We start from the raw sequence: 57671 nt of genomic DNA, 5'->3' as shown, positions 1-57671 counted from the left end.
TGCACAACGGAGTAGAATAATGTCATCGTTAGTTATTTATCAAAATTATATCCATGGAAAATACCAATCAAACGGTACAGGCGAAACATTTGAAGTGATCAATCCTGCTACTGGAGAAGTCAGCTATTTAGTTGAAGTAGCAACCGAGTCTGTGCAAAAAGCCGCCATAGAGAGTGCCAAAGCAGGTTTTGCAGTTTGGTCAGCGATGATGCCGATAGAACGTAGCCGCATTTTATTAAAAGCCGTTGCCCTACTCCGTGAGCAAAATGATGAGCTTGCTGCAGGTGAAGTATTGGATACCGGTAAGCCATGGCAAGAAGCCTCGGTTGTCGATATCGTTACTGGTGCTGACTCTATAGAGTTCTTTGCCGGACTCGCCCCAAGTATTGAAGGCAATCAACAGCCTGTTGGCGCTGACTTTTATTATACTCGCCGTGAGCCATTAGGTATTTGTGCTGGTATTGGCGCATGGAACTACCCGTTACAAATTGCTTGTTGGAAAGCAGCCCCTGCATTGGCTTGCGGCAACGTAATGATTTTTAAACCTTCAGAAGAAACACCTCGTGGCGCAATGCGTTTAGCAGAAATATTCACTCAAGCGGGTGTACCAAATGGCGTATTTAACGTTGTTCAAGGTGACGGTAGAGTTGGCGCATGGCTAACCACCAATGAAGATATCGCTAAAGTGTCATTTACTGGCGAAGTCGGAACCGGTAAAAAAGTGATGGCCGCTGCTGCGGGTTCACTAAAAGACGTGACCATGGAGCTAGGCGGAAAGTCGCCATTGATTATCTTTAATGATGCCGATGTTGAAAATGCGGTATCTGCAGCAATGTTAGCGAATTTCTATACTCAAGGTGAAGTGTGTACCAACGGTACTCGCGTGTTTGTGCAGCAAGATATTTATCCGCGCTTTATCCAACGCTTAAAAGAACGTACCGAACAAAACATCGTTTGCGGAGACCCAATGCACCCTGACACCAATTTTGGTGCATTGATTTCACGCGACCATCAGCAAAAAGTACTCGACTACATTGACATCGGTAAAAAAGAAGGTGCCACCTTATTAACAGGCGGAACAGCATTAACGCCTGACAATGCACCGAATGGTTTCTTTGTGGCACCGACGGTATTTACAGATTGCACTGATGAGATGACGATTTCGAAAGAAGAAATATTCGGCCCTGTGATGTCAGTATTTACCTTTGCTGATGAAGATGAAGTTGTTAAGCGTGCCAATAGTACTCACCTAGGCTTAGCAGCAGGTGTATTTACGCAAGACATTACCCGTGCACATCGTGTTATTCATCAAATGCAAGCCGGTATTTGTTGGATAAATGCTTATGGTGCCTCTCCTGCAGAAATGCCGGTTGGTGGTTACAAGATGTCTGGTATTGGTCGTGAGAATGGCTCTGAAACATTAAAAGCATACACCCAAATAAAAGCTGTTTACGTTGGTATGCAGTCACTTGAAAGCCCATTTTAGGAGTGACCCATTAATGTCTACGCAAATATCTCATGAATACGATTATATTATTGTTGGTGCCGGTAGCGCAGGTTGTGTATTAGCCAACCGCTTAACGGAAAATCCAGACAATAAAGTCCTGATACTTGAAACCGGTGGTAGCGACAAAAGCATTTTTATTCAAATGCCTACGGCGCTATCTATCCCTATGAATACTAAAAAGTATGCATGGCAGTTTGAAACCGAAGCCGAACCACATTTGGACAATCGCCGTATGCATTGCCCGCGTGGCAAAGTGTTAGGCGGTTCATCATCAATTAATGGCATGGTCTACGTACGTGGTCATGCGCGTGATTTTGACGAGTGGCAGCAACAAGGTGCAAAAGACTGGGATTACGCTCACTGTCTGCCTTACTTTAAAAAAGCTGAAACATGGTCTTTTGGCGGTAATGTTTATCGCGGTGATAAAGGCCCATTAGCGGTTAATAACGGTAATGAAATGAAAAACCCGTTATATCAAGCTTTTGTTGATGCTGGTGTCGATGCTGGCTACCTAGCGACGAGTGATTACAATGCCAGTCAGCAAGAAGGCTTTGGCCCAATGCACATGACAGTTAAAAACGGCGTACGTTGGTCTACGGCAAATGCGTACCTTCGCCCAGCAATGAAACGCCCGAATTTAACCGTGGTCACTCATGCGCTTGTGCATAAAGTGATTATGCAAGGTAAAACCGCTGTCGGCGTGCGTTACGAACGTAAAGGCGAGTTAATTGATGTTAACTGCAATAAAGAAGTGGTGTTATCGGCAGGTTCAATTGGTTCACCGCATATTTTGCAACTGTCCGGTATTGGCGATTCAAGCACGTTAGCCAGTGCAGGTATTGAGCAAGTTCATCAATTACCCGGTGTGGGTCAGAATCTGCAAGACCACTTAGAGTTTTACTTCCAATTTAAGTGCTTAAAGCCTATTTCGCTCAATGGCAAAATTGACCCGTTAAACAAATTGTTTATTGGTGCTCGCTGGATTTTTAATAAATCAGGTTTGGGCGCAACTAACCATTTCGAATCGTGTGGATTTATCCGCTCAAAAGCGGGTTTAGAGTGGCCGGATCTACAGTACCATTTTTTACCTGCTGCTATGCGTTACGACGGTAAAGAAGCATTTGCTGGCCATGGTTTCCAAGTTCATATTGGCCACAATAAACCTAAAAGCCGTGGTGCCGTAACGGTTGTATCAAATGATGCCAAGGTTGCGCCACAAATTCAGTTCAATTATTTATCGCATCAAGATGATATTGAAGGCTTTAGAGCGTGTGTTCGTTTAACCCGTGAAATTATTAATCAACCGGGTTTAGATGAGTATCGTGGTGAAGAAATTCAACCAGGCTTATCAATACAGACAGATGAAGAAATTGATCGCTTTGTTAGAAGCTCAGTAGAAAGCGCTTATCACCCTTCTTGCTCATGCAAAATGGGTGAAGATGAGATGGCTGTTGTCGACTCTGAAACAAAAGTTCACGGTATTCATGGTTTACGAGTGGTTGACTCGTCAATTTTCCCGACCATTCCAAATGGCAACTTAAACTCCCCGACTATTATGGTCGCCGAGCGCGCTGCCGACATCATTTTAGGCAACAAACCTCTTGCGCCAAGTTTGGCAAAAGTGACTATTGCTGATCAATGGCAAACATCACAACGATTACAAGCGCCTAAACGACAAATTGATTAACACCCATTCGTCGATGTGTATTCATTTATACACATCGACAACAGGTTGATGGCCAACCTACATTTTTGTAAATGGTCTATTTAGCCAAGTTCAATCTATCAGGGTTTAACTATCGTCATCACGATACTTAAGGCTTGAGGGCGTTTTGCCTTTAAAAATTGTTCTATGGCATAAAAAACATACAACAAGGAGCCAACATTATGTTCGCACACACTATTCACCCGGGAGTTAAATAATGACGACCTGGTTATCAATAGGCATTTTATTCACTTTTGCCGCTATCGCATTTGTTATTTATCGTTGGGGTAACATGCAGTGCATTGGTGTGACACCGGTGCGAAAATTTACCTTTATTGCCATTTTGTTCACTTCAGGGCTTGATGTTGGCTTAATCATGTTTCCGCTAACGGAATTTGCTGGTTATGCAGATTTGGCAACCAGTCCAGAATATGGATTTAGTAATCCGTTAGCCATAGAGTTTGGTTTTTGGGCCTGCTTAATTTGGGCGTTTTACTTTTTAACCTGCTTCTACTTTTGTGTTATTGAACCAAGAGTAAAGTATTTTGAAATTCCATTGATAAAGTTTATTAATAACGTAGTGATCATTGGTACATGTGCCTTTACCGCTTATTTATTATTAACTAACTTACCATGGTATTTACCGCAATTAGGTGATGGTGAAACCGTTGTCAGCAGCTTCTATTTAATCGTGTTTATGGTTATTGCCGCCGCAGTGTATTCAAGCACCAGTATTCGCTATGTTCGTTATCTTAGTTTAGGCAGTACCTGGTTGTTCTTTGGTTTAATCGCCATCATGTGGGCGGGCGCATTTTTATCAGACGATTCTAGTGTGGGTGAGTTCTTTACTACATTTGCATTAATTGGTGACTATTTTGGCAACATCCATAACTTTGTACTTCCAATAAACGATTACCACGAATTTTACCTATTCTGGTGGTTTGCATGGAGCATTATGATTGGTCAATTTACCGCTCGTTTTGTGGGTGGAATGAAAACCTATCAAGTATTAATAGCCATGATGGTATTCCCTTCAATCCCAATCGCGATTTGGTTCACGGTTCTGTACTACTACAGCGCGAATGGTATTGATACGTCAGGTTTTTATAATCTAGCAATGGTGATTGTAGGGGTAATGTTTGTTATTAACTCACTCGATTCACTGGTTCGTTTATATACAGATAACTTAAACCTTACCGTTGAACGTTTTGGTAAAGTACCTTATATCATCGGTAATGTAGTGGTACTGAGTGGCTTAACCTTGTTATTCAAACTAGACTTTTTACAAATTCAATGGGTTGGTGCTCTCGCTATTGCCTTGATATTAAGTTGTTTCGGATACATTTTAAAATCGCACTACCGTAAAGTGACTGATATAGAACGTTCTCCAAAAGAAAATAAAATCGATTTTACTAAAATCGAATTAGCAGACTAAACAATAATAATGATCCAAGGAATAATGATGAACACCACAATGAAAAAATTAGCCTTATTAAGCTTATTTGCTTTACCGACTTCAGTGATGGCTGGTGAGTTAAGCACAACCGTTAATGCAACCTCTGACTATACCTTTAATGGTGTTAGCCAAACAGACAATGATCCTGCCTTACAAGCTAGCCTAGACTATGCTGCCGATGACGGTTGGTACGTTGGAGCTTGGGCATCGAATGTTGACTTTGGCAGTGCTGATGACACTTGGCTAGAACTTGATTTTTACGCAGGTAAATATTTTGAACTAACAGACAGAGTGTCTGTAGATGCGGGTATTGCATATTACACTTACCATGGTGATGATGCCTCTGATGAGTATTACTACCCAGAGATTTACACTAAGTTTGGCTATGCTTCATCGCTTGGTCAAAGTGAATTAAACTTTTGGTATTCATGGGATTACTTTGGTGTTGATGCTGACCATTACATCATGATGGTTGCTCATACCTTCACCATTGCAGAAGGTCATGACATCCGTGTTAGTTTTGACCGCTCTACTTCGCAAGACGAAGACAAATGGGCATGGGACGGTGACAAGTCTTACAACCATTATCGCGCAGAGTACTTAACCAGCTGGGAAGGTTTTGACTTCAACGTTGCCGTTGAAGACACGAGCATGGACACAGACTTAAGCGATACCCGCGCAGTATTATCGGTATCACGTACTTTCAGTCTTTAAGTTGTAATTGCTGATAAAATAGCTAAGCAGAATAATGTCTATGACATTATTCTGCTTTTTTTGATATTGGACATGAGTAATAAGCCGAATTCTGCTAAGGTGCATGGTGAATTATGAGGGGATTATGGAAAAATACGAACAACTATTAATTTCATTGCGCCGGGTGATCAGAGCTATTGATATACACTCACGTCAATTAAATAAACTATCGGGTCTAACTGGACCACAATTAATGGTCATACAGAAAATTGATCAACTTGACGCTCCACTGGCCAAACAAATAGCTCAAGAAATTAATTTGAGTGCAGCGACAGTGACGACCATTATTGATCGATTAGAAAATCGTGGCATGGTGATTAGAACGCGCAGCGAAACCGACAAACGGAAAGTTCATTTATCGTTAAGTGACGCAGGTAAAACGTTATTAAATAGCGCACCTAAACCACTGCAAGAACATTTTATTATGCGTTATCAAAACCTTGAAGAATGGGAACAAAGTCAATTATTGTCTGCCGTTGAGCGGATAGCTACCATGATGGATGCCAATGAAATTGATGCTGCCCCTGTTTTATATGTAGGCCAAATTCAACTAGACGATCAGTCTTAGTCACCACCCTTTTCTATTCATAACGTGATGGTTCATAGAGTTACAGGCCTCTCACGTTATGTTTCATTCCTAGACAAGCCTAGCTTCAAGCTAACATTTGATTCCAAAGTGTGACTAACCCAAAGATCTTATCATCAGCATCCTCCTCTATTGTAAAGTCTCCCCACCAATTCAATAACACTTAATATTCAGCTCAATTTTCTGACGATTGTTATTAATAAAGAGCGGCACGTCTTATATTCAACCAGAGCGCGAGGGATTTTATTCTTTCGATCTAATTCACAAATTTCAGACGTAAAAAAGCCCCAACTAATGTTGAGGCTTTTTTACACCACTCTCTATTACTAGAGATTATAATGGTACCCGAGGCCGGACTTGCGCCTGTACGCCTGATGTTCAACCAGAGCGCGAGGGATTTTGATCTTTCAATCTAATTCACAAATTACAGACGTAAAAAAGCCCCAACTAATGTTGAGGCTTTTTTACACCACTCTCTATTACTAGAGATTATAATGGTACCCGAGGCCGGACTTGAACCGGCACGCTTATTCAGCGAGGGATTTTAAATCCCTTGTGTCTACCGATTCCACCACTCGGGCAAAGTGTTGTTTTAACCGTTACTAAAAGTAACCATCAAACGCAATTTCGTGGAGGCGCGACCCGGAGTCGAACCGAGATCGACGGATTTGCAATCCGTAGCATAGCCATTCTGCCATCGCGCCATGCTTTAACCAAATTCAAATCCATCGGATAAGATAAGAAATTGGAGCGACATATCGGGTTCGAACCGATGACCTATACCTTGGCAAGGTATCGCTCTACCAACTGAGCTAATGTCGCATTTGTATCGCCTATAACCTTTACTAAATTTGTAAGAACAATAATGCCTTTCAAACTTAACAGCTGAAGAAGTTTCCCCTGACTGCGGAATGGCATTCTACCGTTTTAGCCCCGATAGTCAATCAATAAAAACACATTTATTGCAACATAATGACTGTTTGATGCATAAATCATCATTATGATTAAATAAATTACAACGCGCATAAAAAAGCACCTCCAAAGAGATGCTTTATCATAAATATGACGGTAAGTACTCAATAAACAGCGATATTAAGCTTGTACGCCTTTCGAGTATTCACCACCATGAATGGTTAGTTTTTATAACACATTAGCTTTTTGGTAATGATAATGTGGTTAAACCAAGCATTTTTTGCATAACGCCAACAACCTGGCAGCTATAGCCAAATTCGTTGTCATACCATACGTATAAAATGGCACGTTTACCCTCTGCTATCGTCGCTTGCGAATCAACAACTCCGGCATAACGTGAACCGACTAAATCGCTAGATACTATTTCAGTCGATTCAGTAAAATCAATTTGATTTTGTAATCCAGACTGTAATGCGACATCTTTTAAATATTCATTCAGTTCATCACGATTAGTTTCATGTTGTAAATTAACACTAATAATCGCCATTGATACGTTAGGTGTTGGAACTCGGATTGCGTTACCGGTTAGCTTACCCGCTAATACAGGCAATGCTTTAGCAACAGCTTTAGCGGCACCCGTTTCAGTAATCACCATGTTTAACGGTGCACTGCGACCACGACGGTCGGCACTATGGTAATTATCGATTAGATTTTGATCATTCGTATACGAGTGAATCGTTTCTACGTGGCCATTCTCAATAACGTATTTGTCATTAACCGCTTTCAACACTGGCGTAATAGCGTTTGTAGTGCAGCTTGCCGCTGAAACAATTGTGTCTTCATCAAGAATATCGTTTTCATTCACACCATAGACGATATTTTTAATAGCGCCTTTAGCAGGTGCCGTTAACAATACTTTTGAAGCTCCTGGGCTTTTAAGGTGTAAACCTAAACCCTCTTCATCTTTCCAAATACCAGTATTATCGACAATTAATGCATCTTTAATATCATACTGAGTGTAATCGACTTGATCAGGAGAATTTGCGTAAATAATCTGAATATAAGTGCCGTTAGCGATGATTGCGTTGTTTTCTTCATCAACTTCGACAGAGCCATTAAATGGTCCGTGTACCGAGTCACGACGCAATAAGCTAGCACGTTTCTCTAAATCACCCTTTTTACCACCGCGCAACACAATGGCACGCAGACGCAATTTGTTGCTTTTACCGGTACGTTCAATTAATAAACGTGCCAGCAAACGGCCGATACGACCAAAACCATAAAGTACAACATCACGAGCCGGGGTATCATCACCGTGATTAACCGCTTCTGACAATTCTTGTGTCATATAAGCTTCAATACCGCTCGCATCCTTGTTATTACGCCAGTAATTAATCGCTAATTTACCAATATCCACTCTGCAATGTTTAATCGCTAATTTGCTAAGTGCTACAACAAATGGGAAACTTTCACGAAGACGTAATTTTTCACCGACATGACGACGTACTAAACGGTGTGACTTAATGATTTCGATGGTTGATGCATTAAGCAATGGTTTACCATATACCATTACTTCAATGCCTTGGTTACGATACAACTTGCCAAGCAACGGTTGCATTGCTTCTGCCATTTCGAAACGTTCTTGCCAGCTCTGTAAATGTTTATCTGCGCTCATGTAGGGATCCTTTATCTCACTTTTCTCGTTTTTTCAGAAAGGTTTGAGTAACAAAAAGAAAAGACCAATAATTTAGTATATTGTATGGGGGTGGCCCCTGTTGGTCGCCGACATTGTAATGAAATACAGGTTATTTCGCTAGTAACAAATTTTCGGTAAATGTGTAATTTTATTAGACAATTTACCTCTCGGAGACGATTTTGAGCAAAAATTTTGTATTAATTACATCATTTACAGTTATTGGGGCATTATTTGGCCTTTTTGGCTGCGATAATGACCGTAATAGCGACCTCATTTGTAAAAATAATCCCGAACTTTGTAGCGATTTACACAAAGATAGTTGGTGCCGATTTGAAAAAGGCGACTTGATCCGTCATCGATACGCGTTAAAACAGAGTTCGACACCCACTGGGAAACAACTTTATCAGCAGCTGGTTTATCTAGAAAATTACAGTAACTGCATCGAATTAGCCGCAGGGGTTCAACATAAGTTGAATACCGACCGTACACGAGATCGCGAGCGAGCATTTGCGGTAAGTACTCAAACATTATCTGAACTTCAAGAATTTACCCGCACTAATAATGAGGTGCATTTGGCATTTTATCGTTGGACGCGTTTCAACGATCAAGACGCATTCGCCATTGTTGAACGCACCTATAAGCAAGGTGAACTCACCGACAATGACATTATTACCCAACTAGCAGCTTATTATGTGCGAGTCTCACCTAACGACGCTAAAACGCTTTATTTGCATTTGTTAGCCACAACAGAACCAGCCAAAATCGATGCTGATTGGTTTTTAGCGTTAGCATCAATATATCGGCAACAACAAAATGCTGAAAAAGAATACCTGTTAACTCGAGCAAATTTGTTAATGAGTGACAACCATGCCGATGAAGAAAAGTTATTGGCCATTATTAAAGGTAATAAAACATTAGCGACAGAACTCGATAAACAAGCACTTGAATTAATCTCTGCGGTAATGAGTAAACAATTTGCACAGAGTCGCAGCGAGATGTTACTAAAGTAAGCATAAATCACCTCACTAATCGGCCAATATTATCTCGCTTACGTTAGTGTACAACTTACAAAACTGTGCTTAATTTATATTCAAAATGAGCTTAATGTAAAAAAAATACAAAATTATTGGCTTAATTCGGCATATTTAGGTGATTTAGCTTGATTATTACAGCCAATTTGGTAATTTTACAACCAGGCGATTTACATGCCACCAAATTATTTTAACTTGAGGGATATGAGATGACTATCCGTGTAGCAATTAACGGCTATGGCCGTATCGGTAGAAATGTTTTACGTGCTCTATACGAAAGCGAAAAAAATTACCCAATCGAAATCGTTGCATTAAACGATTTAGGTGATGCATCAATTAATGCTCACTTAACTAAGTACGATACTGTACATGGTCGTTTCAACGCAAAAGTTGATCACGACGATGAAGCTATCTATGTTAATGGTGACAAGATCTTAACTTTCCAAGAACGTGACCCATCAAAGTTACCTTGGGCTGAGTTGAAAATTGACATCGTTTTCGAATGTACTGGTATTTTCACTTCTAAAGAATCTGTGCAACCGCACCTTATTGCTGGCGCTAAGAAAGTACTTATTTCTGCACCAGGTAAGAATGTTGATGCCACTGTTGTTTACGGCGTAAACAACGAAGTATTAACTGCTGATATGACAGTAGTTTCAAATGCTTCTTGTACTACTAACTGTTTAGCGCCTATTGCTAAGCCGTTAAATGATGAGCTTGGGATTGAGTCTGGTTTAATGACCACTATCCACTCTTACACTAACGATCAGCGTTTATCTGATGTGTATCACACAGATTTACGTCGTGCTCGTGCTGCTGCAATGTCTATGATCCCAACCCAAACCGGTGCAGCTGCTGCAGTAGGTTTAGTGGTTCCTGAGCTTCAAGGAAAATTTGACGGTTTAGCGGTTCGTGTACCAACAATTAACGTATCTTTAGTTGACTTAACCTTCTTAGCATCTCGCGACACTACTGTTGAAGAAGTTAATGCCATCATTACTCGTGCTTCACTACAGTCTCCAATGTCTGAAGTTTTAGCGATTAATGTAGAACCATTGGTGTCTATCGACTTTAACCATAATCCTTTCTCTTCGAATTTCGACGCAACACAAACTCGTGTTAATGGTCGTTTAGTGAAAGTGATGTCTTGGTATGATAACGAATGGGGTTTCAGTAACCGCATGTTAGACAACGCTGTTGCACTAATGAACGCTAAGTAATCTACAAATATTATTTAATACTTGATAGAAATCTAGTTAGCTTAAGAGCCTCGCATATATGCGGGGCTTTTTGTTTTGGCTGCTGGGTAAGCAACATCCCCTTCTCTTATTGTTTCGATGCAGTGTTGATTTCTGTTTATTAACTTTCTTTTGATCTATGCGGCCTTCGGTCGAGAAGCTAGTGGCGTTTCGCTCACACCTAAGTCAAAGGGTAAAGCGATTGATCCCTTAACAAATCCTCATCGCTCCAACTAAATCTTTTGATAAGCAGAATATTTAGATCGAGACTAATTCAGCGTTTAACTTCGCTAGTCACGCCCTCGCCCATTGTCAAAAATCCCTAGCGCTTCCGATAGCAATCTGATGTCAATGGATTTACGAATGCCATGGTAATGGAATATCAAAGAGTGACTCTGACCAGCGAAAGCTAATATGACATCCATGCCATGCTCACGGCGTTGTTTCAATGGACTCTATATAAGTGTATTTGCAGAAATAAATGACTTTTTATAAAAACAAAAAAACCGACTAAATGTCGGCTTTCTGTTTTCATGGACACTAAACCTAAACCTAAACCTAAACGTTTAAGCGTTGCCCTTCACTTTCATGTTCAATTCTTTGGCAAAATCGAGCATGCGGGTGAGTGGGATGAGTGCTTTGATGCGAAGTTCTTCACCCACAAATATTTCATGATTGGTTTTATCGGCATCGACTAATGAAGCTTCGATAGCGGGTAAACCGTTCATGGCCATCCATGGACAGTGGGCGCAGCTTTTACAGGTTGCTCCATTGCCGCCGGTTGGGGCTTCAAGTAATATTTTACCAGGAGCCGCTTGCTGCATTTTATAAAAAATGCCGCGATCGGTAGCGACGATAAACTTGTCGTTTGGCATGGTTTGCGCAGCTTTAATCAGCTGGCTAGTTGAGCCTACAGCATCAGCAAGTTCTACTACACTGGCAGGTGATTCTGGGTGTACTAGAATCGCCGCCGTAGGATGCTGTTTTTTAAGCTCACGAAGTGCTTTGGCTTGAAACTCATCATGCACAATACAATCGCCTTGCCATAACAGCATGTCGGCGCCAGTTTGTTTGTTGATGTAAGCGCCTAGGTGACGATCGGGTGCCCAGATAATTTTTTTATCTTGGCTGTCTAAATGCTCGACAATTTCAAGTGCGATGCTTGAGGTTACGACCCAATCCGCACGTGCTTTTACTGCGGCAGAGGTATTAGCATATACCACAACCGTATGGTCGGGATGGGCATCGCAAAACTCACTGAATTGCTCAATCGGGCAACCTAAATCTAATGAACAGGTTGCTTCAAGAGTTGGCATTAAAATGGTTTTTTCTGGGCTTAAGATTTTGGCGGTTTCGCCCATAAACTTAACGCCAGCAACAATTAATGTCTTGGCTGGGTGATCACGACCAAAGCGGGCCATTTCTAATGAATCAGACACACAACCGCCCGTCTCTTCAGCTAATGCTTGAATTTCAGGATCGGTATAATAATGGGCAACAAGTACTGCATTTTGATCAATCAATAACTGTTTAATACGTGCTTTATACTGTGCTTTTTCAGTGTCAGACAACACGGCAGGTTTTGGCGGAAACGGATATTCAATCATTTCAATTTTAGGTGCCGACAGACTCATACAGGTTCCAATCGATTTACATTGTTCGAGTATTATACGAAAAAGCCACTTAAAACAAAAGGACGTGTTAGCGTCCTTTTGGATAAGATAGTGCAATTAACACTAATCATCATTAGCGCATGGCTAATAACATTTCTTGTGGTTGCTCTAGGTAGTGTTTCCACAAATTACAGAAGCGAGCAATGGTGCCACCATCAATAACGCGGTGATCGCCAGACCAACTTACTTGCATAATTTTACGCGCTTCAACTTCACCTTTAGCATTAAAGCGTGGCAGTATTTGTAATTTACCTAACGCCACAATGGCCACTTCCGGCTTGTTAATAATCGGCGTTGCTATGGTACCGCCTAATGCGCCGATATTAGAAATCGAAATGGTACCGTCTTTCAAATCTGCTGGCGACACACGGCCACTGCGTGCGGCGGTGGTTAAGCGTGAAATTTCAGCAGCAATATCCAAAATAGACTTACTTTGTACGTCTTTAACATTCGGTACCAATAAACCCATTTTTGAGTCAACGGCCATACCAATGTTATGACGAGACTTGTAAGTGAGCTCGGTGCAATCTGCATTAACTTGGCTATTCAATATCGGAAATTCTGTGATCGCTAATGACATGGCCTTCATAAAGAATGGCATCATGGTCAGCTTCACTTCGTCAGTTGAATAGCGTTGCTTCATGCTTTCACGTAAGGTAACGAGTTCGGTAAGGTCAAACTCTTCACAGTAAGTAAAATGAGGGATAGTCGATACTGACTCAACCATCATTTTCGCCATAATGGCTTTGACACCTTTGATGGGTTCAACCCGATCGTTCGCCGTTACATTACTCACTATGCCGCTATTCACAGAACTGCCAGCTTGAGCATTATCTTGACTCGTTGACGACACTGGCGTTGTGCTTGCGGCAGCTTGAGTGGCATGACCACCTTGCTGATGACGTTCAATATCTTCTTTGTAAACTCGGCCATTTTTGCCTGTGCCAACAACCATAGCGATATTAATGTCCAGTACGCGTGCCATGCGGCGAACTGCTGGGCTAGCTAAAGCTTTACCTTGTGCAACAGGTTCAAGGTTAACTTGTGGCGCAGCTGCTTGTGCTTGTTCAACCACTTCAACAGGAGCTGACGGAGCATTAACTTCAGCTTCTACTTCTATGGCGAATAAAGGTGAGTGCACTTTAGCAAGCTGACCTTTACGATAATGCAGTTTGACAATTTTACCGGCTTTCATGGCCGGGATTTGCACTAACGCTTTATCGGTCATCACATCAGCGATGGGTTGATCTTCAACGACGATATCGCCTTCTTCGACTAACCAATCAACCAATTCACATTCAACAATCCCTTCACCGATATCAGGCAATAAGAACTCTTCAATGTTTGACTGACTGCTGGTTGTGGCCGTAACAGCATTACTGTTGTTAACAGCTGACTCGTTAACCGGTGTCATGGCAGCTACAGGGGCTTCAATGACGCTATCGTTGTCATCTCCATCCATTTCTACTGCGTACAATGGTTGATGCACAATGGCGATTTCACCTTTGGCGTAGTAAAGCTTGGTAATTTTTCCAGCATGCGGCGCCGGAATTTGCACTAAGGCTTTATCTGTCATTACATCAGCAATCGGTTGATCTTCAGTGACAATGTCACCTTCGCTAACTAACCAATCAACTAATTCACATTCCACCACACCTTCGCCGATGTCGGGTAAAATAAAATCTTTAATCATACCTTACTCCTAAAACGACACTGTGGCCTTGATGGCTTCGAAGGTCTTTAATTCATCTGGCATGTATTCTTTTTCATGCACCAATGGATAAGGCGTATCTAATCCGCACACACGATTGATCGGTGATTCAAGCGATAAGAAACATTCTTGCTGAATGGTTGCCGCAATTTCACCAGCAAAACCACCGGTTAATGGCGCTTCATGGTTAATCAGTAAACGACCTGTTTTGGTCACTGATTTTGCGATAGTTTCAACATCCCATGGCGCGATAGTGCGTAAGTCGATAATTTCACATGAAATACCTTCTTTCTCGGCACGTTCGCAGGCTTTTTCGACGATTTCCATCTGTGCGCCCCAAGCCAGAACAGTAATATCACTGCCCTGCTTAACCACTTGTGCTTTGCCTAATTCGATAACGTAGTCACCGGCTGGAACCTCGCCAACAGATGCGCGGTACAAACGTTTAGGTTCAAAGAAAATTACCGGGTTTGGATCGCGAATAGACGCCAGCAACAACCCTTTAGCTTGTTCTGGATTACGCGGAATGACCACTTTTAAACCAGGCGTTTGGGTAAAATAGGCTTCAGGTGATTGAGAGTGGTAATGTCCACCGGCAATACCACCACCGTATGGTGTGCGGAAGGTTAACCCACCCACATCAAATTGATTACCACTGCGGTATCTAAATTTTGCCGATTCATTAACGATTTGATCGAATGCCGGAAAAATATAATCAGCAAACTGAATTTCTGCAACAGCAGTCATGCCATAAGATGCTAGGCCATTAGCAAAACCAGCAATACCTTGTTCAGTTAGCGGCGTGTTAAAACAACGGTCGCGACCAAACTGCTCTTGTAAACCAGAAGTCGCGCGAAAAACGCCACCGAAGTGGCCAACGTCTTCACCAAAAATCACCATGCGCTCGTCGGCAGTCATGGCTATTGATAACGCCTCGTTGATGGCGTGTAACATATTCATTTGAGCCACGGTTTAGAGTCTCCCTGCGCTTTTTGGATAGGCTTTTGGATACTTAGCAATGTGTTCTTTCAGTTCTTTAAGCTGTTTTCTCAATGCTGGAGTCGGTTTATCAAGCACATCTTCAATAATTTCATCTAGTTTCGGAATAGGTAACTTTTCAGCCACTTTAACTGCTGCTAGCACTTCTTCGCGATAACGTTCAAATAACTTGGCTTCATCGGCTTCAGTTATCCAGCCTTTATTGACCATCCATAACTTAAAACGTTTTACTGGATCGTGTTGCTGCCATTTGGCTTCTTCTTCTTTTGAACGGTAACCAGATGGATCGTCTGATGAAGAATGCGCGCCCAAACGATACGTCATCGCTTCAATCAATACTGGAGCATTATGTTCAAGTGCGTGGGCACGAGCTTGTTGTGTGGCAGCTAACACCGCTAGCATGTCGTTACCGTCTACACGGATGGTATGCATACCGTAACCAACACCCCGACTGGCTATACCGTTACCAGCAAACTGCTCTTCAGTTGGGGTTGAAATAGCATAACCATTGTTACGACAGAAAAAGATGGTCGGAGACTTAAGCACTGCGGCCATGTTCAAACCAGCATGGAAGTCACCTTCTGATGCTGCGCCTTCACCAAAATAACAAATGGCGACGTTACGCTTACCTTGTAATTTCATGCCATAAGCAACACCTGTGGCTTGTGGAATTTGAGTTGCCAAAGGTGATGAAATAGTTTGGTAGTTGAGTTCACGGCTGCCGTAATGAATCGGCATTTGGCGACCTTTACCTAAATCTTTCTCGTTACTGAACATTTGATTCATAAATTGTTCAGTCGTAAAGCCGCGATAACGCAATGAGGCGTGCTCACGATATTGAGCCAAAATGACGTCGTCTTTATCAAGCGCGGCTGTGCTGCCAATAATTGAGGCTTCTTCACCGGTACAGGTCATGTAAAAACTAATCCGTCCTTGACGCTGCGCACCCAACATACGCTCGTCTAATACGCGTGTAAAAACACAGGTATCAAAGATTTTTTCGGCCAGAGCCTTGTCGATTACTGGTAGAACCGCACTTTCATAAGTGGTGCCATCAGCTTGCAAAATACGCAAAATGGGGATGTGCAATGACGCTTTGTCTAAGAAGCTGACACGGTGCACTGTTTCATTGGTCAGTGGTGCGTTGCTCATATTATGCTCTTGTTATTGTTGAGCCATGTTCAACATAAACATGGCTCTATTTATACTATGCGAGTAGACATTACGTTAACGTAAACTACCTATCAATACTTACTCTCACTGTAAACGCATTTTACTCGCGATTGACATGTATATATTGCTTTACGACTAGATAATAGTTTCGTTCAACGCGGGTACTAAACATAACACTGTGCGTTGCCCAATGGGCACATTTGCATTGGGAAATACAATGGCTTCTTGTGGGTATTCAACAGTGATTGAATTACCGCCTTCTGTCGCTAACACCTCGCCCTGACTAAAGGCACTGAAGTTTTCTGCATCACCAGCAAAGCTAAATTCAAAATCATCAAAGTGCTTGTTAATAGAGCGCGATACTTTATACAAGTTGACCTTGCTAGGGTCGAACTCAACAGGTGCTAACTCAGTTTCAGTAATCAACTTTTCAAGCATAGTTTGAGTTTGTGCAAAACGACTCATGTCATTTTGGCCAAATGGCATTACTTTGCCTAATTCCACAGTAAAAGCATCTGCTTGAAATTGCTCTGACGAATAATAACTAAACGTCGTTGTTGGTTCGTGGTGAAACAACATAGTATCAACGCCACATGCCGCCAAAAACATAATTTGTTCACCGCTAAAAGCACGGCCAGGACGGTATGGGTATATGGCAAACTTTTCATGCTTAGAAGCACGAATAGCAGTATGTAAGTCGTAATGAATACGTTGATTGTCATTATTGGCATTGAAAAAGTCTGCCACGTATTGCTCTAACGCTTTTGCTCGGTGACGCTCCGGATGGCTTAAGCCCTCGCCTTTAGAATGCGCGCCACTAAATAGCCGATTCATGTTTTCATCAATAAAACGGGTTTTATTGATAATCGCGGCCGGATTACCAATTAAAAACATCACACGCTGCTTGGCAACAATTCGTTGGCTGAGCAAATCTTTAATGAGTTGATTACAGATTTCAATCGGTGCAGTTTCATTACCGTGCACAGCACAAGACAGCACGATATCTTTGGTTGCATTAGCCGGAGTAAATACAATCACTCCCGTATCCCATACATCTACACGGGTATGATCTGCCAACATAAAATCAGATGCTGCAGGTAATTGATTTGGATTGGCTAAGGTATAGGCTAAAAAATCATGGTTTATCATCAGGTCAGATAACACTATCAACTCCTTGTCTCATTATTATATGGCGTAGTTAACTTTGACGTAAAACGATGTTAACTATTACTGCCTATTGTCGCGGATTCTATCATAGCCAAACGCTATTTTATTGGTGGCATATGTTAGATTTATTTATTAATAAAAGTTTGCTTGCAAAACTACACAATATTCAACACAATTGTAGCCATCTAGACTTCTATAATTTGTTTTAAGGGTATGTCATGGCGTTAGCAACATTTGGTGCAGGCTGTTTTTGGGGTGTTGAATATTTTTTCCGTGAAATTAACGGCGTCAGTAACGCAACGTGTGGCTACATGGGTGGCAAAGACAGTGCGACCACATATAAAGAAGTGAAGACGGGTTCGACTGGTCACGCAGAAGTGGTTCAAGTTGAGTTTGATCCAGAAATCGTCAGTTACGACGACTTGTTGGACACTTTTTGGAAAAATCACAACCCAACCATGCTGAATATGCAGGGCGGTGACATTGGTACTCAATATCGCAGCACGATTTTTTTTCACGATAAAGAGCAAAAAGCCCAAGCTGAAAGCTCAAAGCTGGCATTAGCACGAAGCGGTAAATGGGGACAGCGTCATATTGTGACTGAAATTGTACCGATACAAACATTCCACATTGCCGAGGAATACCACCAGAATTATTTAGAAAAAAATAATTTACCAACCTGTCACTTGGTTTATTAAACCTAACATACAATCAATCGTTCGTTGAACGACAAGTAACCGTTTCAAGCGAGTTAATGTGTATCATTACCTCACCTGAAACGGAATATTTACACAATAGATTAGCTCAATCGATTTCCTGCACTCAACTTCACTTTACCCGCAGTAGTAAATTCCATACAATCCCATGCAAATTGCTTAAGGCATGTTATCGGAGAACAAAATCATGAGTGAAGCTCGTCACGTTAACCTACTAATTTTAGGTTCTGGCCCTGCTGGCTATACCGCTGCTGTTTATGCTGCGCGTGCAAATTTAAATCCTGTGATGATCACAGGCATGCAGCAAGGTGGTCAATTAACCACTACGACTGAAGTAGAAAACTGGCCAGGCGATGCTGAAGACTTAACTGGTCCAGCATTAATGGAACGCATGCAAAAGCACGCTGAGAAGTTTGATACTGAAATTATTTTTGATCACATCAACGAAGTGACACTAACTGAGCGACCTTTCCGCTTAAAAGGTGACAACGGCGAGTTTACGTGTGATGCACTCATTATTGCTACTGGCGCATCGGCTAAATATTTAGGCCTCCCGTCTGAAGAAGCATTCATGGGCCGTGGTGTTTCTGCCTGCGCAACATGTGATGGTTTCTTCTATCGTAACCAAAAAGTTGCGGTGGTTGGTGGTGGTAACACTGCAGTTGAAGAAGCACTTTACTTAAGTAATATAGCTTCTGAAGTTCACTTAATTCACCGTCGTGACAGCTTCCGTTCAGAAAAAATTCTGATCAATCGTTTAATGGATAAAGTTGCGAACGGTAATATCATTTTACACCTAGACCAAACACTTGAAGAAGTCACTGGTAACGAGATGGGTGTGACTGGGCTTAAGAAGAAAAGCACTAAAGATGGTTCAGTGACCGATTTAGAAGTCGCTGGTGTGTTTATTGCGATTGGTCACAGCCCTAATACTGGTATTTTTGCTGGTCAATTAGAAATGAATCACGGTTACTTACAAGTAAACAGTGGTTTACAAGGCAATGCGACTCAAACCAGTATTGAAGGTGTTTATGCTTGTGGCGACGTGATGGATCAACATTACCGTCAAGCCATCACTTCTGCCGGTACGGGTTGTATGGCTGCACTTGATGCTGAGCGTTATTTAGACGCTAAAAAGTAATCGACAGTATGTAATACAACAAAAGAGCAGCTCAGGCTGCTTTTTTTATTACCTTAAAAAACATTACACCGCTTTTTGATAAAACACGGCTTCAGTATCACCTAATGGATCACGGTGAATACTTTTATGCTGAAACGTCATACCAAGTTTTTTCATAATCGCAATTGAGGCAATATTTTCCTCTACTGCTATCGCACTCACATGAGTCACGTCATCAGGCTCACTGACAGCATCCATGACCGCTTTGGCAGCTTCTGTAGCATAGCCTTTACCCCAACAAATATGCTTAAACCGCCAACCTAACTCTAAGTTATGCGGTTGTGCTTGGGTAAAAAAGTGCATCGGTCTCACTAATACCCAGCCTAAATACTCGCCGCTTAACCCGTGTTGGTCATTGGCGTCACAATCGAGCGCATGGACTTTCCATAATCCCCAACCTTTTGGCGGATTTAAATATTGAGCCAATCTAGGTAACATGATCGTATCTATCTGATGCTGAGTGGTTTTATTGCCGCCATTAAGAAAGTGCATGACTCGTTCATCTTGGTCTAGTTCAAATAATAGTGCGCTGTCATTAAGAGTCATTAATGACAGTTGTAATCTAGAGGTGTTTTCAATCTGCACAATATCTGTTCCCTAAAGGTTTTATGTCATGAGATCACATGCAAGTAGTTGACACACAAGTTTACACAATGAAACAACAAACACTAAACATATCGATTAACATATACAGTAGAAAAAAGACTATTGGCGGTATGAAATGAACTTACTGCAAAAATATCGGATTATAAAAAGGAAGCATTGTGGCTACTAAAAAACAAATAATATTACCCATCATAGTATTAGGTATTGGAATAGCCGGTTTAGTTGGCATTGCTGCACTAAAAAAACCGCCTGAAGAAAAGCCTGCAGTTGATACCACCCCTTTAGTGTCGGTTGAAGCACTTGAATATAAACCGATGACTTTTTCTGTCAGTTCATACGGTGTTGTCGCGGCAAAATACGACACCGAACTCGTCGCACAAGTCAGTGGTGAAATTATTTATTTAGCCGATAAATTCGTCAAAGGTGGCTTTGTTAAAAAAGGTGATGTTTTAGCTAAAATTGATCCCAGTGACTATGAAGCTGGATTATTAGATGCTCAAGCAAACATCGCCTCGTCTAAAGCCAACATGGTACAAGAACGAGCCAATGCTGAAGTTGCCTTACGTGAATGGGCCGAAATAACCAGCAGTAAGCCAACTGATCTTAGTTTGCGCAAGCCGCAATTAGCACAAGAATTAGCCAAACTAAAAAGTGCTGAAGCGGGTTTATTACGTGCACAACGCGATTTAGAGCGTACGGTTATCCGCGCGCCGTATGATGCACTCATATCCAGCCGTGAAATCGGTTTAGGCGCATACGTCACCACTGGCAGCAAAATTGGTCATGTTTATAATACTGATACAGCAGAAATTCGCTTACCGCTAGCCGATAAAGAAATGCAATATTTGGATAAAAAAGGCACTCATGCTGAAGTACGATTAGCGGGAAACTTTGCCGGAAGCAAACAAGAGTGGATAGGAAAAATTGTTCGCAGTGAAGGCGTGGTAGACAGCAAAAGCCGGATGACATACCTGGTTGCCGAAATAGACGATCCATACGGACTCAATAGCGATAAAAATGAATTACGATTTGGCACCTATGTTACCGCCTATGTTGAAGGCAGTAATGCCGGTAATGTGGCCATTATTCCGCGTCATTTGATTGTAAATGGTTTAGTTGCTGTGATGGATAGCGACAAAACCTTACGCTATAAACCTGTTAACATTATTCGCCAAGAAGGCGCGAATGTCGTGATTTCCGAAGGTCTTGAATCAGGAATGCAAGTAATAACATCAGCGCTTGATTACCCGTTAGAAGGTATGCAACTTGCTCTGCCTGAAGATAAAATCTTACAAGATGAGTCAGTAGAAACAGAACAAACTGAACTTGCGATGGAAGGTAAATAAACATCATGGACGATACTAATAAAGGAATTATCGCCTGGTTTGCCCGCAATAGCGTTGCGGCAAACTTGTTGATGATCATTATCATACTCGGTGGTCTGTTGACCGCCAATACCATCCGTAAACAGTTCTTCCCTGCCGTTGAAGTTAACTGGATTCAATTTAGCGCCGTGTATCCAGGTACTGCACCACAAGAAGTGGAAGAAGGCATTACCATTAAGATTGAACAAGCCTTAGAAAGCGCTCAAGGCTTAAAAAGGGTTATTACCTATTCGAATCGTAATATAGCGCAGGGATATTTTCAGGTAGAAGACTCATATGATCCACAAGTCGTACTTGAAGAGGTTAAGTCTGAAATTGACTCCATCTCAACCTTTCCAGGCGGCATGGAGCCCCCAAAAGTTGAACGGATTAAGTTTCGCCAAGAAGTAATGTATTTAAGCCTTTATGGTGACTTAAACCAAAAGCAACTCAAAGATTTAGGCGAGCGCATTAATGATGAAATCATGCAATTGCCTGGGGTCAACATTAGCGAATATTATAGCGGCTTAAGTTATGAAATTGGCATTGAAGTCAGTAAAGACCGTTTACGTGAGTTTGGGATCACATTTAACGATGTCGCTGAGGCCGTTCGTGGCTATTCACGCAATATGTCGGCTGGCCAAATCAAAGCAGAAAATGGTTACATCAATTTACGCGTTCAGAATCAAGCCTATGTGGGTTACGAGTTTGAACAACTGCCTTTACTAACATTAGATGATGGTACCAAGATTTTATTGGGTGATATTGCCAGCGTAAATGATGGCTTTGAAGAAGGCATTCAATACTCTAAATTTAATGGTAAAAACTCAGTTACCTTCTTCATTGGTGCGGGTAAAAATCAAAGTATTACCGATGTGGCGGATACCATTAATAGCTTTGTCGATAAACAGCAAAAAATATTACCACAAGGTGTCAAACTTGAACCTTGGGTAGACATGACTTACTACTTGGATGGCCGTTTACAACTGATGCTCGACAGCATGAAAAGTGGTGCGATATTAGTGTTTATCATGCTGGCCTTATTCTTGCGAGTTCGATTGGCTTTTTGGGTGATGATGGGACTACCGGTGTGTTTTCTAGGTACCTTATTGTTTATGCCAATGGCATTTTTTGATGTAACCATTAACGTTATCAGCTTGTTCGCCTTTATCTTAGTGCTGGGGATCGTGGTCGATGATGCCATTGTGATGGGCGAAAGTGCCCACAGCGAATCAGAAGAACACGGCCAAAGTATTGACAGCGTTATTCGTGGGGTTAAAAAAGTCGCCATGCCAGCAACCTTTGGTGTATTGACCACGATAGCCGCTTTTCTACCAATAACCATGGACGACGGTCCATCATCTGCATTTGGGCAGGCTATTGGTTTTGTTGTTATTTTATGTTTATTATTTTCATTAATAGAATCTAAATTGATTTTGCCTGCGCATTTGGCGCACATGAAAAAGCCTACCATTGTTAAACCAGGTTCAAAAAATCCATTAGATTGGCTTCGTAACGGTGTTAATTTTGTTCAAGGTAAAATTGATCGCGGCTTAACGAAATTTATTAAGTCTGTCTATCGCCCTTCCCTTGAATTAGCGGTTGAGTATCGTTACGCGGTTATCATGTTGTTTATCAGCTTGATTTTGATCTGTGTTGGCCTTTATATGGGCGGTTTGGTTCGTTTTATCGGTCAACCAAAAATTCCACACGACTTTCCAAGAGTCACCGTTGAAATGAACGTTGATGCATCAGAAAAATCGACACTCGCGGCCGCACTGGCCATAGAGCAGACTTTATATGATGTGGATAAAAAGATTGAGCAGCAATATGGCCAGAAAATGATTTCTGACATGCAGGTCGATCTTAAAGGGCAAACAACGGCTGAAGTGATGACTAAATTGGTCGATCCATCACTCAGACCAATGGATACCTTTGCTTTAGCAGACTTATGGCGCAAAGCAATGCCACAAATTCCTGGGGTTAAATCGTTTAGCGTTCAAGACAGTTTAATGGGTGGCGGTCGTGAAGACGGTGACATTAGCTTTAGGCTTGAAGGTAAAGATGAAAGTCAGTTGGTTGCAGCGTCATTAGCTCTAAAAGCCAAACTAAATTCACTTAAAGGCGTTAGCGACGTAAACGACAGCCGCCAGTCAAGTGCCAAAGAAGTGCAGTTCCAATTAAAGCCATTGGCCAATGCATTGGGCTTAACCTTAGCCAATATCGCCTCACAGGTGGGTAATAGTTTTTACGGTCTTGAAGCACAACGTATCATTCGTAATGGCGAAGAAATCAAAGTGATGCTGCGCTACCCTGAAGAGCAGCGTAACTCAATCGCATTGGTACAAGATGTGATGATTAACACCCCACAAGGTGCAGAGTTACCCTTATCTGAAGTTGCGGAAATCAAGGTCGTGCAAGGCGTAAACAGTATCCGCCGCGAAAACGGTAACCGAACCATTAACGTGTGGGCCAATGTAGATGCAGATCAAACTGAACCGTTTAAATTGGCTAAAGATATCCGTGATAACTTTATGCCAGAGTTGCTGATTAAGTATCCACGCGTCCACAGTGAAGTGTCTGGTAGTATTCAAGAGCAATTAGACAGCGCCGATACACAAATGCGTGACTTTATTTTATCGCTATTGCTGATTTATAGTTTGTTGGCTATTCCACTGCGCTCATATATTCAACCTATTATGATTATGTCGGTGATTCCGTTTGGGGTTATCGGTTCCGTAATGGGACACATCATTTTAGGCATCGATTTAAGTGTGCTATCGATGTTTGGTATTATTGCCGCTGCTGGTGTTGTGGTGAATGACTCACTAGTGATGGTGGATTATGTCAATAACTCCCGCAAAGCGGGTGTGCCGATGAAACAAGCCGTGCTCAATGCAGGTTGCCGACGCTTTAGAGCTATCATGCTTACCTCATTGACAACATTCATTGGTCTAGTGCCAATTATGGCTGAGACCAGTATGCAAGCTCAAATGGTAATCCCAATGGCGGTTTCATTAGCGTTTGGGGTGTTGTTTGCGACTGTGGTAACTTTATGTCTCATTCCATGTTTGTATATTGCTATTGAAGACGGTAAAGCATTGATCCGCAAGGTCATCAATATTTACGTCCCTGCTCCTTCGTCTACGATATCTGTATCAGAACAGCATTAAAGCAGCAATAACACCGACAATGACAAAGGGCCTAAATGGCCCTTTTTTATTGCATTTTTATGGCCGAGACAATGCTCTAAAATCGAGTCTATCGATGGTTTTTTTGATGAGATAATTGATTACCAATGATTAAGTGAGTAATTGGTTTTATTCATAAAATGGCCCGTCTGTTAAAATAATCTCTTTATCGTTATTCGATAAAATATTATGCTAATCTAGTGTTAACAACCGTGTTTATTGCCAGCCAGCTAAGGTCACATTTTATGAGTCAACGCAGCATTAATGCACTCTTTAAACCCACTTCGGTGGCAGTCATTGGCGCATCTAACGGCAATAAGCGTGCAGGTAAAGCAATCATGAAAAACCTGCTATCAGGCGGTTTTTCTGGGCCAATAATGCCTGTCACACCCAAATATACCGCAGTAATGGGTGTATTGGCGTACCCCAATATTGAAGCATTACCGATCAAACCTGATTTAGCCATTATTTGCACCAACGCCTTAAGAGTGCCCAGTATTGTTGAACGTTTGGCTCAATTTGGCTGTAAAGTTGCGATTATTATGGCCTCTGGCATGGCATCGCAAACTGACGAGCAAGGTAATAATTTACTTGAACTCACCAAACAATATGCCAAACGATACGGAATGCGCTTATTAGGCCCCAATAGTTTGGGAATGATTTTACCGCCTATTGGACTCAATGCCAGTTTAGCGCACGCTGGAGCCAACGTAGGCAAAATTGCATTTGTGTCGCAATCAGCAGCCATTTGCACCACGGTACTCGATTGGGCCAACAACAAAGGTATTGGCTTTTCGTCGTTTATTTCACTCGGTGATGCCACCGATATCGACTTTGATGAATTACTCGATTATTTAGGCCGCGACAGTAAAACCAGCGCTATCATGCTGTATATCGATTCCATTAACGAAAAACGTCACTTTTTATCTGCCGCTCGCGCTGCCTCACGCAATAAACCCATCTTTGTGATTAAATCAGGTCGCAGCCGTGAAGGTGTGCAAGCCGCAATGCTCCATACTGGTGGTATTGGTGGCAACGATGCCGTTTATGAAGCCGCTTTTAGACGTGCCGGTATGTTAAGAGTAAATGATTTAATTGAATTATTTGCTGCGGTAGAAAGCCTTGCTCATTCGACCCCATTAAAAGGTGAACGATTAGTCATTATGAGTAATGGCGGCGGCCCTGCTGTATTGGCCGCGGATGAGTTGATTATTAAAGGTGGCAAACTGGCACAATTGTCAGAAAAAACCGTCGCTGAACTGAATGCTATTTTACCCAATACTTGGTCACAACAAAATCCTATCGACATGATTGGTGATTCAGACAGCCAACGCTATGCAGATACATTAAAAGTACTTATGAGCAGTAACGATACTGACACTATTTTGGTGCTACATTCACCATCGGTATTAGGTGAAAGTGTTGATATTGCTAACAGTATTATCGACACCATCAATCAACACCCTAACCGCAATAGAATCAATATGCTCACCAATTGGAGCGGTGAAGACTCAGCTTATTTGGCCCGTAAACGGTTTACCAAAGCTGGCATTCCGACCTATCGAACCCCTGAAGGTGCCGTAAGAGCATTTATGCACATGGTCGAATACCGTCGTAACCAAAAGCTACTCCAAGAAGTACCACAGTCGATACCTGATAATATTCCGACTGACAGCAAAGCGGCACGACTATTATTACAACGCGCTTTGGATAATGATCAAACAGTGGTTGAAACCCATCAAGCCGTCGATATTTTACGTGCTTATGGACTCAACACCATTGAAACGCGATTTGTAAAAGATGTTGATGAAGCGGTTAATGTCGCCAACCAGGTCGGTTATCCTGTGGCGTTAAAAGTGCAATCACCAGACTTGTTGTATAAATCTGATGTGCACGGTGTAGTGCTAAATTTAGCCTCTGATGAAGATGTCAGTCATGCCGCCCACTCTATTATTGACCGGGTGCATCAAACTAATCCTTCAGCCAAAATTGACGGATTAATTATTCAAAAAATGGCATTAACCGCAGGTGCACAAGAAATTAGGGTGTCGGTAATTAATGACCCAGTATTTGGTCCGGCAATCTGTTTAGGTGAAGGTGGATCAGAATGGGACCCAACACGCGACGCTGCGGTTGCACTGCCACCGTTAAACATGGCACTGGCTCGTTATATGGTGATTCAAGCACTTAAAACCCATAAGCTGCGAGACCGTCATTTGCCACTCGGTCTAGACATGAATGCTTTATGCGTGATGCTGACTCAAATATCTCACTTAATTATTGATTGTCCTGAAATTGCCGAAGTAGACATTAATCCTGTTTTGGCCGCGGGTGAGAAAATCACCTTGTTAGATGTCAATATGCGGCTTCATGCCACCCCGCAAGACAACATTAACCGTTTAGCGATTTTGCCCTATCCAAAAGAATTAGAACAAACTACCACGTTAAAAAATGGTCTTGAGATAATGTTACGGCCTATTTTGCCAGAAGATGAGCCTAAACACTTAGATTTTGATAATTCGTTAAGTGATGAAGACAGATACAAGCGCTATTTTGGAGTGCGATCACGCATGACCCATGAAGAAATGGCAGTATTAACGCAAATTGATTATTCGCGTGAGATGGCTTTTATTGCGACGACAATGACAGAGGATGGTGAAGAGCTAACATTAGGGGCTGTGAGAGCGTCTATCGACCCAGATAATACCGAAGCCGAGTTTGCTATGGCGGTTCGCAGTAATTATCAAGGGATTGGCTTAGGCAAGTTACTACTGGAAAAACTGATTGCTTACTATAAAACCAACAATACACTTTATTTAACGGGCTTTACCATGTTTGAAAACCGCAGTATGGCCAACCTCGCCAAGTCACTTGGGTTTACCGTATCATTTGATATGGAAGAACATTTAATAAAGATGCACATGGATTTACAACCAAAAGCGCAATAACATTTTGGTTGTGTTAAATGTAATCAACAGCAGATAAACATAAGCCCACATGGATCAACCGCTAAAAAGTTGATTCGTTGTGGGCTTAACGTTTTTTAAATCAAATATTTGTTACCGCAAACATTTGTTACCACAAATATTGGTTACTGCAAACAAGCTAATTAAAAGAGCATCGCACCGTAAAACCACCGATTAATGTTAACCAAATTTGACGCAGTTTTTGCCGGCAGCTTTTGCAATATAAAGTTGTTCGTCAGCCCGCGATAATAAGGTATCTACATCATCACCCGTTTGAATAGTGGCCACTCCAATAGAAACGGTAATATGCCCCAGGTTTTGTTTCTTTTCTTTACCGATAGAAAGCTGTTTTAATGCAATTCTTTCACGTATTTTTTCCGCCACGTTTACGGCATCGATAAGCTTGGCATTGGGTAACATTACCACAAACTCTTCACCACCATAGCGAGCAACCAAATCATCGCCTTTAACAGTATTTTTCATGGCTAAAGCCACATAAGCCAACACTTTATCGCCAATTAAGTGGCCAAAAGTATCATTAAACATCTTAAAATTATCAATATCAATCATCAACAAACTGCATACCGTTTGAGTGTCGACAAACTTGGTCATCTGCTCTGCAGCAAACAACTCATAAGAGCGGCGGTTCTTTAACGATGTAAGTTCATCCGTCATAGCCACTTTACTCAAATTTTCCATTTCGTCTTTAAGGTTAGCAACTTCTTCAGATAATGACTCGAGGCTCGCAGACATTTGGCGATTATTAGCAATGACTTGATCAACTTCGGCGACAATGGAACCAACGATAAGATTGAGCTCATCAGCATTAGGATTTGTTTGCAGCTGTTCGCCAAATTGATTGAGGTTAGATGAAAAAGATTCCGTGCCAACATTTAACTGCTCAATCTTATTAAGTAAGCTGTTAATCAGAATTTGAGTTTCGATTTGGACGTTTTCAATAATTTCTGGTGATTGTTCTTCAATAAATCGATTGTATAAACCTAAATTAACCTCGGGAGTAAATTGAACACCATTAGCAATTAAACCGTCAATTGCGCGTTTTAGATTAAGGTTACTCTCAGCAAAATAATCAAACCAAATAGCATAGTTTTCTGGCGTGACAGGAATAGCTAAGTCGGCCATTTTAGGTAACGCTAAATGCAGTATATGCGAGGTTTGTTCAAGATTTTGGGTATTATGCATCGAAGGCGATACCTTATTAATAAATACAATGTGTCAAAGGTTATCAGTATGTTATGTCATACTTATGAACTAAACTCAATTATTGATGTAGTCCAATAAACAAGCGTAAATAAAAAATAATCATTTTAACCCTTTTCATGCCAAGCAGCGTTTACACTAACTAACTCATACAACTCTGACGAAAGAGCGAGTAAATAAGGTTAAGCTGGATTGTTTGATGCCAAACCTGCTATGAATTATATGCACAAGGTAATTGGTAAGTAAAAGACGATTTGGCCTCTTTTTCTGGGATTAATTGTGAGAAGTACACACTATACCGTAGAGTTTGTGTGTGCATACGGACAATACAATGCCGTTTTATGCGAGATGGTATTACATGCATTTTAAAAGGACAGAATATGAAACGAATCAGTGTTACTGATACCATAAAATTCGTGATGACGGTTACGGTCATCTGTACCGGTGTCATCTCGTTTGGATCGCGAGCGACCAGTCCCGTTGACAATCATTATCTGAACACCCTGAAAATTAACACTACGGTTATGGATGTCAGTCAATATCAGCCGCAACGAGCCAGTAAAATGTATCCTGCCCCCACTGAGGGCATGGTACAACATGTACTGACCTTGCCTGAACTGAAAAATGAGCAAGATTACATGTTTGAAGTGCAAATAGGTCAAAATCAAATCGTCGATTGTAATAAGACCAAGCTCATCGGTGACATTGACAAAGTATCATTAGCCGGCTGGGGATATGTCTATTACCTAGTCGAAAAATTGATGCAAGGTCCGACAACCAAAATGATGTGCACTAACGCTAAATCAGCTGAGTTTATCGTGCTTAATGAAGCACTGACATTACGCTATGACAGCCGTCAACCTAAAGTGTTTTATTTACCCGAAGGCACCGACTTACGATATAGAGTGTGGAAAACTGCGAGCGAGTTTGTGTTTAGTGGCCAATAATGATTAGACGCAAAGAGTTTATCTTTATTCTCGGGCTACCTTGTTAATCTGTTGACGATTTATGGGTATTTGATTTGGGTTAGTTGAACCCTGCCTAACGGCCAATGTGGTTGGCGGTGGCAAGCGCAATGACGTTAGTCGAGCAGATTGATGCGGGAGATGATACTACACTTGTACAATGGCTAAGCGACGATATTGCCATGCTTGGAAACGTGATATGAAAATGGCACATCAATTGTTGAATCACATTGAGAAAAGCTCAAATGATCCACTCTTAATACTCAGCACACCGAGACAATCGTGTGCTGAGCTTAATCGATTAGAATTAGTAACGGCGAACCCTAACCACTTGCATTATTTCAATTTCAAATCCACCCACGACTTCTTTTGCCGGGTAGTAAATTAAATTGACTTTATGATCTAACAAACTCTTGAAACGCTGAGGTCGCTTGTATTTAAATGGCACATCGCAATCTTTAATCATTAACGTTTGAACCACCCATTCTCCAACTTGCCGTTGAATATGGGACACCACCGTCACGCCTTCACTTTGTATTAACTCACCGTGTCGCTCTAACAGTATTTTAGGAACCGGTTTCATGAATTTACCTTCTTAACAGTATCCAGAATATCTTGATATCGATAAGCACTAAAACGTCCAAAGCCATCTAGTTGTTTAACTTTCAAACGACTAAACATTGGCATTATCATACCAGCAAGAAATTTAGCCTGCGTGGCAATGGTTGGAGTGGGTAACGATTTTGCTCGAGCCACTAAAATTAACGGTTCAAGCAATGTTGTCACTGTGGCCGAGTCTGGTAACGGAGCCACAGCCTGTTTGGATAAGACGGCAATTTGCCCACGACAAACGCTGCAGTGACCACATACTTGTGGCACCGAGTGGTCATCAAAATAGTGAGCTAAATTTGCACTTAAACAACGATCAAGTTCAAAAAAATCGACTAGCTTACCAATCCGCACAATCTCTTTATGTTCATTCTCACTAAAATATTGACTGAGTTGCTGGGTCAATTGTTGTAATTGCTGCGGTGTCGCTAATGCCTGCTGTTGTACATCATACACTTGAGTGATTTTTTTTGTCTCAAGAATTATCAAATTCTGTTCAGCTAAATAGTCTAATGCCGCAACAACTCGTTGTCGTTCACAACCATGTTGTTGATATAAACTGTCAAAATCAAGTTGTCCCCACACCTTTTTAAACTGCGTATGGGCAAATACCTGACTCAAGAATTGCTGGCGCTGATCGTTAAACCGACTGAGGATGGCTTGCTGGTCTTCCACAAACCGATATTTAAATTCAGCAAAATAAGCATAGCTTGGGCGGATCACGCCTAAAAGCTCTAACTGCACAAATAATGTTTTCAACGGCAATGAACGAATATTACATGCTGTGGACAATGGCGTTTCTTGTACTTCCCAGCGACCACTTTCGGTTTCAGCTGCAATAATGCCTAATAATTGACCTATACTATCGGCTTCAGGTGTATCACCGTAAACAAAATTTTCAACAGTATTTAATCCATCTAAATTTGCTAACGTCACACAATGGGCTAGCAAACCATCACGCCCTGCTCGACCGATTTCTTGGCTGTAATTTTCAATCGACTTAGGTAAATCAAAATGGATAACAAATCGAATATCTGATTTATCAATGCCCATACCAAAAGCAATAGTCGCCACTATCACTTGAATGTGGTTCTGCATAAATTGTTGTTGAATATGTTGTCGAACAGTTTGATCCATACCTGCATGGTACGCAGCAGCATTGATCCCTTGACTGATTAAGTGCGCAGCAACGTCCTCAGCGGTCTTCTGTAGGGTTACATATACTATGCCAGCACCTTGATAGTTTTTAACGGTATACGCGAGCTGAGTGAGCTTTTGTTGCTGATTAACCGCGACAACAGACAAATCTAAATTCGGCCGATAAAAACCGGTTTGCACCACCTGCTCTGGTATCAAACCAAAACGTTTAGCCATATCCAATTTTACTTGCTCAGTTGCCGTCGCTGTTAATAACAAACTTTGAGGGATTGAAAATTCTTGGCAATATTGAGGGATTTTTAAGTAATCAGGCCTGAAATTGTGTCCCCATTCTGAAATACAATGCGCTTCATCAACCACCAGCAACGAAATAGGGACTGACTTAAGAAATTGCCTAAAACGCTCATTTTTAAAACGCTCAACTGACACCATTAAAATTCGTGTACGTTGATCTCGTACATCGCGCATCACTTGTTGCGTTTGTTCATAAGTTAAACTTGAATCAATACTGGCGGCGGCGATGCTTTTACTGGCTAAAAATGCCAGCTGATCTTTCATTAAAGCCAGCAAAGGCGAAATAACTAAGGTTAGGTTGGGTAACTGTTGGGCACAAAACTGATAACACAAGGACTTACCTGAACCGGTAGGAAATATAGCTAACGCAGAATGACCGGCCAAAATGGTTTCAATAACGGCTTGTTGGCCTTCTCTGAACTCAGTAAAACCAAATTGTTGCTGCAACAATTGGTGTAGCGTCTGTTGATCGAAAAATGTTGGAGCGGCGTCAGAAGTTGCTGCGTCACTATATGCTGAGGGAGTCATATAAAATCCTGTTATTAACCCCAAACAACATAGGATTATACGATAATTGATAAAACGGTAAGCCTTAGCACTATGGGGAGAGTTAAAGTACAGGCTAAAGTGCTATGAAAGGAATCTAAAACACATGAGCTACATTTACCGTTTACGGGCAATATATTGATTAATTAATTGAGTCAATTTATCTTCAAAACGCTCTTCTATGTCATCAAGGTCTTGATCAAACGAGCTAATAAACTTAACCGCTTTATCACGAGACAACACCTTACCTGCAAGGCTGTATTGAATTTCTATTAAGCTTTTGTCTAAGCGAGGCGCAAGAAACCAATGACACACATCAGCATTTAAGTTTACTAATGCTCGCTCGGCCACCTGGCAAAAAGTGTTGATATGCTCAGCACCATCTGGTCCCAAACAACCGGGTTCAAGACGACACAAAACAACTAATTTTTTAGTATTTATCTCTCTAGCACTGTTTATCAACTCTTCCATAATGTGTACGAAACGATCCTTAATAAAATCCTGCAGATTAGAATGTTGCTTAGGTAAAATTGATAACCTAATAGCGATAACTAACACCATTAACGTTCAGTTAGCATCACGTAATTTAACACAATATGCAACCGTTTGGCGCCGATTAAGCTATTTTTTACCGCCCTCATGACTAGCCTGTAATGCATGTTTAAAAGCATCAATAAACTCAGAAATTGGCGTTAAGGTTTCTTTTGCCCGACGGTTACGCCCAAGCAAGGAAGATTCTACGAATAAATCAAACCAAGTCGATAATGCTACACCATTTTGAGGCTCTTGAGCTGCGGTTAATGCCATTGCCGCGACTTCTGCTGTGCCCAGTTGAAAATCATGGCTGCCTTTACGCAGAGCGTAGGTTGCTAAGGTTTCAGGTGCAAATGAAAGCACTGGCATTTGTTGTAAATACGGGCTTTTACGATACATTTTAATGGCTTCACGCCAACTGCCATCAAGCATAACTAACAAAGGTATTTTGGTTATGCCCTGCTCAGTCGTCAACGAAGTGGCCGTTATTTGCTCAACGACGACTTGATCGTTCTCAATATATTGTTGTGGGAAAACTAAAAATGGTTGATAAGTTGGATTAGACAATAAGGCCAACATTGCAGTATCGGTCTCGGTTCGAGTCCACAAAAACGCATGGGTATCAGGAATTAAGTCGGCAATCAGCCTACCACTATTGGTTGGTTTTAATACTTCATCGTTATACATAATCAACATAAAGCTGGTGTTGGTATTCAAGTATTGACGATGTTTACAGGTGCAAAATAATTCACCCAAGAGGCACAAATTACATCTAATAAGTTTCTTCCCTCGCGCGCCAAAGGGCTTTGTCGACAAGGATTTTCGATACTCATGCAAACGGTGAACCGCATGAATTGGCGCTTTAGTGGGTTTAGTCGGTAATTCTGACATTCTGCAACTCTAAGATGAAAAAAGTTCATCACCAATGCTGGTGATGAACTGATAAACGCATTATGAGGAAATTATAGAATACGGCGTAATAAAAAGTCTGCTTTTAAACGGCGAATTCGATTCATTATTTTCTTCACCGGTTTAGGGTATTTCTGCAAAGTATCAATTTGGCTATAATGAAATAATCGCTCAGTGTGTAGCAAGATATATTGCTGCTCTTGAATAAACGACTCTTTCCAAGATCCTGACTCATCATGCAATAATAAGCCATTTTCTAAATCCAATGCCCACGCTCGTGGGTTTAGGTTCGAACCCGTTATCAGATGCTTTCGATTATCGGCACTGATGCCCTTCAAATGAAAACTGTTAATACCATCTTTCCATAAATGAATATTCAGTTGTCCGTTCTCAATAGCCCATTGCTGGTTTTTGGCAAATTTACGCAGTGATTGCTCGTACATGTACGGCAACGCACCAATCGTTGAAAAATCTTGCTCCGGCGGAATGTAGAAGTCATTCGCCGTTTTGTCACCAACGACAATATCTATTTTTTTGCCATCACGCAGATGTCTTGCTAATGCACGAGTTAAAATCGTTGGCGGGTTGAAATAAGGCGTACAAATAAACAACTCTTTAGTTGATTCATCGACTAACTTAACAATAGTGTCATTTAATCCGTTGTTTTTTCTGCCTAAACCGATCAATGGCGTAACACGGTTACCCACTGTGGTAGAGGTATACTGATAACGGGCCTGAGATAGACGATGTTTAAAACTTTTTACATCGTTCTTTTCAGGGTTATCTTCATTGTCTGCAGCTTGACTTAATACACTTACGGCAGGATCGCTAACGATATTCTGCTTTATCATGTCACGCATACTGCGAGCCAGCTCAGGACAATCGATAACATGGTATCTATCGAAACGGTATTTTTCTTGCTGTTGTAAATAAATGTTGTTAATGCTCGCGCCACTGTAAATAACAGTGTCGTCGATGATAAAGCCTTTAAGATGCAGTACACCCATAAATTCGCGAGACTTCACCGGCACACCGACAATATCAAACGGATGCGTTGCTTGGTCCATTAATTGACGATATAAAATATAATTACCACTGTCGCCCTTTTGACCTATTAGGCCTCGGCGTGCACGATGATAATCCACTAACACTTTGATATCTAATTGTGGGTTTTGGTTCTTTGCGTCTAATAACGCCTGCAATACCTCACGGCCAGCTTCATCATCTTCAACATATAATGCTGCGATGTAAATTGAAGATGTTGCCGATGCAATTTTAGTTAGTAAGGCTTGCTTAAAATCTTTTGGCTTAAGCAACCAAGACACAGCATCTGCATTTAGGGCAATACCACCTAGCTTATCCAGCAAGGCATCCTCCTTAAAATGGGTGACCATTACCATAATCAGTAATGGGATCAAATTTAAAAAACATCACAGCGATATATTGTAATTGTAAGTACGCTGTTCAACTGTTTAGCAAGTAATACATGCCATGCTTACAGATAAATTGAGGGAATAAGTGACTTCAGAATAAGTAACGTCAACCTCAATTGATGATGTTTCTTTTAACGCAATATCGATAGTGCTAACGAGATAACCTTTACAATAATAAATATCATTGCTGAATGGTCTATCGTGGTCTGTCTATCCGCTCTAATCAACTTATATCACACCACAATATGCTGCAAAATAGAACTATTGCAGCTCTGAGGCATCTAATTCTAAAGATTGGTGAGCTTGGCGTTCTGTTAAGCTGATAGAAATTACCGACTAACAAGGTGATGAGCAAGATTTTTCTTACTTAGCTGCGGTTTTAGTACGCTTTTTTGTTGATAATTTGCGTAATAAAGCGAGATTGCTTGCTAACTAGTCAACTAAAGCGTCAATGATAATGAGTTAAACATTAATTCTAATTATCATAAATGAGGAAATATAACCAAAAAACATCAAATGCATATCAGCTAAGGATATCATCAGCTAACATAACCTATCGTTACTGAACTCTCACAATAGGCTTTTATGAATTCCCTTCTTTTTTGTCTCCCCCAGCCTCGTTTCTTTTATGAACAACCCTCTTTGCGGTTCACTCAAGCCTTATGTCTGCTAGGAGCATTGATTATCACAAGCCTGGTGAATGTTGCAATCGCAGCAGAAACACCCGACCAAGTAGCACTCAGTCAGCCACAAACAGTTTATAGTGATAGTACTACCCAGCAACCTGCAGCATTGTATCTTGATAATATGCTCCAGTTACTAAAACCAACACATTCACAGCTCGGCATCACAGTGTGGGACATGACGACTCAACAAACAGTATTTGAGTACAACAACCAATCGTTAATGCAACCTGCCAGTGTTCAAAAACTGTTAACCGCATTGGCGGCAACGAAACAACTCGGTAAAGACTTTACCTATCAAACCCGTTTAACTACGTTAGCAGAGCAACCTTTAGATAAAAGCCAAATTGATAATGGCATATATTCTGGCGACATTTACATAGAATTTAGTGGCGACCCAACCTTAAAGTATCAAGATTTGCGACAGTTACTCGCCTCTTTAAGTCTGCTAGGTATCACTGAACTGACGGGCAATATTGTATTAACCAGTGAGCAAGATAGCCAACTGCAGGCACCTGGCTGGGTATGGGATGATTTAGGGATTTGCTACGCAGCACCAATATCGCCTTTCATCATTGATAAAAATTGTGTCTATGGTCGATTAGCAACAACCGGCTACAATAAAGTGGCCAACATCACCATGATGGGAAACCGACCCATTGAAATCACCAATGATGCTTATTTTGTCACCCCAATCATCAACCGACCTGTTGCTAAGCCCACAGTGAAGACATTAACCGATACGGTTGTTCTTCCTGCATATCTAACAGAATCAGTACCACAGTGTCAGTTAACGTTAAGTCGTTTCGATAATAATCGCTATCATCTTAGTGGCTGCCATGTCGGCGCTAAATCATTGCCTTTGGCAATAGCCATTACCGAACCACAACTGTACGCGCAACAGATCGTAGCCAAACAATTGGCTTCTTTAGGCATTGTGCATCAGCAACCCATTACAGCACAAAAAATGAATACAGAACTGCAGTTTATGGCTCAAAGACAAGTGATCGCCAGCCACCAATCTGCAGCATTGCCTAAATTGCTCGAAACCATGTTGCTTAAATCAGATAATTTAATTGCCGACAGTTTATTAAAAAAATTGGGTGAGGTTTATTATCAAGCACCCAGTGATTTTGCCCGAAGTGGCCAAGCATTAAAAACCATTCTGTATTCTATTGGCATCGATTTATCAAATGCAAACATCGCCGATGGCTCTGGTTTGTCGCGTTATAACTTACTCACGCCTGAGCACGTATTAAGTGTACTCACCACCCTATACCAACAACCTGAGTACCACTTTTTACTCGAGTTGTTACCAGAATCTGGTGTTAGTGGCACTTTACGCTATAAACGCTATTTCAATAAATCACCGTTGAAAAACCATGTGTTTGCTAAAACAGGCAGTATGTTGGGCATTGCAAACCTAGCTGGCAGAGTGAATGTCAGTAATGGTCATGATTATTTATTTGTTTTATTTGAAAATGGGTTAAGTCCACAGATTAAAAAACAACAAAAAGCGCCTTTTTCGGCGGTGTTTTTGCAAACCATGATGGATGTCCCAAGATAACCAGTACGAGAGATAGCCTGGACTCGAGATAACATCACCATAGCCACCACATTTTGCTAAAACTGTGGCGGCTATCTTCTGTTTAATCTAAAAATAATGATTCTGGCCATCTGCATCGACGACCTGAGTAAAAATGCCACTATAAACATCAATAAAGTAACAATTAACGTAAAATCATTATTATATCGACACATTTTTCCTTTCAGCACTAGCGCATATTTCAACTTGCTATAACATTGTTAGCCGTAACCTTAAGATATGAATATTTTATCGTGTGGAGATAATATGGATAAGCAAGTCAGTTCGCGTGGCACCAAAGAAAAAGCCCTTCGTTTAAATCTAGACGAAAAAAAGTACGGCACTATTGTTGAAATTGGTGCAGGACAAGAAGTCGCACGTAACTTTTTTGTGGCTGGCGCTGCTGCGGGTACGATAGCGAAAACCATGTCGGCCTACGATATGAAATTTTCAGATGCCATCTATGGTGTCCAAGAAGATGGCCGTTATGTCAGTAAAGCTCGTGTGCTAGCGATGATGGAGCAAGAGTTTGATTTAGTGGTCGATCGTGTTGGAGCCATTCGCTCTAAGTCTTCACGATATTTTACCTATGCAGCTACTGTCTCAGCCAAGAGCTTTAATCGTAAAAACGAATGCCATGCATGGTGCGGGGTGCGTATTCAAATGTACCCTGGTGCTGAGCCATCTAATATTATTGTCCATGTACGCATGTTTGATGACAGCGCTGAAGCACAACAACAAGCGCTGGGTATTTTAGGTGTAAACCTTATTTATGCCAGCTACTATTATTTTGAAGATCCAAAAATGATTATCGATTCGTTAACCGACAGCCTAAAAGCCAATCGGATTGAAATTGATTGTATCGACTTTCAAGGTCCCTACTTTGAAGATGTCGACAATCAAGCCAAGAATATTCATCTTATTCGCAGCTGGAAAACTCGCGCCATTATGTTCAAAGCCGATGGCAGTGTCGCGGTACCTGCCGATATGCTGTACAAAAAGAACGTGTTAACCATTCGTGGTTCATTTAAACCCATTACCAACCTTAATGTCGATATGATTGAGCAAGGCTACAAAGCCTTTTCGACATTAGAAGGGGTAACCGATAAAAATACCGTGTTAATCGCAGAAATATCACTGAATGACTTACACGGTAAAGATGCCAATATGACCGAGAAGGACATTATGGAACGGGTTAAATTGCTTAACTTATTAGGCTATAACGTAATGATTTCTGATTACACCCGCTATTTTTCATTACGTGCTTATTTTCGTCAGTACACCCAATTACAAATTGGCATTGTGGTGGGTATTGTTAACATTAAACAAATTTTTGATGAAGAATATTATCGTGGCATGGAAGGCGGCATTCTTGAAGCTTTTGGTAAGTTATTTCCTGATAATACGCGTTTGTTTGTCTACCCAGAACGGGATGAAAAAGGCGAGCTAAATGACTTAACCAATGTCAGTGTGCCTAATAACTTGCGTTATTTATTCCGCCACGTGCTTGATAACGGCTTTATCACCAGTATTGAATCAAGCAATCTTGATTTGTTTAATATTTTTTCTCGAGAGATTTTACAACAAATTTGTCGCGGTCAAGGGGAATGGGTTAACGCCGTACCCGAGGCCGTCAGTAAAGCCATCATGGAACAAAAATTATTTGGTTACCGCGGCTAATGAATACATATTGATTCTGTATAAGGCAAGATGTCATTGCGCGGTTAGATGTTTGATACCTCAACGTGCAATGACTAAATATGATGAGAATCATCGTTAAATAATTGATTTCATTTTCTACTTTGAGTACGCAAAAACAACATTAGTACACTAGTATTTAAATGGTTAACCTATCTTGGGTTAGCCATTTTCTTAACAGACACCTTTTTAACGCTATTTTAAATACACTGTCCTTAATAAATCTACACAAACAACACACCTTCACAACTACATTTTACAGCAATCTTTAATAACAGCTCGCTCGTTTTATCGATTATCCTTCCCTTCTTACCACAGGAAATAGCGATTGTTGCAGATATTGGCTTTATCAATGCTTATTTTAGGACTCTGTATGCTGGTCTTTAGTTTAAGAGCAGTAAACAAAATTTGTGTTAAGGACAATAATACTGGCTGGCGAGTGCTTAGAGGATTGATCATCTTTTTCGTGCTGGGCTATACAGGGGTTTTTTATTACCTGTGTAAACAATCTGACTTGGCAATATCAGATGTCATTTTTTGCATCATCATGTTTTCTGGTGGCGGATTTGTTGTGTTGGTCACTCGACTGAGTTTAATGAGTTTGCTTAAAGTCGAAAAATTAGTCATCAATGAGCGCAGTAATGCGCTGCACGATAGCTTAACAGGTCTACCTAATCGACAATATTTAATGAACTCGTTAAGTCATCATGTCGATGTTGGACTGCCATTCAGCCTGTTGCTGATTGATTTAAACCGTTTTAAACAAGTCAATGATGCTTTAGGCCATTATTATGGTGACTTACTCTTAATTGAAGTCGGTAAGAGTGTTTCTGAACATTTACCCGATGATGCAACGTTATTTAGACTTGGCGGAGACGAATTTGCTGTCATTGTCACTCAAGTAGAATTAGCTCAGGTTCAACACACCATTAACGCTATACACCAGGCGCTTGAAAAGGCATTTTGCATTGAGAGTTATGATTTATTAGTGGGCGCTAGCGTAGGATTATCTCACTATCCCAGCTACGCAAGTGAAATAGGTCAATTGTTACAGCAAGCCGATATTGCTATGTACTCAAGTAAAAAACTAGCCACCTTATATACCACCTATGATCATAGCCTTGAAACCAATGCCGCCGAAAAAGTGAATATCAGTGCTTTATTAAAACGCGCGATTGAACAACAGGAGTTTGAACTCTGGTATCAACCTATCATTAATCTTCGCGACAACAGCCTTTACGGCGTCGAAGCGCTTATTCGCTGGCCTCGTCCAGATGGCAGTTACACGCCCCCAAGTGTGTTTATTAATATTGCCGAACAAACTACCCTTATAAACCAAATAACCGGTTGGGTAATGCAACAAGTTGCAAAAGACGTTGAGCATTTTGAATCCTTGGGGTTGTCTTTGTGTATCCACCTCAATTTGTCCGCTAAAGATTTACAAGATCCAACCCTAATCAATAAAAGTGTGTCACTTGTTAACGGCAATCACTCATCGCAGAAGATAATGTTTGAAATAACCGAAAGTGCAATGATGACCAATGTTGCACAAGCTAAAGATGCGATGACACAGATTACCGCTGCGGGGGGAGCATTCAGTATTGATGATTTTGGAACGGGGTTTTCTTCGCTAGAACTACTGCGTGACCTTCCTGTTACCCAAATTAAAATTGATGGTTCATTTATCAACAGTATCCATCATAGCGATGCAGACTTGGCAATAGTAAAATCAGTCATTTTTCTGTCCCAACACTTAAATTGTAATGTTGTAGCAGAAGGCGTAGAGAACAGTGAAACGGCGACATTACTAGCATCACTCGGTTGCGATCTCGCCCAAGGTTACTACTATAGTAAACCTATGCCCATGTCATCTTTTGCCCACTATATTCAAGTACAACAATCAATGAGCACCGCAGTCTAGCATCATAGTCTTTAATGACTTGGATCATGACTTACACCAAATTATTGGCCTAATCTCTATCAACATACTGTTCTATTATCGAACGATTTTTAACAGTCAGCATGACTAATCTTATTCATCAATAAAATCGATTAGCCGGACCGAAAAAAGTCGCTTTCATTCGTAGTCACAGTCAGTTAGCCTGTTATAGAAATCCAGTGATGCATAAAATTTATGCTATTTTTAGTGATAAAGGAACCTATCATGGACAAAGCACAACAAACCCAAGGCAAATGCCCAGTAAACCACGGCGGCAATACCACAGTCGCGAGCGACGTTATGGAGTGGTGGCCTAATGCACTTAATCTCGATATTCTTCATCAGCATGACAATAAAACCGATCCAATGGATCCTAACTTCGATTACCGCGAGGCGTTTAAAAGCCTCGACTTGTCTGCGGTAAAACAAGATCTCCACGCACTCATGACTGATAGCAAAGATTGGTGGCCAGCCGACTGGGGCCATTATGGTGGACTGATGATCCGTATGGCTTGGCACTCTGCTGGTACTTATCGTATAGCAGACGGTCGCGGCGGTGCAGGAACAGGTAACCAACGTTTTGCGCCACTCAACAGCTGGCCAGATAACGCCAATTTAGACAAAGCACGTAGATTACTGTGGCCAATTAAAAAGAAATATGGCAATAAGTTGTCTTGGGCTGATTTGATCATTCTCGCTGGCACCATTGCTTATGAATCTATGGGCCTAAAAACCTTTGGGTTTGCTGGCGGCCGTGCTGACATCTGGCATCCAGAGAAAGACATATACTGGGGTTCAGAAAAAGAATGGCTGGCAACAAGCGATACACCCAATAGCCGCTATTCAGGCGAACGAGATCTCGAAAATCCATTAGCCGCCGTAATGATGGGATTAATTTATGTCAATCCTGAAGGTCCTGATGGCAAGCCAGACCCACTGAGAACCGCACAAGACATTCGTGTCACCTTTGAACGCATGGCAATGAATGACGAAGAAACCGTCGCGCTTACTGCTGGTGGTCACACTGTCGGTAAATGTCACGGCAATGGTCGTGCAGAAAAGCTCGAAGCCGCTCCTGAAGGGGCTGAACTCGAAGACCAAGGTTTAGGCTGGTTAAACAAAACAAGCCGCGGTATTGGCCGCGATACGGTAACAAGCGGTATTGAAGGCGCTTGGACAACCAACCCAACTCAGTGGGACAATGGCTACTTTGAGTTATTGCTTAACTACGAGTGGGAACTTAAAAAGAGCCCTGCTGGTGCATGGCAATGGCAGCCTATCGACATCAAAGAAGAACATAAGCCTGTTGATGTTGAAGATCCATCGATTCGCCTAAGTCCTATCATGACCGACGCTGATATGGCGATGAAAATGGACCCAGAGTATAGAAAAATTTCAGATCGTTTTTATCAAGATCCAGCTTATTTCTCGGATGTGTTTGCTCGTGCTTGGTTTAAGCTTACCCACAGAGATTTGGGTCCTAAAAGTCGTTATTTAGGCACGGATGTACCTGCTGAAGAGTTAATATGGCAAGATCCTGTTCCACAAGTTGATTACAGCTTAACCGAACAAGAAGTTACCGACACTAAAGCTAAGATTCTGGCCAGTGGATTAAGTATTGCTGAACTTGTGGCTACGGCTTGGGACAGTGCCCGCACTTTCCGTGGTTCAGATTTTCGTGGCGGAGCCAACGGTGCACGTATTCGTTTAGCGCCACAAAAAGACTGGCAAGGTAACGAGCCGACAAGGTTACAAAAAGTATTAGCGGTGTTAACCACTATTCAAGCAGGCCTAACTAAGCCGGTTAGTATTGCAGATTTAATTGTGCTCGGAGGATCAGCCGCAGTAGAGCAAGCTGCTCATGCTGCTGGCGTTAAGATATCGGTGCCTTTTGTTGCCGGACGTGGCGATGCAACGCAAGCTCAAACTGATGTTGAGTCTTTTGATGTGTTAGAGCCTCTACACGATGCATTTAGAAACTGGCAAAAGAAAGACTATATCGTTCAGCCAGAAGAAATGATGCTCGACCGTACTCAATTAATGGGGCTAACCGCGCATGAAATGACAGTATTGGTTGGTGGTATGCGAGTATTAGGAACCAACTACGACAACAGTCAACACGGTGTATTTACCGACAATGTTGGCGTGTTATCAAATGACTTTTTTGTCAACTTAACTGATATGTCGTACAACTGGAAGCCTGCAGGTAAAAATCTGTATCACATTGTGGAGCGCAGCACTGATAAAGTGAAATGGACTGCAACTCGAGTTGATTTAGTTTTTGGCTCAAACTCTATTTTACGTTCGTATGCAGAGATTTATGCACAAGACGACGCAAAAGAGAAGTTTGTTAAAGACTTTGTTAAAACGTGGACTAAAGTAATGAATGCAGACAGGTTTGACCTAGCCTAGTGACGACGGTTAGTCATAATGTATAGTTTGTAAAATAATATCGAGGGCGGAATGTATTATTCTGCCCTCGAATTATATTTGGTTAAATTGCTCAATACAGGTTAAGTATTCTCAAGATCAATTCATACGCTTTACTTCAAAATCCATTTTCACTTTCATTGGTACTCGCTTAATATTCGATGCCGCTGGCACATACTGCTGTTTTGGCATCTTATTGACTAATGCTTGCGTCATCCAGCCCTCTGGCTGCGAGCTAATAAGCGCTTTGCTGACTTCGTTACCGTTTGAGTCAATCGTAATATAATATTCGCCCTTACCTGCACCTCTTGGTAACCAATCAGGACGTTTGTTTAACATTACAGGTTTAATCTGCTCCAATGACCAATATTGATTGAGTTGAGAATTTTCAATAGTGATTACCTTTGTATTAAACACGGCTTGAGGTACTTGAACGGTTTGAGTTTGAGTTTGAGTTTGAGTTTGAGTTTGAGTTTGAGTTTGAGTTTGGCAACCCGATAAAATAATCGCCGGTAAAAAAAGTAGTGACATATATTTATTCATTAATATCTTCCTTGAAATGACTTAACATTAATTATTAACAACGAACAGTTAAGCCATACTGACAAAACTCGCATCAATAGAAGCAAAAAAAAACACTGAAAATCAGTGCTTTTTATTTTTATTAAACAACTAACAGTTAACTTAGCCTTTCAAAGCTTGATCAATCATAGTCTGTGCTTGAGTAATAATGTCATCCAAATGCTGCTGACTAATAAAGCTTTCGGCGTAGATTTTAAACAAGGCTTCAGTACCTGATGGACGCGCAGCAAACCAGCCATTTTCGGTAGTGACTTTAATCCCGCCAATCGCCGCATTATTACCAGGCGCATGACTTAATATTGCTGTAATCGCCTCACCCGCTAATTCTGTGTCGGTAAAGCTGTCACGATTTAACTGTTCAAACTTAGCTTTTTTCTTAAGACTAATTGGGCTATCGATACGAGTGTAAAAACTTTCACCAAATTGATCGGTTAACTCTTTATAGCGTTGTGCAGGTGTTTTGCCTGTTACGGCTAAAATCTCAGCCGCTAGTAATGCTAAGATAAAGCCGTCTTTATCAGTACACCAGGTACTGCCATCACGTTTTAAAAACGCTGCACCAGCACTTTCTTCGCCACCAAATGCAATGGTGCTATTTGCTAAGCCATCAACAAACCATTTAAAGCCCACAGGCACTTCTAAGCATTGTCGACCTAACGCATTACAAACACGATCAATCATTGCACTTGACACTAAGGTTTTACCCACTGCGAGTGACTCAGCCCATTGTGGACGATGAGTCATTAAATAGTCTATCGCCACCGCCAAATAATGGTTAGGGTTCATCAGTCCAAAGCCAGGGCACACAATACCGTGACGGTCATAATCCGGGTCATTACCGACGCACAAATCATAATCTTCGCTGTACGCTAACAAACCTGCCATGGCATAAGGAGACGAGCAATCCATCCGAATTTTGCCGTCTTTATCTAATGGCATAAAGCCAAATGTGGGATCAACTTTATCATTGACTAAGGTAATATCTACACCATAGTGAGCGGCAATTTGCTCCCAGTAGTAAATACCCGACCCACCTAAAGGATCAACACCTATACGAATGTTGGCTTTTTTAATCGCCTCCATATTAATGACTTCAGCAAGAGATTCAACATAAGGTGCAATAAAATCGACTTCATCAATCCAACCCGACTTAACCGCGACACCGTAATTAACTTTTTTAACCCCTGAGAGTTGATTGGCAAGATATTCATTGGCTTTTGTTTCGATGATTTTAGTAATTTCACCTTCAGCAGGACCGCCATGAGGTGGATTGTACTTAATGCCACCATCTTGTGGAGGATTGTGCGAAGGAGTAATAATTAACCCATCGATTAACGCAGCAGGTGCTGACGAATTTGCACGAACAATCGCTTGAGACACCACTGGTGTTGGGGTAAAACCATCATGCTGTTGAATTAGCATTTTAACTTGGTTTGCAGTTAATACTTCGACCACCGACATAAATGCTGCATAAGACAATGCATGGGTGTCAAAACCCACAATCATTGGCCCGCTTATATTGGCGGAATGACGATAATCGACAACTGCTTGGGTGATAGCCCAAATGTGGTTTTGATTGAAACTCGATGAAAACGCACTGCCTCGATGACCCGATGTACCAAATGTCACTTTTTGTTGCACGTCTTCCACATTAGGAATAATGCGATAATAATGACTCATCAATTTAGGAATATTCACTAAATCCGTTTGTAAAGCTTGCTGTCCTGCGCGTTGATGAATGGCCACGAGTGGTCTCCTAGTTAGTAAATAAAAAATGAATCTTCGACAAAACTCAAAGGTTAAATGTGTTCGGCGATGCTCTTCGCTCTTTCACTGTCACAACCTAAATGTTCCAATACCTCTGTTAGAATAGTTTGTTTTTTGGCGGTATTGTTATTGGTGGTGACCCAAAATCCACTTGATGCGATTTCTTTTGGATTAGAAGATTTACTTGACGTTAATAACGCCTGTTTAGAGCGGGCAAAATACAAACGTCCTTTGCCTTGCACATTAAGCACTTTGTCAAAGTCACTACGAGCAGTGGATTCAAGGCTGGATAATAAATGCATAAAACGCCCAACGGCACCTTTCTGCTGACTTAATAAGTGTTGGCTTACAATGGCATCAAAATCAATAGTTGTTGACGTTGCAATGTCTTCGTCTAATGGAACGTGCTGAATGGCACTCTTTTGCTCAGCGATCACTTTTTCAACAGCTGCTTTGGCTTGATCAAAAACTGGATGACGATTTACTGGCGATTGCGACTCTAAACTTGGATGACTAATGTCTGTGGGTAAGCTTATATCGACATTTTCGACTGACAAGTTCAATAAACGACGCAAAATATCGGAAGCGCTTTCGCCGATGCGTTCAGTTTTACTGGCAATAAAGCGATAAAGTTCTTCGTCAATTTCAATGTATTTCATCAGAGTCATCCTTTTTCTATCAGTCTATTACTGTTGCCAAGATTACATTGGCATCAGATTAAGTCGGGATCGCAGATCGAATTAATAATAATGCGATCAAAAAAATATTGCTTCAGTGTAAGCCATGCTTAACCTACTAATAAAGTGACAAAATCATTTAATGGCCTATATTACTCATATTTTTTTGAAAGCAGTTTAAAATATCAGCAACTATGGCAACATGTGTCAGCAAAACTTGATTTGACCGGCTCATTGCAGCAGAATCTTCCGCATTAAATGTCCAATGAGTTTATTAAATTATGCATTATGTATCTTCTGGTCAAGGTGAAGCCGTCCTGCTTATTCATGGGCTGTTTGGTAATCTTGATAATCTAAAAAACCTCGCCAGTGTGCTTGAGCAACAACATCAAGTCATAAGGGTTGATGTACCTAATCATGGCTTAAGCGAGCATTGGGACAACATGGATTACTCTCAACTGGCTGATGCCATGATTGATGTACTCGATGATTTGCAGATTGAACAAGCCCATGTGGTCGGCCATTCTATGGGCGGAAAAATTGCGATGGCAATGGCACTTTTACACCCTGAACGTGTCAAAAGCTTAGTGATTGCAGATATCGCGCCGGTAGCATACAGCCCAAGACATCAAACCGTATTTGCAGGCTTAACCAGTTTAGTATTAAACAGCGATACCACTCGAAAGTCGGCCATAGCACACTTAATCAACGCCGGTATTGATGAGCCGACATCTCAATTCTTACTCAAGAATCTACAACGCACAGACAGCGGCTTTGAGTGGAAAATGAATTTAACTGGGCTAATCGAATCTTACGACCGTATTATAGGTTGGAATTTGCCTTTAACCGATAACGATCATTTTGATAAACCAGCACTATTTATCCGTGGCGGTGAGTCAAATTATGTCACTGCTGAGCATCGTGATGAAATCATGCGTCAATTTCCACATGCCAGTGCAAAAACATTGAACGGTACAGGCCATTGGTTACATGCACAAAAGCCTGAGATCTTTAATCGCATCGTGTCTGAGTTTATTGAACAAAACCAAGGGTAAATTTTTAATATTTACCTTTTTGAACATAGCCGATTGTATCGTGATGTGATATATTCGCGCCCTCTTTTCGCCAGACACTCAATAGCGAAGGTAGAAGTATGTTAAACCAATACATGGAACAAATTGAAGCAGTAGGCTTGAACTTGTTTTTTGCATCGATATTCTTTTTTATCGGCATGGCTATCCATGATGTGCTTAAACAAGGTGAAGTCCCTAAATTTGGTCGATATATTGTTTGGGCAGTGTTATTCCTCGGCTGCGCCGGGTTTATTGCAAAAGGTATCATTCAGATGACCTGGGAAGGCTCTGGGATCGGTTAAAGAGTACAATGGCAAAAGAAACAACAGATAGAACGACTATTGACCTTTTTGCCGCTGAAACTCGCCGTGGGCGTCCGAGAAGTAACCCTCTTTCTCGGGAGCAGCAATTAAAGATCAATAAACGTAACCAAATTCAGCGCGATCGCGCTAACGGTTTAAAGCGAATAGAGTTAAAGGTGTCACAAGATTTGTATGACGCCTTGAACCAACAAGCTTTGAACAGTAACATCAGCCGTAGCCAGTTAATCGAATTTATTCTGCAACAGCAACTCGACAACTGAGACGTTTTTAGAACATCGCACAACGCGAACTAGATATTTAAAGGATAGACAATGGCAACTGTAGGTCTTTTTTTCGGTAGCGACACTGGCAACACCGAAGCTGTAGCCAAAATGATCCAGAAAAAACTGGGTAAAAGCATGCTCGATGTTAAAGACATCGCAAAGAGTACCAAGGAGCAAATTGCTGAATACGATTTGCTTATGTTTGGTATTCCAACATGGTATTACGGCGAAGCACAGTGTGATTGGGATGACTTTTTCCCAGAGCTTGAGCAAATTGACTTTACCGATAAGCTAGTCGCTATTTTTGGTTGTGGTGACCAAGAAGATTATGCTGAATATTTCCTTGATGCGATGGGCATGATACGTGACATCGTTGAAGCTCGAGGCGGTATTATCATTGGTAATTGGCCATCTGAAAGCTACAATTTCGAAGCCTCTAAGGGCATGGCAGACGACAAGCACTTTGTCGGTTTAGGGATTGATGAAGATCGTCAACCTGAGCTAACTGAAGAACGTGTTGACGGCTGGGTGAAGCTAGTTTATGAAGAAATGTGTCTAGCTGAGTTAGAAGACTAACCCACATCATCAGATTAGTTTTGTGATTGAAAGCGGCTTTATTGCCGCTTTTTTATGTCTATAGTTTGGTTTAACGGTTAAGTAACCACCAATATGTCAGTTAATAATTTCAACCCATTATACCCTCATTGGGATATTTTTTGTGTCGTGGTCGATAACTATGGTGACATAGGTGTCACCTGGCGTTTGGCTAAGCAACTGGTGGCTGAATATGATATTCCCATCAATTTATGGGTCGATGACTTACTGAGTTTTTCGCATATATTACCCATGCTAGATCCACATAAATCGAAGCAAATATTCAATGGTGTGAATATATTTCAATGGAATAACCCAATAGATATAGAGTTTATTGCTGGCAATGTCGTTATTGAAGCATTTGCCTGTGAATTACCATCACAAATAAAATCCACAATAAATCAATTACATCAACACCCTCTTTCTCGAGCCCCTACATGGTTAAACCTTGAATATCTCAGTGCTGAAGATTGGGTAGAGGGTTGTCACGGGTTGCCCTCTTCACAGCCTAGTGGGGTTAAAAAGTGGTTCTATTTTCCTGGTTTTACCCCTAAGACAGGCGGGCTTATCTGTGAGCGGGAATTATTTAATCAACGTGACGAATGGCAAGCTGACTCAAAACATAAATTAGCATTGTTCAACAAACTGGGGTTACAGGGAATAGATGCTAAAGACACGGTTATCAGTGTCTTTAGTTATGAAACGCCAGCCTTAGCTGCTTTGTGTGAATTATGGCAAACATCGCCAAGCCCAATTCATGCACTAATCCCTAAAGGACGTAGTTTACATAGCTTAACGAGCATATTGCCCTGTGACATTAAAGATTTGATGCCCGGTCAACAATTTACAATAGGTAACTTAACCCTACATATATTACCCATGACTGATCAAAATGCTTTTGATCGCTTGCTATGGAGCTGTGATTTTAATATTGTGCGGGGTGAAGATTCGTTTTTACGTGCTCAATGGGCTGCAAAACCCTTCATATGGCACATTTATCCTCAAGAAGATGATTATCACTTGGTAAAATTACAAGCTTTTATGCAAATTTACTGCGATAATCTTGCTCCAGAAATTGCTACCACTTGGTCTGAGGTGAATTTGGCCTTCAACCAGGGGAATACAAACGCGGTAGTAATGCACTGGCAACAATTACATTCTGTTAATTTGTCTTTAATGCAACATGCTATTGAATGGCCAATTAACGCGTTAAATGAAGCAGATCTTGCGAGTCGACTAGTTCAATTCGTTAAAAATAGCTAAGATACTGCTCTATAAATAAAAAAAGTCTAAATATATAGGAAATAGTGAAATGAAAACTGCTCATGAAATCCGTCCTGGTAACGTGATCATGTTAGATGGCAGCCCATGGGTTGTTCAGAAGACTGAAACAACTCGTTCTGGCCGTAACGCTGCAATCGTTAAGTTAAAATTAAAGAACGTATTGCTAGATTCTGGCACTGAACAAACCTTCAAAGGTGAAGACAAATTAGACGATATCATTCTAGAACGTCTTGATTGTACTTACTCATACTTCGCTGACCCTATGTATGTATTCATGGATGAAGAATACAACCAGTATGATGTAGAAGCTGACAACTTAGGTGATGCTGCTGACTATATCATTGATGGTATGGAAGACGTTTGCCAAGTCACCTTCTATGAAGGCAAGGCTATTTCTGTTGAATTACCCGTTCACATTGTCCGTGAAGTTATCTACACCGAGCCTTCTGCTCGTGGTGACACTTCAGGCAAAGTAATGAAGCCAGCTACCATTACTGGTGGTGGTACTGTTACCGTTGCTGATTTTGTTAAAGTCGGTGACAAGATTGAAATAGATACTCGTACAGGCGAGTTCAAGAAGCGCGTTTAAACGTCAGTTAATTTGAGTTATTAGTAAAATAGTAATAACACAAGTCAACTCAGCAAAAGCCAGCACTAAGTGCTGGCTTTTTTGTTGTCAAACACTATACACATACTGATTCACAACCTAAAAACAGCATTTAACACTGAAGCGATAGCTAATTTACTGACAGAATCAGCATTTAACACTAATATTATTATTCATTTTGCTTGTTTGCCTCTTTCACAATGCCAATAAATTCGTTATGGTTCGCTAACTTAAGCCGTATTTAGTTATCGAGAGTAGTAGTATGCGACCCATTATCAAATCCAATAAGCTTGATTCCGTTTGTTATGACATCCGCGGACCAGTACATAAAGAGGCCCGTCGGTTAGAAGACGAAGGTCATCGTATTTTAAAGCTTAATATCGGCAACCCTGCCCCCTTTGGATTTGAAGCCCCAGAAGAAATCGTTCGAGACGTTATTTTAAACTTACCCAGTGCCCAAGGTTACTGCGAGTCAAAAGGCTTATTCTCTGCGCGTAAAGCCATTGTGCAGCATTACCAAGCTCAAGGTATTTTTGGCGTCGATATTGAAGATATCTACATAGGCAATGGTGTCTCTGAATTGATCGTAATGGCCATGCAAGGGCTGCTTAACACCGATGATGAAGTACTGATCCCATCACCTGATTATCCATTATGGACTGCAGCGGCAAACCTCGCTGGTGGTAAAGCAGTACATTATCGCTGCGATGAAGAAGCCGATTGGTTTCCTGATTTAGATGACATAAAGAGTAAAATCAGCAGCCGCACACGTGCGATTGTGATGATCAACCCAAACAACCCTACCGGTGCGGTTTACAGTAAAGAATTGCTGCTAGAGGTTGTTGAGCTATGTCGTCAACACGATTTGATATTATTCGCCGATGAAATTTACGATAAAATTTTATACGACGAGGCCAAGCACATCCCTGCCGCTGGTTTATCTGATGACATTCTGACTATCACCTTTAATGGCTTATCTAAAGCCTATCGCGCCGCAGGTTTCCGTGTGGGTTGGATGATGTTATCGGGTAATTTAAAAGCTGCCAAAAGTTACATTGAAGGCCTAGAAATGCTGGCGTCTATGCGTCTGTGTGCCAATGTACCCAATCAACATGCTATTCAAACCGCATTAGGCGGTTATCAGTCAATTAATGAGCTGATATTACCTAACGGCCGCTTAACCATACAACGCGATGCGGTGTACGAATTGCTTAATCAAATTCCTGGGGTCAGCTGTAAAAAACCTAAAGGTGCCTTGTACGCATTCCCGAAATTAGACATGAAGAAGTTTAATTTACGTGATGATGAACGTTTGGTGCTTGATTTGTTAAAAACCAAAAAAATTCTGTTAGTACAAGGAACTGCCTTTAACTGGCCTGAGCCAGATCACCTTAGAGTGGTTTTTTTACCCTATAAAGAAGACTTGGCTAAAGCACTCACCGAGTTTGGTGATTTCTTGGAAGACTATCGCCAATAGCACCTTAACGAGATATCTGTTCAATAAAACACTAAGCGACTGAACAGTCGCTTTTTTTTATTGATAAGCTCCTGTAAGCTGAGACAAACTATTGAGCGCAGTAAGGAGTCTCATGAGTCATTTATTTGCCCATTTATCTCGGATGAAACTGATCCAACGTTGGCCGTTAATGCATAACGTGCGCCGCGAAAACGTTCAAGAGCATTCACTACAAGTGGCGATGGTCGCTCACGCTTTAGTGATTATCAGCAATAAAAAATTCGCTACCGACTTAGACGCCAATAAAGCGGCAACCATTGCCATCTATCATGATGCTAGCGAAATTTTAACTGGCGATTTACCCACACCAGTAAAATACTTTAATAAAGAAATCGAAGCCGAATATAAAAAGATTGAAGCCATAGCTGAACAGAGAATGTTAGAAATGGTACCAGATGAATTTAAAGACGATTACCGCAGCCTGTTTATCAGTGAAGCAGCGGATCCACAATACAAAGCCATTGTGAAAGCAGCTGATACTCTCTGCGCATATTTAAAGTGCTTAGAAGAACAAAAAGCCGGTAACAGTGAATTTAATAGTGCCCGTAAACGTTTAGAACAAATGTTAGACGACAACCCTAACCCTGCCGTAGGTTATTTCCGTGATTGTTTTATTCCAAGTTTTACATTGAATTTAGACGAAATTAATCAAATGTTGTAAAGGAATTTTATGCCTGATAACACCATCGAGTCCAGTAATACAGAACAGAACAGTCGTTGGCAGCAACGTTTACTCGGTGAAGATAAACAGCGCCGTAATGATCATCGCAGCCCATATCAGCGTGACCGCGCACGTATTCTGCATTCAGCAGCATTTCGTCGGCTTCAAGCCAAAACACAAGTGCTTGGCGTTGGCATGAATGACTTTTATCGTACTCGGCTAACACATTCATTAGAAGTGTCACAAATTGGTACTGGCATTACTGCTCAACTACGTCGAAAATATCCGGACCTTAGGTATTTACTCAATTCAATGAGCCTCATTGAATCGATTTGTTTGGCTCACGACATCGGTCATCCACCTTTTGGCCACGGCGGTGAAGTCGCATTAAATTACATGATGCGCCATCATGGTGGCTTTGAAGGCAACGGCCAAACCTTTCGAATTTTAACTCGTTTAGAACCCTATACCCCTTCATGGGGGATGAACCTTACTCGGCGTACTTTACTTGGGGTAATGAAATACCCAGCAACGTATTCGCAATTGTATATCAATCAAAATAGGCCAGACATAGCCAATCATCGCCAACTAAAACCCTCAGAATGGCCACCGGTAAAAGGATTATTTGATGATGATATACCCATTATTGATTGGGTATTAGCGGCATTATCAGAATCGGATAGGCAGTTGTTTATTAGCAGTGAACAAAGCCATACACATGTAGATTATCCCCATTTAAAAACGCGCTATAAGTCATTTGATTGCTCGATTATGGAATTGGCAGATGACATTGCTTATGCGGTACACGATCTCGAGGATGCTATTGTAATGGGAATTGTCAACCAACATCAGTGGCAGCGCGATGTGGTTGGGCAGTTAACTGAAATCAAAGATCAATGGCTGATATCGGAAATCGCTAACATTGGTGACAAGCTATTCTCTCATGAACATCATTTACGCAAAGATGCTATCGGTACCTTAGTCAACGGTTTCGTCACCGCGATTGGCATTAGTACCAACCCACAATTTGACGAAGACTTATTAAAATATAATGCCGAATTAGAGCCAGACTTTGCAGCAGCATTACATGTACTGAAACAATTAGTTTTCAAGTATGTTATTCGTAAACCTGAAATCCAGATGCTGGAATATAAGGGCCAACAGATTGTGATGGAATTGTTTGAAGCGTTTGCCTCGGATCCTGAACGTCTGTTACCACTTAATACTCGAGACCGATGGTTAGCAGAGCGTAATGACAATAATAATCCAATGCGGGTGATTGCTGATTATATTTCTGGGATGACCGATGAATTTGCCGGTCGCTTACATCAGCAATTATTTGGTTCAAAAACCGCAGGCATTATGGAGTTAAGTCGCGAGCAATAACATTTATTACCTCTGTTGATTTTCGATAAAAAAAGCGCTTGGTTATAACAACCAAGCGCTAACGGGTTATATAAAGGGGAAATAACCCAAATTTCACACTTCACACTTCACACTTCACTAACAAAAACACCAATCAATTTATACCGGGTGCATAAACGCTTGTATTTCATTTAACGTGAGCATTGGCGTAGCGCCATGAGACTGAGCAACCATAGCACCCACAGCGCAAGCAAAATCAATCGCATACTGCGGATTACTATCACTGCATAATTGGTACAGTAACGAGCCTAAAAATGAATCTCCGGCGCCGACGGTATCAACTACCTTGACTAAATAACCTGAATTATAAAACTTCTGCCCTGCAACACTCAGTAATGCTCCATGACTGCCTTTGGTAACACACAGATAATTGGTTTGGGTTTGCTCAGCAATATAATCCAAGTTTTGTTCTAATGAATTAAATGGCGAGCCCATGGCTTTAGCAATTTCATACAGTTCATCATCATTTAATTTGATAAAATCTGCTTTTTTCATCAAACTAACCACACTATCAATCTGGTAATGCGGTGCACGTAAGTTAACGTCAAATACCGAAAACGAAGCCAATTCAACTACGGCGGTTAAGGTAGTGAGAGACATATCATTGCGACCAATTAAACTGCCAAAAACCAACACGTCAGCACGATTAACTTGCTCAATAATATCTTCCGTTAATGCGATATTATCCCACGCAGTATCGGCGACAATGTCATAAGACGCTGACCCATTTTTGTCTAAAGTGACTTGAACTGTGCTGGTGCTTTTAACGGGATCTATGGCGATACAGTCGCGATTAACGCCGCGATCGTCAATAAAACTCAGTAACTCGCGACCTAATAAATCATCGCCAACGGCACTGATCATCGAACCTTTAATGCCCAAGGCATTAAGTCTGACGCACACATTTAAAGGTGCCCCGCCAACCCGCTTGCCATCAGGGAAACAATCCCACAATACTTCGCCAAAACAACTGATGTTAATGTCGGCCTTAGCTTTATGATTAATTAATATGCTATTCATACGGCTTAACCTTTCGCTTGTAATCTTGCTTGCATAATCGATTTAATGTCACTGCCCGGTGCATATAAGGCCGTAATCGCTTGACGATAATCTTTACAAAAGCTTGCTTGATTATTTAGATCACCAAATAAGTCGGTTAGCTGTAAAAAAGCTAACGGATCTTGTGCTGTTCTGCTAGCAAACTCATGTAACTGTGCTGACATTTGGTCGTTAATGTCTAACGCTTGCCCTTGCTGATCAACACGTTTGTCACTGTATAAACACCAGGTAGCAATGACCAATGTGGCCAGTGAAGTATCACGGCCTAATTCGATATTTTCATTAATAGACGCAATGATAAATTTTGGTAACTTGGCTGAGCTTTCGAGACAAATTCGCGCCAAGCTGTCTTTAATGTTCGGATTGGAAAAACGTTCAATTAGGGTATCTTTGTATTGAGTTAAATCAATGCCTTCAAGTTGCTCAATTAACGGCGTGACTTCATCGTCCATAAATTTACGTAAATATGTTGCAAATAAAGGATCAGATACCGATTCATCAATCGTCGCAAAACCATGTATAGAACCTAATAAACCTAATACTGAATGGCCTGCGTTTAACAAACGGATCTTCATTTTTTCAAACGGAGTCACGTCACTGACAAATTGTGCACCAACGGTATCTAACGCCGGACGGCCATCACTAAAGTTGTCTTCTATGACCCATTGAGTGAAGGCTTCGCACGTGATTGGCCATTCATCGTTAATGTGTAATGTGTTAGCCACATATTCGATGTCTGCTTTGGTTGTCACTGGGGTAATACGGTCAACCATTGCGTTTGGAAACGCTACATTCGTTTCAATCCATTGGCCTAAACCAGCGTCATTTTTATTCACAAACGCCAGTAGCATTTTACGGGTCATGTCGCCGTTATGCTGAATGTTGTCACAAGACTGAATGGTAAAAGGCTTCATGCCCTTGGCTTTACGCTGTTTCAGTGCTGCAGTTAAATAGCCAAACGCGGTGATTGGGTCATTAGGATTCGCCATATCATGGATTATGTCTGGATTGTTGAAATCAAACTCACCGGTTGCAGGATTAAAGTTATAACCGCCTTCTGTGATGGTCAATGACACAATTTTAGTGTCTGAGTGAATCAGTTTATCAATGACCTGTTGTTTGTTTTCTGGTGCAAATAAAAAGTCAATCATCGAGCCCATCACTTGATGATCAATCTGACCATTCGGGTGACGTACCGTTAAACTGTACAGATAGTCTTGTTTCACCAACACATCACGTAGACTGCGGTTAGCTTCTAACAAACCGACACCACAAATCGCCCAAGACTCAGAACCAGGTTGCTTCAATAACTCATTGATATACATTGCTTGATGAGCACGATGAAAGCCACCGACACCAATATGCACAATCCCAGCGGTTAACTGGCTACGATCGTATTTCGGCACATCAACATTAGCAGGTAATGTTGACAAACTTTGTAGGTTTAACGTGTTCAGTTGAACATTTGAATCTTGAGAATGATCCATGTGGATTGTGCCTCATAAAATAATTAAACAATATGGATGATTGTGTTATCTAATGAAATAACACGGCTAACTCAAGACTAATGTTTTATTAACATCATTAACCTTAAGCTATTAAGATCAGCCGTTAGCCTTGAGTTATTAATACTGCGATTACGAGTTTATTTTTTTATGTCGTTTAAGAGCAACATATGAACAACTAAAATAAATTATCGTACAGACAAAACAAACTGTTTCAAATAAAGATTTATTCTCTGCATAGATTGTCATTGTCGGGCTATAAAACATCACTTTCGCAGCCAGTACACTAATAACCACTAAAGAAACAACCGCAAAGCTATTTAACACCTTGGTGAACTGACTGCAGTCTTCAACATGAGGCTTATCATCTTTAGCCATTTCATCTTGGTATTCGGCAATTTGTTGCTGTTCTTTCTCATCTAATAATATAGCGTCTGTATAATCTAAATCGGCACCATATTTTTTAGCTAATACAGTATAAATAATAATGGTGAATATCCATGTTGGAATAAATAAGTAATAGAATGAAATAATATCAAGACTATTTAAACCAAACCCAAATACTAACGCTAATGCCCAAGATGCAATTGCCGGTGTACTTTTAGACAGGTTTTGATACTTAGCCCAATAGCGGGTTAAGCCAATTTTAGGGAACAACACGTGCTCAGCAAATACAATCCCCCCCACTGGTACAACTAATA

Annotated in this window: 46 protein-coding genes and 3 tRNA genes (2 of these 49 cut by a window edge); 27 read left to right on the top strand and 22 right to left on the bottom strand. The window is 41.2% G+C overall.

The annotated features are described in order from the left end of the window. The 6 genes from betI to GUY17_RS10175 all read left to right on the top strand — a co-directional run. Positions 1-20, top strand: partial view of a transcriptional regulator BetI gene (gene betI, locus GUY17_RS10200; protein WP_101088340.1) — the 3' portion only. Its footprint begins 577 nt before the window's first position; the window shows 20 of its 597 coding nt (coding positions 578-597); its start codon lies beyond the left edge, outside the window; it ends in the stop codon at positions 18-20. Beyond that, positions 20-1486, top strand: coding sequence for a betaine-aldehyde dehydrogenase (gene betB, locus GUY17_RS10195; protein WP_162023059.1), 1467 nt, complete (start codon positions 20-22; stop codon positions 1484-1486). The genes betI and betB overlap by 1 nt, the downstream gene beginning before the upstream one ends. 13 nt (positions 1487-1499) lie before the next feature. Further along, positions 1500-3194, top strand: coding sequence for a choline dehydrogenase (gene betA, locus GUY17_RS10190; protein ID WP_162023058.1), 1695 nt, complete (start codon positions 1500-1502; stop codon positions 3192-3194). Between the two features lie 235 nt (positions 3195-3429). Further along, entirely contained in the window at positions 3430-4647 is a 1218-nt protein-coding gene (locus GUY17_RS10185; RefSeq protein ID WP_101088343.1) for a choline transporter, read from the top strand. Between the two features lie 27 nt (positions 4648-4674). Next, positions 4675-5382, top strand: a complete 708-nt coding sequence (locus tag GUY17_RS10180) for a TorF family putative porin (protein ID WP_101088344.1) — start codon at positions 4675-4677, stop codon at positions 5380-5382. Between the two features lie 124 nt (positions 5383-5506). Further along, positions 5507-5989: a MarR family winged helix-turn-helix transcriptional regulator gene (locus GUY17_RS10175; RefSeq protein ID WP_101088345.1), complete on the top strand. Its 483-nt coding sequence runs from the start codon at positions 5507-5509 to the stop codon at positions 5987-5989. Positions 5990-6502: 513 nt separating this feature from the next. Here GUY17_RS10175 and GUY17_RS10170 read toward each other — a convergent pair. From GUY17_RS10170 to GUY17_RS10155, 4 genes are all read right to left on the bottom strand, one after another. Beyond that, a tRNA-Leu gene (locus GUY17_RS10170) sits at positions 6503-6588 on the bottom strand. 49 nt (positions 6589-6637) lie between these two features. Continuing rightward, a tRNA-Cys gene (locus tag GUY17_RS10165) sits at positions 6638-6711 on the bottom strand. Between the two features lie 42 nt (positions 6712-6753). Further along, positions 6754-6829, bottom strand: a tRNA-Gly gene (locus GUY17_RS10160). Between the two features lie 328 nt (positions 6830-7157). Beyond that, positions 7158-8594 (bottom strand): glyceraldehyde-3-phosphate dehydrogenase, encoded by a 1437-nt coding sequence (locus GUY17_RS10155; RefSeq protein ID WP_011637403.1) that lies wholly within the window; start codon positions 8592-8594, stop codon positions 7158-7160. Between the two features lie 200 nt (positions 8595-8794). Here GUY17_RS10155 and GUY17_RS10150 point away from each other — a divergent pair, with 200 nt between their 5' ends. Beyond that, on the top strand, positions 8795-9625 hold the full coding sequence (locus GUY17_RS10150) for a DUF2989 domain-containing protein (protein ID WP_162023057.1): 831 nt from the start codon (positions 8795-8797) through the stop codon (positions 9623-9625). Positions 9626-9855: 230 nt separating this feature from the next. Then, on the top strand, positions 9856-10866 hold the full coding sequence (gene gap / locus GUY17_RS10145; RefSeq protein WP_101088347.1) for a type I glyceraldehyde-3-phosphate dehydrogenase: 1011 nt from the start codon (positions 9856-9858) through the stop codon (positions 10864-10866). Between the two features lie 584 nt (positions 10867-11450). On the opposite strand, the gene nadA is transcribed toward gap, so the two are convergent. The 5 genes from nadA to astE form a co-directional block, all read right to left on the bottom strand. Further along, complete coding sequence (nadA, locus tag GUY17_RS10140) at positions 11451-12518, bottom strand: quinolinate synthase NadA (RefSeq protein WP_162023056.1); 1068 nt, start codon at positions 12516-12518, stop codon at positions 11451-11453. A gap of 112 nt (positions 12519-12630) precedes the next feature. Then, entirely contained in the window at positions 12631-14250 is a 1620-nt protein-coding gene (locus GUY17_RS10135; RefSeq protein WP_162023055.1) for a dihydrolipoyllysine-residue acetyltransferase, read from the bottom strand. 9 nt (positions 14251-14259) lie between these two features. After that, complete coding sequence (locus tag GUY17_RS10130) at positions 14260-15237, bottom strand: alpha-ketoacid dehydrogenase subunit beta (RefSeq protein WP_101088350.1); 978 nt, start codon at positions 15235-15237, stop codon at positions 14260-14262. A 3-nt stretch (positions 15238-15240) separates the two neighbouring features. Then, the gene (locus tag GUY17_RS10125) at positions 15241-16419 is read right to left on the bottom strand and encodes a thiamine pyrophosphate-dependent dehydrogenase E1 component subunit alpha (RefSeq protein WP_162023054.1); all 1179 of its coding nucleotides are present in this window, start codon (positions 16417-16419) and stop codon (positions 15241-15243) included. 156 nt (positions 16420-16575) lie between these two features. After that, a complete protein-coding gene (gene astE / locus GUY17_RS10120) occupies positions 16576-17604 on the bottom strand; it encodes a succinylglutamate desuccinylase (RefSeq protein WP_162023053.1) in 1029 nt (342 codons plus the stop codon). 221 nt (positions 17605-17825) lie between these two features. Between astE and msrA the strand changes: the two genes are divergently transcribed. Next, positions 17826-18305: a peptide-methionine (S)-S-oxide reductase MsrA gene (gene msrA, locus GUY17_RS10115; RefSeq protein ID WP_101088353.1), complete on the top strand. Its 480-nt coding sequence runs from the start codon at positions 17826-17828 to the stop codon at positions 18303-18305. A gap of 205 nt (positions 18306-18510) precedes the next feature. Continuing rightward, complete coding sequence (gene trxB, locus GUY17_RS10110; RefSeq protein WP_101088358.1) at positions 18511-19464, top strand: thioredoxin-disulfide reductase; 954 nt, start codon at positions 18511-18513, stop codon at positions 19462-19464. A 63-nt stretch (positions 19465-19527) separates the two neighbouring features. On the opposite strand, the gene GUY17_RS10105 is transcribed toward trxB, so the two are convergent. After that, a complete protein-coding gene (locus GUY17_RS10105; RefSeq protein WP_162023052.1) occupies positions 19528-20088 on the bottom strand; it encodes a GNAT family N-acetyltransferase in 561 nt (186 codons plus the stop codon). A gap of 179 nt (positions 20089-20267) precedes the next feature. On the opposite strand from GUY17_RS10105, the gene GUY17_RS10100 reads away from it, so the two are divergent. From GUY17_RS10100 to GUY17_RS10090, 3 genes are all read left to right on the top strand, one after another. Continuing rightward, positions 20268-21455 (top strand): efflux RND transporter periplasmic adaptor subunit, encoded by a 1188-nt coding sequence (locus GUY17_RS10100; RefSeq protein ID WP_059744931.1) that lies wholly within the window; start codon positions 20268-20270, stop codon positions 21453-21455. A gap of 5 nt (positions 21456-21460) precedes the next feature. Beyond that, positions 21461-24646: an efflux RND transporter permease subunit gene (locus tag GUY17_RS10095; protein ID WP_162023051.1), complete on the top strand. Its 3186-nt coding sequence runs from the start codon at positions 21461-21463 to the stop codon at positions 24644-24646. Between the two features lie 263 nt (positions 24647-24909). Beyond that, positions 24910-27612 carry an acetate--CoA ligase family protein gene (locus tag GUY17_RS10090; protein WP_162023050.1) on the top strand — a complete coding sequence of 901 codons (2703 nt, stop codon included), beginning with the start codon at positions 24910-24912 and terminating at the stop codon, positions 27610-27612. Positions 27613-27810: 198 nt separating this feature from the next. Here the strand turns inward: GUY17_RS10090 and GUY17_RS10085 are convergent, their stop codons facing one another. Next, complete coding sequence (locus GUY17_RS10085) at positions 27811-28833, bottom strand: GGDEF domain-containing protein (protein ID WP_162023049.1); 1023 nt, start codon at positions 28831-28833, stop codon at positions 27811-27813. A 398-nt stretch (positions 28834-29231) separates the two neighbouring features. On the opposite strand from GUY17_RS10085, the gene eco reads away from it, so the two are divergent. Then, complete coding sequence (gene eco, locus GUY17_RS10080; protein WP_162023048.1) at positions 29232-29798, top strand: serine protease inhibitor ecotin; 567 nt, start codon at positions 29232-29234, stop codon at positions 29796-29798. 325 nt (positions 29799-30123) lie between these two features. Here eco and GUY17_RS10075 read toward each other — a convergent pair whose 3' ends face one another. From GUY17_RS10075 to pssA, 5 genes are all read right to left on the bottom strand, one after another. Continuing rightward, positions 30124-30399 carry a hypothetical protein gene (locus GUY17_RS10075; RefSeq protein WP_011637386.1) on the bottom strand — a complete coding sequence of 92 codons (276 nt, stop codon included), beginning with the start codon at positions 30397-30399 and terminating at the stop codon, positions 30124-30126. After that, positions 30396-32405, bottom strand: a complete 2010-nt coding sequence (locus GUY17_RS10070; protein ID WP_174839638.1) for an ATP-dependent DNA helicase RecQ — start codon at positions 32403-32405, stop codon at positions 30396-30398. The genes GUY17_RS10075 and GUY17_RS10070 overlap by 4 nt, the downstream gene beginning before the upstream one ends. A gap of 135 nt (positions 32406-32540) precedes the next feature. After that, positions 32541-32894, bottom strand: a complete 354-nt coding sequence (locus GUY17_RS10065) for a hypothetical protein (RefSeq protein ID WP_101088488.1) — start codon at positions 32892-32894, stop codon at positions 32541-32543. Positions 32895-33044: 150 nt separating this feature from the next. Continuing rightward, positions 33045-33848 carry a tRNA-uridine aminocarboxypropyltransferase gene (locus GUY17_RS10060; RefSeq protein WP_162023047.1) on the bottom strand — a complete coding sequence of 268 codons (804 nt, stop codon included), beginning with the start codon at positions 33846-33848 and terminating at the stop codon, positions 33045-33047. Between the two features lie 71 nt (positions 33849-33919). Then, positions 33920-35260, bottom strand: a complete 1341-nt coding sequence (gene pssA / locus GUY17_RS10055; RefSeq protein ID WP_162023046.1) for a CDP-diacylglycerol--serine O-phosphatidyltransferase — start codon at positions 35258-35260, stop codon at positions 33920-33922. A gap of 717 nt (positions 35261-35977) precedes the next feature. On the opposite strand from pssA, the gene dacB reads away from it, so the two are divergent. The 4 genes from dacB to katG all read left to right on the top strand — a co-directional run bounded on the left by dacB (position 35978) and on the right by katG (position 43616). Then, on the top strand, positions 35978-37549 hold the full coding sequence (gene dacB / locus GUY17_RS10050; RefSeq protein ID WP_162023045.1) for a D-alanyl-D-alanine carboxypeptidase/D-alanyl-D-alanine-endopeptidase: 1572 nt from the start codon (positions 35978-35980) through the stop codon (positions 37547-37549). A gap of 285 nt (positions 37550-37834) precedes the next feature. Then, the gene (locus GUY17_RS10045) at positions 37835-39247 is read left to right on the top strand and encodes a TonB-dependent receptor (protein ID WP_162023044.1); all 1413 of its coding nucleotides are present in this window, start codon (positions 37835-37837) and stop codon (positions 39245-39247) included. A 391-nt stretch (positions 39248-39638) separates the two neighbouring features. Then, on the top strand, positions 39639-41186 hold the full coding sequence (locus tag GUY17_RS10040; RefSeq protein WP_162023043.1) for a bifunctional diguanylate cyclase/phosphodiesterase: 1548 nt from the start codon (positions 39639-39641) through the stop codon (positions 41184-41186). 243 nt (positions 41187-41429) lie between these two features. Next, complete coding sequence (katG, locus tag GUY17_RS10035) at positions 41430-43616, top strand: catalase/peroxidase HPI (RefSeq protein WP_101088371.1); 2187 nt, start codon at positions 41430-41432, stop codon at positions 43614-43616. A 117-nt stretch (positions 43617-43733) separates the two neighbouring features. Here the strand turns inward: katG and GUY17_RS10030 are convergent, their stop codons facing one another. The 3 genes from GUY17_RS10030 to seqA form a co-directional block, all read right to left on the bottom strand. Next, the gene (locus GUY17_RS10030) at positions 43734-44177 is read right to left on the bottom strand and encodes a hypothetical protein (RefSeq protein ID WP_162023042.1); all 444 of its coding nucleotides are present in this window, start codon (positions 44175-44177) and stop codon (positions 43734-43736) included. Positions 44178-44318: 141 nt separating this feature from the next. Next, positions 44319-45962, bottom strand: coding sequence for a phosphoglucomutase (alpha-D-glucose-1,6-bisphosphate-dependent) (gene pgm, locus GUY17_RS10025; RefSeq protein WP_162023041.1), 1644 nt, complete (start codon positions 45960-45962; stop codon positions 44319-44321). Between the two features lie 53 nt (positions 45963-46015). Beyond that, a complete protein-coding gene (gene seqA / locus GUY17_RS10020; RefSeq protein ID WP_101088374.1) occupies positions 46016-46642 on the bottom strand; it encodes a replication initiation negative regulator SeqA in 627 nt (208 codons plus the stop codon). A gap of 299 nt (positions 46643-46941) precedes the next feature. Here seqA and GUY17_RS10015 point away from each other — a divergent pair, with 299 nt between their 5' ends. The 9 genes from GUY17_RS10015 to GUY17_RS09975 all read left to right on the top strand — a co-directional run bounded on the left by GUY17_RS10015 (position 46942) and on the right by GUY17_RS09975 (position 54367). Further along, a complete protein-coding gene (locus tag GUY17_RS10015; protein WP_101088375.1) occupies positions 46942-47715 on the top strand; it encodes an alpha/beta fold hydrolase in 774 nt (257 codons plus the stop codon). A 98-nt stretch (positions 47716-47813) separates the two neighbouring features. Beyond that, positions 47814-48035, top strand: a complete 222-nt coding sequence (locus tag GUY17_RS10010) for a DUF2788 domain-containing protein (RefSeq protein ID WP_059744892.1) — start codon at positions 47814-47816, stop codon at positions 48033-48035. Positions 48036-48043: 8 nt separating this feature from the next. Beyond that, positions 48044-48316, top strand: a complete 273-nt coding sequence (ybfE, locus tag GUY17_RS10005) for a LexA regulated protein (RefSeq protein WP_011637372.1) — start codon at positions 48044-48046, stop codon at positions 48314-48316. Positions 48317-48367: 51 nt separating this feature from the next. After that, positions 48368-48895 (top strand): flavodoxin FldA, encoded by a 528-nt coding sequence (fldA, locus tag GUY17_RS10000; RefSeq protein WP_101088376.1) that lies wholly within the window; start codon positions 48368-48370, stop codon positions 48893-48895. Positions 48896-48988: 93 nt separating this feature from the next. Then, the gene (gene earP / locus GUY17_RS09995) at positions 48989-50176 is read left to right on the top strand and encodes an elongation factor P maturation arginine rhamnosyltransferase EarP (RefSeq protein WP_101088377.1); all 1188 of its coding nucleotides are present in this window, start codon (positions 48989-48991) and stop codon (positions 50174-50176) included. Between the two features lie 49 nt (positions 50177-50225). Then, positions 50226-50786, top strand: a complete 561-nt coding sequence (gene efp, locus GUY17_RS09990; protein ID WP_011637369.1) for an elongation factor P — start codon at positions 50226-50228, stop codon at positions 50784-50786. Positions 50787-51066: 280 nt separating this feature from the next. Then, positions 51067-52281 (top strand): pyridoxal phosphate-dependent aminotransferase, encoded by a 1215-nt coding sequence (locus GUY17_RS09985; RefSeq protein WP_101088378.1) that lies wholly within the window; start codon positions 51067-51069, stop codon positions 52279-52281. A 112-nt stretch (positions 52282-52393) separates the two neighbouring features. Continuing rightward, positions 52394-52981, top strand: coding sequence for a 5'-deoxynucleotidase (gene yfbR / locus GUY17_RS09980; RefSeq protein WP_162023040.1), 588 nt, complete (start codon positions 52394-52396; stop codon positions 52979-52981). 9 nt (positions 52982-52990) lie between these two features. Further along, positions 52991-54367, top strand: coding sequence for an anti-phage deoxyguanosine triphosphatase (locus tag GUY17_RS09975; RefSeq protein ID WP_162023039.1), 1377 nt, complete (start codon positions 52991-52993; stop codon positions 54365-54367). 138 nt (positions 54368-54505) lie between these two features. Here the strand turns inward: GUY17_RS09975 and GUY17_RS09970 are convergent, their stop codons facing one another. The 3 genes from GUY17_RS09970 to GUY17_RS09960 form a co-directional block, all read right to left on the bottom strand. Then, the gene (locus GUY17_RS09970) at positions 54506-55426 is read right to left on the bottom strand and encodes a carbohydrate kinase (RefSeq protein WP_162023038.1); all 921 of its coding nucleotides are present in this window, start codon (positions 55424-55426) and stop codon (positions 54506-54508) included. 5 nt (positions 55427-55431) lie between these two features. Then, the gene (locus tag GUY17_RS09965; RefSeq protein ID WP_162023037.1) at positions 55432-56952 is read right to left on the bottom strand and encodes a mannitol dehydrogenase family protein; all 1521 of its coding nucleotides are present in this window, start codon (positions 56950-56952) and stop codon (positions 55432-55434) included. A gap of 150 nt (positions 56953-57102) precedes the next feature. Further along, positions 57103-57671, bottom strand: partial view of a cytosine permease gene (locus GUY17_RS09960; RefSeq protein ID WP_162023036.1) — the 3' portion only. 1147 nt of this gene lie beyond the right edge of the window; only the last 569 of its 1716 coding nucleotides appear in the window; its start codon lies off the right edge, out of view; its stop codon occupies positions 57103-57105.

Origin of the sequence: Shewanella sp. Arc9-LZ (assembly GCF_010092445.1) — a bacterium.
Lineage (GTDB): Bacteria > Pseudomonadota > Gammaproteobacteria > Enterobacterales > Shewanellaceae > Shewanella.
Note: the sequence above shows the minus strand (reverse complement) of the source record. Positions and strands in the feature narration are given on the sequence as shown.

Bases quoted from the DNA above. Each gene is read 5' to 3' on its own strand.
- betB (WP_162023059.1), top strand. From the start codon at position 20: ATGTCATCGTTAGTTATTTATCAAAATTATATCCATGGAAAATACCAA.
- betA (WP_162023058.1), top strand. From the start codon at position 1,500: ATGTCTACGCAAATATCTCATGAATACGATTATATTATTGTTGGTGCC.
- GUY17_RS10185 (WP_101088343.1), top strand. From the start codon at position 3,430: ATGACGACCTGGTTATCAATAGGCATTTTATTCACTTTTGCCGCTATC.
- GUY17_RS10180 (WP_101088344.1), top strand. From the start codon at position 4,675: ATGAACACCACAATGAAAAAATTAGCCTTATTAAGCTTATTTGCTTTA.
- GUY17_RS10175 (WP_101088345.1), top strand. From the start codon at position 5,507: ATGGAAAAATACGAACAACTATTAATTTCATTGCGCCGGGTGATCAGA.
- GUY17_RS10155 (WP_011637403.1), bottom strand. From the start codon at position 8,594: ATGAGCGCAGATAAACATTTACAGAGCTGGCAAGAACGTTTCGAAATG.
- gap (WP_101088347.1), top strand. From the start codon at position 9,856: ATGACTATCCGTGTAGCAATTAACGGCTATGGCCGTATCGGTAGAAAT.
- nadA (WP_162023056.1), bottom strand. From the start codon at position 12,518: ATGAGTCTGTCGGCACCTAAAATTGAAATGATTGAATATCCGTTTCCG.
- GUY17_RS10135 (WP_162023055.1), bottom strand. From the start codon at position 14,250: ATGATTAAAGATTTTATTTTACCCGACATCGGCGAAGGTGTGGTGGAA.
- GUY17_RS10125 (WP_162023054.1), bottom strand. From the start codon at position 16,419: ATGAGCAACGCACCACTGACCAATGAAACAGTGCACCGTGTCAGCTTC.
- msrA (WP_101088353.1), top strand. From the start codon at position 17,826: ATGGCGTTAGCAACATTTGGTGCAGGCTGTTTTTGGGGTGTTGAATAT.
- trxB (WP_101088358.1), top strand. From the start codon at position 18,511: ATGAGTGAAGCTCGTCACGTTAACCTACTAATTTTAGGTTCTGGCCCT.
- GUY17_RS10095 (WP_162023051.1), top strand. From the start codon at position 21,461: ATGGACGATACTAATAAAGGAATTATCGCCTGGTTTGCCCGCAATAGC.
- GUY17_RS10090 (WP_162023050.1), top strand. From the start codon at position 24,910: ATGAGTCAACGCAGCATTAATGCACTCTTTAAACCCACTTCGGTGGCA.
- GUY17_RS10085 (WP_162023049.1), bottom strand. From the start codon at position 28,833: ATGCATAATACCCAAAATCTTGAACAAACCTCGCATATACTGCATTTA.
- eco (WP_162023048.1), top strand. From the start codon at position 29,232: ATGAAACGAATCAGTGTTACTGATACCATAAAATTCGTGATGACGGTT.
- GUY17_RS10075 (WP_011637386.1), bottom strand. From the start codon at position 30,399: ATGAAACCGGTTCCTAAAATACTGTTAGAGCGACACGGTGAGTTAATA.
- GUY17_RS10070 (WP_174839638.1), bottom strand. From the start codon at position 32,405: ATGACTCCCTCAGCATATAGTGACGCAGCAACTTCTGACGCCGCTCCA.
- GUY17_RS10065 (WP_101088488.1), bottom strand. From the start codon at position 32,894: ATGGAAGAGTTGATAAACAGTGCTAGAGAGATAAATACTAAAAAATTA.
- GUY17_RS10060 (WP_162023047.1), bottom strand. From the start codon at position 33,848: ATGTCAGAATTACCGACTAAACCCACTAAAGCGCCAATTCATGCGGTT.
- pssA (WP_162023046.1), bottom strand. From the start codon at position 35,260: ATGGTCACCCATTTTAAGGAGGATGCCTTGCTGGATAAGCTAGGTGGT.
- GUY17_RS10045 (WP_162023044.1), top strand. From the start codon at position 37,835: ATGGATAAGCAAGTCAGTTCGCGTGGCACCAAAGAAAAAGCCCTTCGT.
- GUY17_RS10040 (WP_162023043.1), top strand. From the start codon at position 39,639: ATGCTGGTCTTTAGTTTAAGAGCAGTAAACAAAATTTGTGTTAAGGAC.
- katG (WP_101088371.1), top strand. From the start codon at position 41,430: ATGGACAAAGCACAACAAACCCAAGGCAAATGCCCAGTAAACCACGGC.
- GUY17_RS10030 (WP_162023042.1), bottom strand. From the start codon at position 44,177: ATGAATAAATATATGTCACTACTTTTTTTACCGGCGATTATTTTATCG.
- seqA (WP_101088374.1), bottom strand. From the start codon at position 46,642: ATGAAATACATTGAAATTGACGAAGAACTTTATCGCTTTATTGCCAGT.
- GUY17_RS10015 (WP_101088375.1), top strand. From the start codon at position 46,942: ATGCATTATGTATCTTCTGGTCAAGGTGAAGCCGTCCTGCTTATTCAT.
- GUY17_RS10010 (WP_059744892.1), top strand. From the start codon at position 47,814: ATGTTAAACCAATACATGGAACAAATTGAAGCAGTAGGCTTGAACTTG.
- ybfE (WP_011637372.1), top strand. From the start codon at position 48,044: ATGGCAAAAGAAACAACAGATAGAACGACTATTGACCTTTTTGCCGCT.
- fldA (WP_101088376.1), top strand. From the start codon at position 48,368: ATGGCAACTGTAGGTCTTTTTTTCGGTAGCGACACTGGCAACACCGAA.
- earP (WP_101088377.1), top strand. From the start codon at position 48,989: ATGTCAGTTAATAATTTCAACCCATTATACCCTCATTGGGATATTTTT.
- efp (WP_011637369.1), top strand. From the start codon at position 50,226: ATGAAAACTGCTCATGAAATCCGTCCTGGTAACGTGATCATGTTAGAT.
- GUY17_RS09985 (WP_101088378.1), top strand. From the start codon at position 51,067: ATGCGACCCATTATCAAATCCAATAAGCTTGATTCCGTTTGTTATGAC.
- yfbR (WP_162023040.1), top strand. From the start codon at position 52,394: ATGAGTCATTTATTTGCCCATTTATCTCGGATGAAACTGATCCAACGT.
- GUY17_RS09975 (WP_162023039.1), top strand. From the start codon at position 52,991: ATGCCTGATAACACCATCGAGTCCAGTAATACAGAACAGAACAGTCGT.
- GUY17_RS09970 (WP_162023038.1), bottom strand. From the start codon at position 55,426: ATGAATAGCATATTAATTAATCATAAAGCTAAGGCCGACATTAACATC.
- GUY17_RS09965 (WP_162023037.1), bottom strand. From the start codon at position 56,952: ATGGATCATTCTCAAGATTCAAATGTTCAACTGAACACGTTAAACCTA.